At 36.3% G+C, this 57,671-nt stretch carries 56 protein-coding genes, 1 tRNA gene and 1 pseudogene (2 of these 58 cut by a window edge); 23 read left to right on the top strand and 35 right to left on the bottom strand.

Annotated elements, in window-relative coordinates; translation table 11 throughout:
* A protein-coding gene (gene brnQ / locus B9T35_RS10045; protein ID WP_086190975.1) for a branched-chain amino acid transport system II carrier protein crosses the window boundary here: on the bottom strand, positions 1 to 121 show its 5' portion. It extends 1,172 nt beyond the left edge of the window; only the first 121 of its 1,293 coding nucleotides appear in the window; it begins with the start codon at positions 119 to 121; its stop codon lies off the left edge, out of view.
* 314 nt (positions 122 to 435) lie between these two features.
* On the opposite strand from brnQ, the gene map reads away from it, so the two are divergent.
* Positions 436 to 1,230 (top strand): type I methionyl aminopeptidase, encoded by a 795-nt coding sequence (gene map / locus B9T35_RS10040; RefSeq protein ID WP_086190974.1) that lies wholly within the window; start codon positions 436 to 438, stop codon positions 1,228 to 1,230.
* Positions 1,231 to 1,717: 487 nt separating this feature from the next.
* Here the strand turns inward: map and B9T35_RS10035 are convergent, their stop codons facing one another.
* The 4 genes from B9T35_RS10035 to B9T35_RS10020 all read right to left on the bottom strand — a co-directional run bounded on the left by B9T35_RS10035 (position 1,718) and on the right by B9T35_RS10020 (position 5,737).
* Positions 1,718 to 2,890 (bottom strand): benzoate/H(+) symporter BenE family transporter, encoded by a 1,173-nt coding sequence (locus B9T35_RS10035; protein ID WP_086190973.1) that lies wholly within the window; start codon positions 2,888 to 2,890, stop codon positions 1,718 to 1,720.
* Positions 2,891 to 3,013: 123 nt separating this feature from the next.
* Entirely contained in the window at positions 3,014 to 3,667 is a 654-nt protein-coding gene (gene leuE / locus B9T35_RS10030) for a leucine efflux protein LeuE (protein ID WP_086190972.1), read from the bottom strand.
* Between the two features lie 102 nt (positions 3,668 to 3,769).
* A complete protein-coding gene (tal, locus tag B9T35_RS10025) occupies positions 3,770 to 4,759 on the bottom strand; it encodes a transaldolase (RefSeq protein WP_086190971.1) in 990 nt (329 codons plus the stop codon).
* 87 nt (positions 4,760 to 4,846) lie between these two features.
* On the bottom strand, positions 4,847 to 5,737 hold the full coding sequence (locus tag B9T35_RS10020; protein ID WP_086190970.1) for a LysR family transcriptional regulator: 891 nt from the start codon (positions 5,735 to 5,737) through the stop codon (positions 4,847 to 4,849).
* A gap of 93 nt (positions 5,738 to 5,830) precedes the next feature.
* Between B9T35_RS10020 and aceI the strand changes: the two genes are divergently transcribed.
* The gene (aceI, locus tag B9T35_RS10015) at positions 5,831 to 6,262 is read left to right on the top strand and encodes a chlorhexidine efflux PACE transporter AceI (RefSeq protein WP_086190969.1); all 432 of its coding nucleotides are present in this window, start codon (positions 5,831 to 5,833) and stop codon (positions 6,260 to 6,262) included.
* 75 nt (positions 6,263 to 6,337) lie between these two features.
* On the opposite strand, the gene B9T35_RS10010 is transcribed toward aceI, so the two are convergent.
* On the bottom strand, positions 6,338 to 7,864 hold the full coding sequence (locus B9T35_RS10010; protein WP_086190968.1) for an acetyl-CoA C-acetyltransferase: 1,527 nt from the start codon (positions 7,862 to 7,864) through the stop codon (positions 6,338 to 6,340).
* A gap of 241 nt (positions 7,865 to 8,105) precedes the next feature.
* On the opposite strand from B9T35_RS10010, the gene B9T35_RS10005 reads away from it, so the two are divergent.
* The 5 genes from B9T35_RS10005 to dnaX all read left to right on the top strand — a co-directional run bounded on the left by B9T35_RS10005 (position 8,106) and on the right by dnaX (position 14,752).
* Positions 8,106 to 9,497 carry a 3-oxoacyl-ACP reductase gene (locus B9T35_RS10005; protein ID WP_086190967.1) on the top strand — a complete coding sequence of 464 codons (1,392 nt, stop codon included), beginning with the start codon at positions 8,106 to 8,108 and terminating at the stop codon, positions 9,495 to 9,497.
* Positions 9,498 to 9,649: 152 nt separating this feature from the next.
* Entirely contained in the window at positions 9,650 to 10,504 is an 855-nt protein-coding gene (locus B9T35_RS10000) for a MaoC family dehydratase (RefSeq protein ID WP_086190966.1), read from the top strand.
* A gap of 165 nt (positions 10,505 to 10,669) precedes the next feature.
* Positions 10,670 to 11,932: a serine hydrolase domain-containing protein gene (locus B9T35_RS09995; protein WP_086190965.1), complete on the top strand. Its 1,263-nt coding sequence runs from the start codon at positions 10,670 to 10,672 to the stop codon at positions 11,930 to 11,932.
* A gap of 21 nt (positions 11,933 to 11,953) precedes the next feature.
* Entirely contained in the window at positions 11,954 to 12,406 is a 453-nt protein-coding gene (locus tag B9T35_RS18260; RefSeq protein ID WP_139842019.1) for a hypothetical protein, read from the top strand.
* A 165-nt stretch (positions 12,407 to 12,571) separates the two neighbouring features.
* Entirely contained in the window at positions 12,572 to 14,752 is a 2,181-nt protein-coding gene (gene dnaX, locus B9T35_RS09985; RefSeq protein ID WP_086190963.1) for a DNA polymerase III subunit gamma/tau, read from the top strand.
* A gap of 25 nt (positions 14,753 to 14,777) precedes the next feature.
* Here the strand turns inward: dnaX and B9T35_RS09980 are convergent, their stop codons facing one another.
* The 3 genes from B9T35_RS09980 to B9T35_RS09970 all read right to left on the bottom strand — a co-directional run bounded on the left by B9T35_RS09980 (position 14,778) and on the right by B9T35_RS09970 (position 17,583).
* A complete protein-coding gene (locus B9T35_RS09980; protein WP_086190962.1) occupies positions 14,778 to 15,209 on the bottom strand; it encodes an acyl-CoA thioesterase in 432 nt (143 codons plus the stop codon).
* Positions 15,210 to 15,322: 113 nt separating this feature from the next.
* Positions 15,323 to 16,156, bottom strand: coding sequence for an OmpW/AlkL family protein (locus tag B9T35_RS09975; protein ID WP_086190961.1), 834 nt, complete (start codon positions 16,154 to 16,156; stop codon positions 15,323 to 15,325).
* 269 nt (positions 16,157 to 16,425) lie between these two features.
* Positions 16,426 to 17,583: an iron-containing alcohol dehydrogenase gene (locus tag B9T35_RS09970; RefSeq protein ID WP_086190960.1), complete on the bottom strand. Its 1,158-nt coding sequence runs from the start codon at positions 17,581 to 17,583 to the stop codon at positions 16,426 to 16,428.
* Positions 17,584 to 17,703: 120 nt separating this feature from the next.
* Between B9T35_RS09970 and B9T35_RS09965 the strand changes: the two genes are divergently transcribed.
* The 4 genes from B9T35_RS09965 to B9T35_RS09950 are packed head-to-tail and all read left to right on the top strand — an operon-like array spanning position 17,704 to position 21,430.
* Positions 17,704 to 18,219 carry a low molecular weight protein-tyrosine-phosphatase gene (locus tag B9T35_RS09965; RefSeq protein ID WP_086190959.1) on the top strand — a complete coding sequence of 172 codons (516 nt, stop codon included), beginning with the start codon at positions 17,704 to 17,706 and terminating at the stop codon, positions 18,217 to 18,219.
* A gap of 10 nt (positions 18,220 to 18,229) precedes the next feature.
* A complete protein-coding gene (gene murB, locus B9T35_RS09960) occupies positions 18,230 to 19,264 on the top strand; it encodes a UDP-N-acetylmuramate dehydrogenase (protein ID WP_265733442.1) in 1,035 nt (344 codons plus the stop codon).
* 4 nt (positions 19,265 to 19,268) lie between these two features.
* A complete protein-coding gene (locus B9T35_RS09955) occupies positions 19,269 to 20,402 on the top strand; it encodes a YdcF family protein (RefSeq protein ID WP_086190957.1) in 1,134 nt (377 codons plus the stop codon).
* Positions 20,402 to 21,430: an alpha/beta hydrolase gene (locus B9T35_RS09950; RefSeq protein WP_086190956.1), complete on the top strand. Its 1,029-nt coding sequence runs from the start codon at positions 20,402 to 20,404 to the stop codon at positions 21,428 to 21,430. The genes B9T35_RS09955 and B9T35_RS09950 overlap by 1 nt, the downstream gene beginning before the upstream one ends.
* 87 nt (positions 21,431 to 21,517) lie before the next feature.
* Here B9T35_RS09950 and B9T35_RS09945 read toward each other — a convergent pair whose 3' ends face one another.
* From B9T35_RS09945 to B9T35_RS09925, 5 genes are all read right to left on the bottom strand, one after another.
* On the bottom strand, positions 21,518 to 23,116 hold the full coding sequence (locus tag B9T35_RS09945) for an inorganic phosphate transporter (protein WP_086190955.1): 1,599 nt from the start codon (positions 23,114 to 23,116) through the stop codon (positions 21,518 to 21,520).
* Positions 23,117 to 23,348: 232 nt separating this feature from the next.
* Positions 23,349 to 25,019 (bottom strand): FMN-binding glutamate synthase family protein, encoded by a 1,671-nt coding sequence (locus B9T35_RS09940; protein ID WP_086190954.1) that lies wholly within the window; start codon positions 25,017 to 25,019, stop codon positions 23,349 to 23,351.
* Between the two features lie 225 nt (positions 25,020 to 25,244).
* Complete coding sequence (locus B9T35_RS09935) at positions 25,245 to 26,411, bottom strand: cupin domain-containing protein (protein WP_086190953.1); 1,167 nt, start codon at positions 26,409 to 26,411, stop codon at positions 25,245 to 25,247.
* Between the two features lie 278 nt (positions 26,412 to 26,689).
* Positions 26,690 to 27,310, bottom strand: a complete 621-nt coding sequence (locus B9T35_RS09930; protein WP_213033366.1) for a Maf family protein — start codon at positions 27,308 to 27,310, stop codon at positions 26,690 to 26,692.
* A 2-nt stretch (positions 27,311 to 27,312) separates the two neighbouring features.
* Entirely contained in the window at positions 27,313 to 27,696 is a 384-nt protein-coding gene (locus tag B9T35_RS09925; RefSeq protein WP_086190952.1) for a DUF2237 family protein, read from the bottom strand.
* A 139-nt stretch (positions 27,697 to 27,835) separates the two neighbouring features.
* Here B9T35_RS09925 and B9T35_RS09920 point away from each other — a divergent pair, with 139 nt between their 5' ends.
* From B9T35_RS09920 to B9T35_RS09900, 5 genes are all read left to right on the top strand, one after another.
* On the top strand, positions 27,836 to 29,023 hold the full coding sequence (locus B9T35_RS09920; RefSeq protein ID WP_086190951.1) for a phosphoglycerate kinase: 1,188 nt from the start codon (positions 27,836 to 27,838) through the stop codon (positions 29,021 to 29,023).
* Positions 29,024 to 29,308: 285 nt separating this feature from the next.
* Positions 29,309 to 29,584, top strand: coding sequence for a hypothetical protein (locus B9T35_RS09915; protein WP_086190950.1), 276 nt, complete (start codon positions 29,309 to 29,311; stop codon positions 29,582 to 29,584).
* Between the two features lie 129 nt (positions 29,585 to 29,713).
* On the top strand, positions 29,714 to 30,751 hold the full coding sequence (fba, locus tag B9T35_RS09910) for a class II fructose-bisphosphate aldolase (RefSeq protein ID WP_086190949.1): 1,038 nt from the start codon (positions 29,714 to 29,716) through the stop codon (positions 30,749 to 30,751).
* An 86-nt stretch (positions 30,752 to 30,837) separates the two neighbouring features.
* A complete protein-coding gene (locus B9T35_RS09905; RefSeq protein ID WP_086190948.1) occupies positions 30,838 to 31,689 on the top strand; it encodes a DMT family transporter in 852 nt (283 codons plus the stop codon).
* A gap of 96 nt (positions 31,690 to 31,785) precedes the next feature.
* Positions 31,786 to 31,941, top strand: a complete 156-nt coding sequence (locus B9T35_RS09900; protein ID WP_228147120.1) for a hypothetical protein — start codon at positions 31,786 to 31,788, stop codon at positions 31,939 to 31,941.
* Positions 31,942 to 32,210: 269 nt separating this feature from the next.
* On the opposite strand, the gene B9T35_RS09895 is transcribed toward B9T35_RS09900, so the two are convergent.
* Complete coding sequence (locus B9T35_RS09895) at positions 32,211 to 32,744, bottom strand: lecithin retinol acyltransferase family protein (protein ID WP_086190947.1); 534 nt, start codon at positions 32,742 to 32,744, stop codon at positions 32,211 to 32,213.
* A 262-nt stretch (positions 32,745 to 33,006) separates the two neighbouring features.
* On the opposite strand from B9T35_RS09895, the gene B9T35_RS09890 reads away from it, so the two are divergent.
* Positions 33,007 to 33,726: a phosphodiester glycosidase family protein gene (locus B9T35_RS09890; protein WP_213033365.1), complete on the top strand. Its 720-nt coding sequence runs from the start codon at positions 33,007 to 33,009 to the stop codon at positions 33,724 to 33,726.
* On the opposite strand, the gene B9T35_RS09885 is transcribed toward B9T35_RS09890, so the two are convergent.
* The 8 genes from B9T35_RS09885 to B9T35_RS09850 form a co-directional block, all read right to left on the bottom strand.
* A complete protein-coding gene (locus tag B9T35_RS09885) occupies positions 33,727 to 34,677 on the bottom strand; it encodes an SUMF1/EgtB/PvdO family nonheme iron enzyme (RefSeq protein ID WP_086191087.1) in 951 nt (316 codons plus the stop codon).
* 66 nt (positions 34,678 to 34,743) lie between these two features.
* On the bottom strand, positions 34,744 to 36,462 hold the full coding sequence (locus B9T35_RS09880; RefSeq protein WP_086190945.1) for an arylsulfatase: 1,719 nt from the start codon (positions 36,460 to 36,462) through the stop codon (positions 34,744 to 34,746).
* 204 nt (positions 36,463 to 36,666) lie between these two features.
* On the bottom strand, positions 36,667 to 37,728 hold the full coding sequence (locus tag B9T35_RS09875) for an NADH:ubiquinone reductase (Na(+)-transporting) subunit F (protein WP_086190944.1): 1,062 nt from the start codon (positions 37,726 to 37,728) through the stop codon (positions 36,667 to 36,669).
* 10 nt (positions 37,729 to 37,738) lie between these two features.
* Entirely contained in the window at positions 37,739 to 38,104 is a 366-nt protein-coding gene (locus B9T35_RS09870; protein ID WP_086190943.1) for a phenol hydroxylase subunit P4, read from the bottom strand.
* A gap of 79 nt (positions 38,105 to 38,183) precedes the next feature.
* On the bottom strand, positions 38,184 to 39,722 hold the full coding sequence (locus B9T35_RS09865) for an aromatic/alkene/methane monooxygenase hydroxylase/oxygenase subunit alpha (RefSeq protein WP_086190942.1): 1,539 nt from the start codon (positions 39,720 to 39,722) through the stop codon (positions 38,184 to 38,186).
* 63 nt (positions 39,723 to 39,785) lie between these two features.
* Positions 39,786 to 40,055: an MmoB/DmpM family protein gene (locus B9T35_RS09860; RefSeq protein ID WP_086190941.1), complete on the bottom strand. Its 270-nt coding sequence runs from the start codon at positions 40,053 to 40,055 to the stop codon at positions 39,786 to 39,788.
* 12 nt (positions 40,056 to 40,067) lie between these two features.
* The gene (locus B9T35_RS09855; RefSeq protein WP_086190940.1) at positions 40,068 to 41,072 is read right to left on the bottom strand and encodes an aromatic/alkene monooxygenase hydroxylase subunit beta; all 1,005 of its coding nucleotides are present in this window, start codon (positions 41,070 to 41,072) and stop codon (positions 40,068 to 40,070) included.
* A gap of 18 nt (positions 41,073 to 41,090) precedes the next feature.
* Positions 41,091 to 41,381 carry a phenol hydroxylase subunit gene (locus B9T35_RS09850; RefSeq protein ID WP_086190939.1) on the bottom strand — a complete coding sequence of 97 codons (291 nt, stop codon included), beginning with the start codon at positions 41,379 to 41,381 and terminating at the stop codon, positions 41,091 to 41,093.
* Between the two features lie 403 nt (positions 41,382 to 41,784).
* Here B9T35_RS09850 and mobR point away from each other — a divergent pair, with 403 nt between their 5' ends.
* Complete coding sequence (gene mobR / locus B9T35_RS09845) at positions 41,785 to 43,464, top strand: phenol degradation transcriptional regulator MobR (RefSeq protein WP_086190938.1); 1,680 nt, start codon at positions 41,785 to 41,787, stop codon at positions 43,462 to 43,464.
* 128 nt (positions 43,465 to 43,592) lie between these two features.
* Here the strand turns inward: mobR and B9T35_RS09840 are convergent, their stop codons facing one another.
* The 6 genes and pseudogenes from B9T35_RS09840 to B9T35_RS09815 all read right to left on the bottom strand — a co-directional run bounded on the left by B9T35_RS09840 (position 43,593) and on the right by B9T35_RS09815 (position 48,136).
* Entirely contained in the window at positions 43,593 to 43,838 is a 246-nt protein-coding gene (locus tag B9T35_RS09840) for a hypothetical protein (RefSeq protein ID WP_086190937.1), read from the bottom strand.
* Positions 43,839 to 43,968: 130 nt separating this feature from the next.
* Positions 43,969 to 44,805: pseudogene (locus B9T35_RS09835) on the bottom strand (transporter); the annotation flags it as partial.
* A 216-nt stretch (positions 44,806 to 45,021) separates the two neighbouring features.
* Positions 45,022 to 45,249, bottom strand: coding sequence for a hypothetical protein (locus B9T35_RS09830; protein ID WP_086190936.1), 228 nt, complete (start codon positions 45,247 to 45,249; stop codon positions 45,022 to 45,024).
* A 243-nt stretch (positions 45,250 to 45,492) separates the two neighbouring features.
* Complete coding sequence (gene trmA / locus B9T35_RS09825; protein WP_086190935.1) at positions 45,493 to 46,578, bottom strand: tRNA (uridine(54)-C5)-methyltransferase TrmA; 1,086 nt, start codon at positions 46,576 to 46,578, stop codon at positions 45,493 to 45,495.
* A 136-nt stretch (positions 46,579 to 46,714) separates the two neighbouring features.
* The gene (locus tag B9T35_RS09820; RefSeq protein WP_086190934.1) at positions 46,715 to 47,614 is read right to left on the bottom strand and encodes a LysR family transcriptional regulator; all 900 of its coding nucleotides are present in this window, start codon (positions 47,612 to 47,614) and stop codon (positions 46,715 to 46,717) included.
* 96 nt (positions 47,615 to 47,710) lie between these two features.
* Positions 47,711 to 48,136 (bottom strand): HD domain-containing protein, encoded by a 426-nt coding sequence (locus B9T35_RS09815; RefSeq protein ID WP_086190933.1) that lies wholly within the window; start codon positions 48,134 to 48,136, stop codon positions 47,711 to 47,713.
* A 124-nt stretch (positions 48,137 to 48,260) separates the two neighbouring features.
* Here B9T35_RS09815 and B9T35_RS09810 point away from each other — a divergent pair, with 124 nt between their 5' ends.
* Positions 48,261 to 48,587 carry a hypothetical protein gene (locus tag B9T35_RS09810; protein WP_086190932.1) on the top strand — a complete coding sequence of 109 codons (327 nt, stop codon included), beginning with the start codon at positions 48,261 to 48,263 and terminating at the stop codon, positions 48,585 to 48,587.
* Between the two features lie 76 nt (positions 48,588 to 48,663).
* Here B9T35_RS09810 and ppk1 read toward each other — a convergent pair whose 3' ends face one another.
* From ppk1 to B9T35_RS09785, 5 genes are all read right to left on the bottom strand, one after another.
* Entirely contained in the window at positions 48,664 to 50,754 is a 2,091-nt protein-coding gene (gene ppk1 / locus B9T35_RS09805; protein WP_086190931.1) for a polyphosphate kinase 1, read from the bottom strand.
* Positions 50,755 to 50,943: 189 nt separating this feature from the next.
* Positions 50,944 to 52,398, bottom strand: a complete 1,455-nt coding sequence (locus tag B9T35_RS09800; protein WP_086190930.1) for an OmpP1/FadL family transporter — start codon at positions 52,396 to 52,398, stop codon at positions 50,944 to 50,946.
* Between the two features lie 588 nt (positions 52,399 to 52,986).
* Positions 52,987 to 54,066, bottom strand: coding sequence for a porin (locus B9T35_RS09795; RefSeq protein ID WP_086190929.1), 1,080 nt, complete (start codon positions 54,064 to 54,066; stop codon positions 52,987 to 52,989).
* A 249-nt stretch (positions 54,067 to 54,315) separates the two neighbouring features.
* Positions 54,316 to 54,735: an HIT family protein gene (locus B9T35_RS09790; RefSeq protein WP_086190928.1), complete on the bottom strand. Its 420-nt coding sequence runs from the start codon at positions 54,733 to 54,735 to the stop codon at positions 54,316 to 54,318.
* A 23-nt stretch (positions 54,736 to 54,758) separates the two neighbouring features.
* On the bottom strand, positions 54,759 to 55,028 hold the full coding sequence (locus B9T35_RS09785; protein ID WP_086190927.1) for a YARHG domain-containing protein: 270 nt from the start codon (positions 55,026 to 55,028) through the stop codon (positions 54,759 to 54,761).
* A gap of 417 nt (positions 55,029 to 55,445) precedes the next feature.
* On the opposite strand from B9T35_RS09785, the gene B9T35_RS09780 reads away from it, so the two are divergent.
* The 4 genes from B9T35_RS09780 to B9T35_RS09765 all read left to right on the top strand — a co-directional run bounded on the left by B9T35_RS09780 (position 55,446) and on the right by B9T35_RS09765 (position 57,464).
* On the top strand, positions 55,446 to 56,117 hold the full coding sequence (locus B9T35_RS09780) for a metallophosphoesterase (RefSeq protein ID WP_086190926.1): 672 nt from the start codon (positions 55,446 to 55,448) through the stop codon (positions 56,115 to 56,117).
* Positions 56,118 to 56,294: 177 nt separating this feature from the next.
* The gene (locus B9T35_RS09775; protein WP_086190925.1) at positions 56,295 to 56,495 is read left to right on the top strand and encodes a hypothetical protein; all 201 of its coding nucleotides are present in this window, start codon (positions 56,295 to 56,297) and stop codon (positions 56,493 to 56,495) included.
* Positions 56,496 to 57,050: 555 nt separating this feature from the next.
* Positions 57,051 to 57,257 (top strand): hypothetical protein, encoded by a 207-nt coding sequence (locus B9T35_RS09770; RefSeq protein WP_086190924.1) that lies wholly within the window; start codon positions 57,051 to 57,053, stop codon positions 57,255 to 57,257.
* A 130-nt stretch (positions 57,258 to 57,387) separates the two neighbouring features.
* A tRNA-Met gene (locus B9T35_RS09765) sits at positions 57,388 to 57,464 on the top strand.
* 165 nt (positions 57,465 to 57,629) lie between these two features.
* Here B9T35_RS09765 and B9T35_RS18415 read toward each other — a convergent pair.
* Positions 57,630 to 57,671, bottom strand: partial view of a hypothetical protein gene (locus B9T35_RS18415; protein ID WP_171264259.1) — the 3' portion only. Its footprint extends 123 nt past the window's final position; only the last 42 of its 165 coding nucleotides appear in the window; the start codon falls outside the window, past its right edge; the stop codon is at positions 57,630 to 57,632.

Genomic DNA, 57,671 nt, shown 5'->3' with positions numbered 1-57,671 from the left:
AAACATGCTCACCCGCTTGTTGAGCGACAATAGGCGGAAAGATAATATTGCCTGCCCCAATGAATAAGGCGAAGGTCATAAAACCTAATGCAATAATATCCTTTGTACGAAGACTAGTCATAAAAGGAGAGGTGTCGCAAAAAGGGTAAATTCTAGTGGATATAGATTCATTTTTGTATTTTATTTTATGAATCATATACATTTTTTTTATAACTTGATAAGTAACGTTTAATTTAAATAGTTGATAACACCATTAAAAATGTTAAATATTCACCTTGAAATTTGAGAAATTAAACCTTCATTTTTTGCACAATAGAATGAATGCATTGAATAAAATGAGATATATTTCACTATTTTAAGCTTTGGATTTTAAATCTAGAGCCAATTCTATTTGAAAAGGCATATAATAGCGCCAATCAACAGAGGATTGACGAAATGAAAGCTTCTACTATCACTATGAAAACAGAGCAAGACATTGAAAAATTAAGAATTTCAGGTCGTTTGGCTGCTCAAGTTCTGCAAATGATAGGAGAGTACGTCAAACCAGGTGTTTCTACGGCTTATCTTGATGATATTTGTAATGACTATATTGTGAATACATTAAATGTAATCCCTGCCAATGTTGGTTATTATGGCTATACCAAAACAACCTGTATTTCACCAAATGAAGTGGTTTGTCATGGTATTCCATCAGAAAATATTATTTTAAAAGATGGCGATATTATTAATATTGATGTTGCGATCATTAAAGATGGTTATTTTGGCGATACAAGCCGTATGTATTATGTAGGAACTGTTCGCCCAGAAGCAAAAAAATTGGTTGAAACAACCTATGAAGCAATGGTTGCTGGTATACATGCTGTAAAGCCTGATGCTACTTTAGGTGATGTCGGTTATGCGATTCAAAGTGTGGCTCAACGTGAAGGCTATAGCATTGTTCGTGAATACTGTGGGCATGGCATAGGTAAGGTTTATCATGAACAACCGAATGTTTTGCATTATGGTCAGCCGGGACAAGGTATTCGATTAAAAAAAGGTATGGTTTTTACCATTGAACCGATGGTGAATTTAGGTAAAGCTCGTGTTAAAGAACTGAATGATGGTTGGACGGTTGTTACAGCAGATAAATCATTATCGGCTCAATGGGAACACATGGTTGCCGTGACAGATACAGGATTTGAATTATTAACACCATGGCCTGAAGGTACGGGTATCTATCCTCAAATTTAAAAAACTCAAATCATAAAACAACAATTGATTAGACTTTGGTCGAAAACGTTTGTTGTTTTTTATTGCTTAAAAGATTGAATCAATAAATATATTGCGAAACTTTAGGCATAATAAAAATTATTTTTTAATTATCTGTGTTTTATTTATACGTTTAAGGTCTTTTTTTATAGCTTATAAGTATTTGTTAAAGAGTACACAAGTCTTTATTATTCATTTCAGATTCTAGCTGTAGTTTCTTTTTGATTTTACTTTTTCTAGCTTATCCATCCTAGGGTAAGCTTTTTTTTTGCCTGTAGTTTTTATACTTTTGAAAAGATTACTGATTTAATGTTAAATCAATAGATACCTCGCATCAGTATTTCATTAACTCTTTATTTTGTCCTCTAAACAAGAATTAAAAGAGTGATGCAAAATATCTATCTATTTAGTCAGCTAAAAAGAGAACCTTTAATGGTTTAAAGATTCTCTAAGATATTTAAATTGAATTTTATTTTTTGAATTTAAATTTTAAAATCATTGAAACAGCAAAACCAAAGAGAAGCCCCCAAAAAGCAGAGCCTACACCAAAAAATTGTACGCCTGAAGCACTAAATAGAAAGGTCATTAATGCCGCTTCACGATCAGTTGGTTCTGCAAAGGCAATTGCAATGTTGTGGCTAATGGTTCCGAATAGCGCAATCCCTGCTAAAGCAACAATAAACAGATGTGGAAATGACATAAGTAAGCTGGTCAGTGTTGCGGCAAATAATCCAATCAGGATATAGAACAAGCCACAGCTTATTCCTGCAATATAGCGTTTAGAAGGATCAGGATGAACTTGATCATCTAAGCTCACAGCAGCACTAATGGCTGCAATATTCACACTATAACAACCAAAGGGTGCAAGAAGCGCTTGGGTTAAACCTGTCCAACCGATTAAGTGATTTACATGCGGTTGATAGCCATAGCTTTTAATCATGGCAATACCGGGTAAGTACTGGGAAGCCATATTAATTACAAAAAGTGGTAGTGCTAATCCAAATATTGCTGACCAAGTAAAGTCAGGTTGAATCCACACGGGTTTAGCCAATGCCCAGTGAAGAGTTGGAACATGGAATTGCATAAATTGTGGTGCAATTAACAAGCCTGCAATTACTGTAATGACAATGCAATAACGTGTCCATAATCGTTTGGAAATAATATATACAGCGAGTAAGGATAGAATGAAGCCCCAATCATTTTGCATACTTGCAAAGAGTGTGATCCCAAATTTTAATAATACGCCTGCAAGCATTGCACTGGTCAAACTTTGCGGAATATAAGAAAGTACTTTTTCAAAGATTCCTAAAAATCCCAATATGGCTGTGACTAAGCCACAAACAAGAAAAGCACCAATGGCTTCATATAAGGTATAACCACTTCCAGTCGCGATAATTAAAGCTAAACCTGCAGTTGACCATGCCGTTGCGACAGGATATTTAAATTTCCAAGACAGAATTAACCCTGAAAATCCAATACCTAAACCTAAAGCCCAAAACCATGAGGTAATTTGAGCAGCAGTCGCACCTAAAGTCTGTGCAGCTTGAATGACTAAAACAGCAGAAACACTAATACCAATGAGGAAAGTAATAAATCCAGCAAATACAGCAGGAATGGAGAAATCTTGAATAAGTTTTTGCATAGTCCCTTACTACTTTATTCGATCATATTGAATATGGAATATATTTGGCTTCTTGCATCATGCCTATTTTTCTTCTTTAGAGACGAGAATAAAGAGCATGTTTATATTTATGCAAGGTATTTATTAAATCATGGTTGAGGTGGCGAGTTTTAAACCAAATCCGCAGAATAAAATTCCAACACAGGCAACACCAACTGCCGCCACTTTATATCGCGTATTAAAAAAGTCAGCGAGTTTCACTCCCGAAAAAATCAGGATAGTTAAATATGCCATACTGATGATTTGTAAAATGATGGATAAGCTGGCAAAACTTAATGCAGGATAAGGATAGTTAGGATCAACAAATTGCACAAAAAAAGACAAGTAAAATAAAATTGCTTTTGGGTTCAATAAACTAATCGTTAGCGCTGTACGGTATGGGTGAAATTGTTGAACACCCGCAGGAGTATCTATAGATTCAATCGTCTGGGTTTTACTTTGCCAAGTGTGCCAACTGGCAATCAATAATTTGATACCAAGATAAGATAAGTAGGCAGCACCAACGATTTTAAGCAATATAAAAAGCCAAGGAAAAGCATGTAATAAAGATGCAGCACCCAGTACGGTACATAAAATAAGTATCAGATCACCAGTAAAAACACCTAAAGCACCAATATAACCTGTTTTAATTCCAAATCTTGATGCAATAGACATAACATATAAGGAGTTTGGACCAGGCAAAATAACAATAAGAATGGTACCGATAATATATGTCGCAATATCCGTAATGCCGAACACAATTTTCTCACTAGATGATTAAAGCTAAAGAAAAAGCCGAGATGTGTATCATAACAAACTCGGCTTTTATTTTAAGATACTTAAGTGGATTAAATACGTGATTTAAGCTTTAATTTCTGCATCTAAACCGAAAGACTGGCGCAATAAAGTACTGAGTTGTTCACGTGCTTTAATAAAGCCATCCACACCACTCTGTAGCAGTTGAAAAGCCATTAAGTCAGCTTCTAAGTCATGCTTAAATTCTGCTTCTGTTAAAACAGCACAACGATGGTCTTGGTGTGAGTGTGCATGTTCTGTGGTTAGTTGCGATGTTACAGTTCTGAAATCTTTTTCTAAATCTGCCAATAGGTTCGGTGATACTGTGAGTAAATCACAGCCTGCTAATCCTAGTACCTGTTCTATGCTACGGAAACTTGCACCCATCACTTCAGTTTTGACATCATTCTGTTTATAAAAATGATAGATTTGCTTCACTGATAATACGCCTGGATCTTTTTCAATCGGGTAGCTATTTACTTTCTCAGCTTTTTTATACCAATCTAAAATACGACCGACAAAGGGTGAGATCAGTGTTACTTTTGCATCTGCACAGGCTTTGGCTTGGTGTAAACCAAAAAGTAAAGTTAGATTACAATGAATGCCTTCAGCTTCTAAAACTTTAGCGGCTTGGATACCTTCCCATGTTGATGCGATTTTAATCAGGATACGGTTTTGATCAATACCATATCCTTTATAAAGCGCTAAAAGCTCTTTGGCTTTGCTGATTGTTGCTTCAGTATCATATGAAAGAGCCGCATCGACTTCAGTTGAAACACGACCTTCAACGATTTTTAAAATTTCAACACCTAATTTTACGGTAAGAATATCAATCGTACGCTCAACCAATAGATCGGTTTCATAACCTTCCGATCGAGCTTGAAAGTATGCATCTTCAATAAGCTCTCTATTTTCAGGTTGTTGCGCAGCAGCGGTAATAAGAGAAGGGTTTGTTGTCGCATCCAAAGGACGAAATTGTTGAATCGCTTGTAAATCACCTGTATCAGCAACGATTGTAGTGAGTGTCTTTAGTTGGTCTAATGCGGATAGAGTCATTACGATTATTCTTAGTTAAAATACTTGTGCCTTTATTTATATCATAATGCGATTTCTTCTAAAGCCCAAAGCGTATAGAAAAAGCCGTTATTTTGTATGAATTCGTTGATTTCGGATGTGATTAATCAAAAAACGAGCAGCTGCTCCTAGTTCACTTTCCCTATTCCAGACCAAATCCATAAAATATTCAAATTTAGGGGTGAAATCTAGAAAGTTCAAAATTTTAAGATGCTTCTCTAATTCTGGATTTTCATTGAACATTTCGAGGGGGAGAACGCCCCAACCAAGACCTTGTAAAATGATTGAACAAGCAGAATGATGATTGTCAGTACGCCAATTTTGTTTTGAATAGAGTAACTCTGGTTTGATGGTGCGATCGCGGCTAGCAACGACAATTTGTCGGCTCTGTAAAATTTGTTCAAAACTGACTTGTTCAAATTGTGCCAATGGATAATGTTTGGCTGCAACAGGAACAAGAACTTCACGTTTTAATTCGACAAATTGTTCACGACCTTCTAATTGTTCACGTTCAAACATTAAGGCCAATTGTGCAGATTGATTCATCAATAAACGTAAGGCATCTTCTTGTGGCGCTGAAAAAATATTGATTTGTAATTGCGGGAATTCTTTTTCAATGAGTGCGATGTAATCTGTCCAATCGGTATGTAACAATTCTGAGACAACAACAATATTTAAAGATGATTCTAATCCACTACTCAATGCAAAAGCTTGTTGCTTCCATTGGTTCATTTCAATGAGTAGTTGATCCGTTTTTTCATAGAGGGTCAGTGCTTGAGGTGTTGGTACGGGTTCGCGCCCGATACGAGTAAATAATGATAAATTTAAATCAATTTCTAAGTTGGCAATTGACATACTGACCGCTGAAGGTACTTTTCCTAGCTTTCTCGCTGCCGCAGAAAAAGAACCTGTCTCAATGACAGTTTTAAAAATATTTAGTTGATCTTGATTTACATTCATCTATCAAAACTTTTGAAAGAATCTAACTCGATTAATCAATATTATAAACATAAAATAGCTTTCATCAAATGAATTATATAAAGGTAGTTTAAAATGTTGATTTCCAAGAGAAGGGTTGTTCATGCATTAAGCTATGAGATCGTCCTATTGGTGATCATAGCGATTGCGTTAAGTTTTATTTTTGAAGTTCCGATGGAGATTGCAGGGTCATTGGGTGTTGCTATGGCTGTTACTTCAGTGATCTGGAATATGATTTTTAATCATTTTTTTGAAAAATTTGAAAAGAAAAGAAAACTAAAAAGAACGATTGGTGTCCGTATTTTACATGCCATTGGTTTTGAAGGCGGCTTAATGCTTGCGACTATTCCAATGGTTGCATATGCTATGAATATGAGCATTTGGCAGGCAGTTTTACTTGATTTGAGTATGACGCTGTGTATTTTGGTCTATACCTTTATTTTCCAATGGTGCTATGACTATGTTGAGGCGAGGTTGGGCTATACACCAAATCACTCTGCTGGTTAATTGGTTTTTGATGGTTAGATATAAAGTAAGCACCTAAAAAGGTGCTTACTTATGAGGATTCGAAAAATAGAAAACTTATTTTTCTACAATCGCTGTTACACCTTGACCACCTGCCGCACAGATCGAAATCAGTACACGACCTGAACCTTTTTCATTTAAAAGTTTTGCAGCTGAAGCAAGAATACGACCGCCTGTAGCAGCAAATGGGTGACCAGCAGCTAAAGAAGAACCTTTTACATTCAATTTTGAACGATCAATTGAACCTAAAGGAGCAGCTAAACCTAAACGTTCTTTACAGAATTTAGGATCTTCCCATGCTTTTAATGTAGAAAGTACTTGAGAAGCAAAAGCTTCATGAATTTCATAATAATCAAAATCTTGAAGTTTTAAGTTTGCACGTTCAAGCATACGCGGTACAGCATAAGCAGGCGCCATCAACAAACCTTCTTTTTTCACCACAAAGTCAACTGCTGCTGTTTCAGAGAATGAAAGGTAAGCTAAAACCTCGTGACCATTTTCTTTTGCCCATTCTTCAGAAGCAAGTAGTACAACAGATGCGCCGTCAGTTAATGGTGTAGAGTTACCTGCAGTCATAGTTGCAGTTTCACCTTTACCAAAAGCAGGTTTTAATTTTGCTAATTTTTCAGCGGTTGAGTCTGGACGTAAATTATTGTCGCGTTCTAAACCCATGAATGGCGTAATTAAGTCATCGAAGAAACCTTCTTCATATGCTTTTGCCATTTTTTGATGTGAAGCAGCTGCAAGCTCATCCTGAGCTTCACGAGCGATGCCCCATTCAAGCGCTGTAATTGCTTGATGATCACCCATTGATAAACCAGTACGTGGCTCACCATTTTTAGGTGCATCTAATAAATCTTTAACATTAATTTTAGATAATGCTTTTAAACGGTCTTTTGCCGTTTTTGCAATATTAAGTTCAAGCATTACTTTACGTAAGCCATCACCAAAAGCGATAGGCGCATCAGAAGTAGTATCTACGCCACCAGCAACACCAACATCAATTTGACCTAGTGCAATTTTGTTTGCAACAGCAAATGCCGCTTGCAAGCCAGTGCCACATGCTTGTTGAAGATCATAAGCAGGCGTTTCAGGTGCGAGTTGTGTGTTCAATACACATTCACGTGTCATGTTAAAGTCACGGCTGTGTTTAAGTACAGCACCTGCAACAACTTCGCCTAAACGTTTGTCTTGTAAATTAAAGCGTTCAACTAAGCCATTTAACGCAGCAGTGAGCATGTCAATATTTGATGCTTTAAAGTAAGCGCCATTTGAACGTGCAAATGGAATACGGTTACCACCAAGAATAGCAACGCGACGAACTGTATTTTGACTCATAATTTTATCCTGTGGAGCAGACGTTTGAGTTGTAGAAGGTGTTGATGATTCAGCTTTTTGAGTATTTGCCGCAGTATTTTTGCTACGTGCAGATACTGAAGGTGGACGAGGCTTTGTAGTAGTATTCGTTGCTTGAGGTGCTGTGCTTGTACTTTTACTCGAACGATTACGAGGCTTTGATGTATCTGACACAGTTTCTGAAGCAGAATTCTCGACCGCTGGATTTTCTTGAGTTGTTTTGCTCATAAGGCTTTTCCAAGCATGTACATAATATTCTTAAGTGATACATTAGCATAATCGATTATATGCCGAATTGACTATACTGACATTTGACTAAGCATTCAGGTCAAGACATCATCCTAGTAACTCAAGTATTATTTAACTGAAACTGATGGTGCTGTAAAATGAATAAGTATTTGACATTACACTAAAGTTAATCGATTACTTCAGTACCATTCACCAATTAATTTGTAGAGAGATAAGAAACATGTCTGACCAATACCAAGCATTTGCAAAATCTCCAATTGGTAAATTTGTCATTAAAAATTTAGGTTTACCAGCACCGCTTGAATTAGATCGTTTTGAAACTGCGAATCCTGTCATTAAAGGCGCAGTATTGCTAGGTGCAGCGCCAAGCAGTTCGTTATCGAATGGTATTGCTCAAGTCCTTAGTAATATCCATGCCAATAGTTATGCAGGTAATAATGCTGAATTACAGCAAGCAGCGGCTCAAGCCGGCTTAACGTTAAATGCTTTTAATGAAGGCGATAAAGAATCTAAGTTTAAAGCTGTGGTTTTTGATGCATCAGGTATTCAAAATTCAGAACAATTGCATGAGTTACACAAATTTTTTAATCCAATTGCACGTCAAATCCAAAACTCAGGTCGTGTCATTGTGATTGGCTTAACGCCAGAATCTGCACCAACCATTAAACAAGCGATTGCACAACGAGCGCTTGAAGGTTTTGTAAAATCTGTGGGTAAAGAATTCAAAAAAGGTATTGCTGCACAACTTGTTTATGTAGATGAAGGCGCTGTTACGAATGTTGAATCAACATTACGCTTCTTATTATCACCACGTTCAGCCTATGTGTCTGGTCAGGTCATTCGCGTTTCTAAAGCGGATGTTATTGATATTGATTGGGTTAAACCATTGGCAGGTAAAACGGCTTTGGTCACAGGTGCAAGCCGTGGTATTGGTGAAGCCATTGCACATGTCTTGGCACGTGATGGCGCACATGTGATTTGTCTAGATGTACCACAGCAACAAGCTGATCTTGATCGTGTTGCCAGTGAAATTGGTGGTTCAACACTCGCTTTAGATATTACAGCGGCAGGTGCGGGTGAACAAATTAAAGTGGCTGCAGCTTCGCAAGGCGGTTTAGATATCGTTGTGCATAATGCGGGTATTACACGTGACAAGACTTTGGCAAATATGAAGCCTGAAATGTGGGATCTTGTGATTAATATTAATTTATCTGCTGCTGAACGCATCAATGATTATTTATTGAGTAATTCAGGCTTAAATGAAAATGGTCGTATTGTTTGCGTATCATCTATTTCCGGTATTGCGGGTAATTTGGGTCAAACAAATTATGCTGCATCTAAAGCAGGTGTTATTGGCTTAGTTAAATTTACTGCGCCATTGTTGAAAAAAGGCATTACCATTAATGCTGTTGCCCCCGGTTTTATTGAAACTCAAATGACGGCAGCGATTCCATTCGCAATTCGTGAAGCGGGTCGCCGTATGAACTCAATGAGTCAAGGCGGTTTACCTGTAGATGTTGCTGAAACAATTGCATTATTTGCATCTACTGCTTCAACAGGTTTAAATGGTAACGTTGTACGTGTTTGTGGTCAGAGCTTATTGGGCGCTTAATCACAATAAAAAGAACCTTCTCCTTAAAAAAGGGGAAGGTTGAGTAGAGGGAATATTTCATTCAAAATGATTCGAATAACCCTCTCTCTAAATCTTTCCCTATACGGGGAAGAGGACGACTCCTTAGAATTTAAAAAAATTAAAGGTTCTGTATGAATACTCGCCATTTTAGCCAACTTCCAAAACCTTACTTGGCTTATCCTAAAGTCATTCAAGGTCTTATTTTCAAAAAACCGAAAGGTGAGAAAGTTCTGCCACAAGTTGAATACGTGGTGGATTCATTCAAAATTGATCCGAACCATTTAAAAGCCTATAACGAAGTCTGTGGATTTAAAAATAATGGTTATATCCCAGCGATTTATTTAGCTGTTTTATCGCAAAGTTTACAAATGCATATGATGACTTCAGAAGCATTTCCATTTGCAGTTTTGGGCTTGGTTCATATTCGTAATGCGGTGAAGCAAACACGTAAAATTGGTGTGAATGAACAACTTTCTTTGTCATGTAAATTCGGTGAATTAAAACCGCATGATAAAGGTGTGCAATTTGACTTTATTACCATAGCTAAAGTAGGTAATGATGTTGTGATGGAAGGAACGACAACTTATCTATCTCGTCAAAAAACAGATGCTAAACCAGCAGAAAAAGTGAAAGAAGACAGCGTTCCGAATTATGAAGTTCAAGCCGTTTGGGATGTGTCAGAGAATACAGGTCGCCGTTATGCAAAAACCTCTGGTGATTTCAATTTGATTCATATTCATGCTTTAACTGCAAAAGCATTCGGTTTTAAACAAGCAATTGCGCATGGTATGTGGAGTAAGGCACGTGCATTGGCGAGTATTACATTACCAGATGCTTATGAAGCTGATGTTTGGTTTAAGTTACCGATGTATTTACCTTCAAAAGTAGAATTTTTAACAGCTCAACAGCCGAAACAGATCGATTTTTTAATCCGAAATGAAAAGACACAGAAACCGCATGTTTCTGGTGTGATAAAAACACTATAAGGGCTATAAAAATAAAAGCCTAAATCGTGATGATTTGGGCTTTTAGATGAGATGTATTGCATAAATGATCAGTTTTTTGTTCTGTAAGAATAAATAAAAAAAGTGTTATGTAAAAGTCGATGATGTAAAGTTAGAAAACATATAAAGAAAAATAAGGGCGAAGGAATGAACGGTTTTAAAGATATTTTATTTGCAGATACACAGAATTATAAAGGCTTTGTAGATCCTCAATTTCTTGATTTAGCCGAACAATTTAGTCGACTACAAGATCACCGAACTGAATATGGCGGTGCAGCACTGACCGTATATTTTAAGGGTGAAAAAGTTGTTGATATTTATACCGGTAAAAAATCGATTACTGAAAACTGGAGTGAAGATACTCTGTCAGTTTGTTATTCAACTGGAAAAGGTGTGATTGCGACTTTGGCGCATATTTTAGTGAGTGAAGGTTTTCTAGATTACGATACGCCTATTATCCAATACTGGCCTGAATTTGGACAAAATGGTAAATCAGCAATGACATTACGGCATATTTTAAGTCATCAAAGTGGTTTGTATGATATTCGGAATATGATTGGTAGTGCTGTTGAAATGGCGGATTGGCAACATATGCTCCATGTGATGGAACAGGCTAAACCACGTTTCGCCATTGGACAGGATATTGCATATCAAGCGCTTACTTTTGGTTGGTTGGTAGGTGGAGTTTTAGAAAAAGCAACCAAACAACCTCTGGTTTGGCTGATGCAGCGTTATTTGGTTGATCCGTTAGAGTTGGATGGGGGGTATTTTGGTGTACCTACAGACCAACTTGCTCGTATTGCCAAACCCTTACCGAAAAAGAAAAAAGAGTTAGCTATCACTCAAAATGTGACACAGAAGCCTAAAAAAGTACACAAAAGTAGTTTTTCTGAAAAATTGATTGAATTTAGTGGGCAGAATCCACAAGACTTTTTAGATGCAATGGTTCCTAAGGGAATGCGAGATTTTAGCTTTTTTAGTGATGAGGGTTTACAAGCTGTTATTCCAGCAGTAAATGGCGCTTTTACTGCACGTAGCCTTGCGAAAATGTATGCCATGCTTGCGAATAAAGGCGAATGGAATGATCAGGTGATTATTAAACCTGAAGTGTTTACATCACTGAGTGAAATTCAAAGTATTAAACGAGATCGAGTGATGCCGATTCCAATGAAATGGCGTTTAGGTTATCACCGTGTGATTACCATGGGCAAGCGTGCTAAAAAGGGCTTTGGACATATTGGTTATAATGGTTCTGGCGCATGGTGTGACCCACAACGACAACTTAGTTTTGCTTATACCCATAATTTTGCTGCGGGTTCAATTACTGGTGACTATCGTTTATGGGGATTAAGCCAAGAAGCTTTACGTTGTGCAGATGCGGTGTTAAAAGGGCATAAAGGTTGGTTTTGATATATGTGACGACTTAGATATATGCATGATATGAAAAACTTAATGATACCTCCAATATTATCTAAAATAATAAATCTACCCTGTTGTCGAAAATATATTGGTGAATGGGGAAGTATTCGTTTAGGTTTTGGAGAGAAAATATCACATATTAGCAAGGATTCTGATCGGTTTTACGGTGAATGGAAACTAGGGACTTATGGATCAAATTGGCAAATGTTGACGGAGGGTAAACTTATTTTTAGTGCTCATAATAATTTAACAAATTTAGAGTTATATGAAACATTACAAAAATTGAACCTTGGTACGATTAAAGAGATTGCAGAATTCGATGATACGATTCAGATCAATTTTGATACTGATGATTTGAGTTTGATTTTTTTAAAACCAGCAGATGGTGATAGTGAAGTGGTGCACTTTTTTATGCCAAATAATCTTTATGCAGAATATAATTTGATTGATGGCTGGGTCGTTTGAAAATCAAATGAAGCTTATGAGTAATATCGGCTGTTTTCATATTATGTAGATTAAACTGTGTTCAGAGGTTGAGATAATGATCTCAAACAAATAATAACTCTTACTATTCTTCATTCACTAATTGTTAAAAACACAGTATCCTTATCGCTGTAATAAGGAGCATCCATGTATCAGGTACTTGCACGAAAATATCGTCCACGCAATTTTAAAGAATTGGTCGGTCAAAACCATGTTTCACGTGCATTGACCAGTGCCTTAGACCGCGGGCGTTTACATCATGCATATTTGTTTACAGGTACTCGTGGTGTTGGTAAAACAACCATTGCTCGTATTTTAGCAAAGTGCCTCAATTGTGAAACAGGAATAACTTCTACGCCGTGTGAAGTATGTGCAACTTGTACAGCCGTAAATGAAGGTCGTTTTATTGATCTGATTGAAATTGATGCTGCATCACGAACGAAAGTAGAGGATACACGTGAATTACTCGATAACGTTCCTTATGCACCGACGCAAGGTCGTTTTAAAGTTTATTTGATCGATGAAGTACACATGCTTTCAACACATTCCTTTAATGCTTTACTAAAAACATTAGAAGAACCACCAGAACATGTAAAATTTCTTTTTGCGACGACAGATCCACAGAAACTACCGATTACAGTAATTTCGCGTTGCCTACAATTTACTTTACGTCCTTTGGCTGTAGATGAAATCACACATCATCTGGCTGACATTTTACAAAAAGAAGAAATTCAATCTGAACAAGATGCGATTTGGCAAATTGCTGAATCTGCACAAGGTTCAGTGCGTGACGCATTGTCTTTAACAGATCAAGCAATTGCTTATGGTCAGGGAGCAATTCATCATCAAGATGTAAAAGAAATGCTGGGATTGATTGATCGAACCATTATTTATGATTTGATCTTGGCGATTCATCAAAATAAACGTGAACGAGTGAGCCAGTTGCTTTTACAATTTAGGCAACAAGCTTTAGATGTCTCTTTGGTTTTAGACCAGTTTATTTCTACCTTACATGAATTGGCAATGTTGCAATATTTGCCAGATTTAAGTTTAAAATATAGTGCCGAAATTAATCAAAAAATTATGCGATTATCTCAATTAATATCTGCTCAAGATTTGCAACTTTATTATCAAATTGCATGTAAAGGTCGTTCAGATTTACAACTTGCTGTGACTCAAGAGCAAGGCTTTGAAATGACGATTTTACGTTTACTGGCTTTTAGACCATTACATAATAATGAGATTATTGTTTCAGAAGCACCTCCTGTTTCAAACCCGTCACAAGATATTGAACAGCAAGAAAGTTTAGAGCAGTCTGGTGATCGTGGTGTCATTGATCGGAGATTTCATGAGAATAAATCTAGCGTAGATTCTGATGTACAAACTGATTTCGTAAATCAACAGGAAACTATTGATGAGTCTAGGTCTAATGTTTCTAATCAACAATCAAAAACTCAAGAAGCGGATCATTTTGAGTCGGATCCTAATCAATATGTAGAAAGCCAACCTGCTCAGATGGTTGAAGATCAATTAAATACACATGATAAATCTGAGTCAATTTCATCTCATGATTTTACTCAGACTGAAGAAAATGTAGTACCTATTCAATCGGCTGTGGCTGAGCAAACTTTATTAGATTCACGTCAATCTGATTTGGTTGAGGAAGAGCCAACTTTGACTTTATTTGAAGATGGAACAACTATTCATAATGTTGTATCACAAGTTATCAATATCAGTTTACTTTCAGATCAAGAGATTTTTTTCTTAGATCCGAATAAAGATTTAATAGAAGGTGACTCTTCAAAAGAATCTGTTCAGAATATGAATGAAGAAAAGATTCAGGAAGCAAATGAACAAAAAGCGCTTAGTGATTTAAAACCTCATATAACTTCTTCTAAAACTTTGCAAACGCCACAAGATATTTTAACGCTTGCACCACTTGATTTAATGGGTGAGTGGGATGTTAATAAGTGGGAATACTGGTTCAGAAATAGTGAATTATCACCTGCTGTACAAGAGTTAGCACAGTATGGAATGATGACAGGTCAGATTGATGATGAATCTACTTTTCATATACCACAGCGATATGAAGCGTTATTGAATCAGACCCAGCATGATTTAGAAGCACAATTGATCCAGAACTGGCCAAATACACGCTTTATTGTTCAATATGAAGAAGTGGCTGAAAAGACTCCTTTTATCCTTCAAAATGCACGTAAAGTTAAAGCGCATCAACGTGCTTCTGAAATGCTAAGTGAAGAAGTAGTTGTTAAAAGTTTAATTGATGCGTTTGATGGAGAAGTGCAAAATATTCAGCTTAAGTCTTAATTTTAGAAAGAAAAAACTAAGCTTCTTAGATTAAATAATATGCTAAAGCATCCCGCATTTCTTGAGGAATAGGGGTGCTTTTTTTTGTTTGACGTTCTACAAAGACATGAACAAAATGACCTTGTGCTGAGGCTTGCTCTTGGTCTTGTTTAAAAATAGCCAAGTCATAGGTTAATGATGAATTGCCAATTTTACTAATCGCAACACCTACCTCAATAATTTCAGGATACGTTAGTTCTTGTAAAAAACTACAAGCTGAACTGACGACTAAGCCAATAATCGGTGAAAGGTGAATATCAAAACCTGTTTTTTGAATCAGTAATGCATTAGCGGCTGTATCAAAATAACTATAATAAGTGACATTATTTACATGACCATAAATGTCATTGTCAGCCCAACGTGTCTGAATGGGGAATAAAAACTGATATTGTGACTTTAGTTTAGTTTCTAGTTTCATTGTTTTAATCGTAGAATTTTGAATAGATATGTTTTATCGAATAATTGTAACTTGCACAAGTAAAAGCTCATTAAGCAGTGCCTAATGAGCTTTTATTGGTACTTTTAGTTCGCTTAGAAACGGTAACCAAGACCCAAGTAAGTTACAACTGGGTTGATTTCAATTTTACTTTGACCTGTGAGAAGTGTGACATTTGAACCGTCAACAGGGGAAAGACCGTTTACATTCAATTTGGCTTTAGTAGAAAGCTGAGCATACGATACAGAAGCTGTTGCAAACCAATTCTTATTAATGTTGACATCAACACCTAAAGTGGCAATAGGTGCGATTGCATCATCCACTTTAATTTTACCAAGATTTGGTTTTACATCTAACTTGCCTTGAAACTGAGGATATAAGCTATTTGCAATACCATTAATCCTTTGTGCTAATTCACCATTAATTTTAGGGTCAGCTTCAACATTGCTAAAATGAGCATACATTAAGCCAGCGCCAACATATGGGCGAATACGGTTATTAATAGAGCCAAAATGATAGCGACCTGTAATGGTTGGTGTATACGCATCCGTTGTTGCTGCAGTTGAATATTTATCAAGACCAACAACATCATGACCAAGAACTGAAATTGAACCTTTTCCAGAAAGTTCCATTTCAGGTGGTGCACCCAATACCAACTCTAAAGACACATTATCATTGACAAAATAATCAAGCATAATTCCAGCAGTGTCAGAGTCTTGTACTTCAAAGCCAGCATTAGGAGAAGATGATTGTAAAACAGGTAATGGTGCTCCAGTTTGCCCATAGACACCTTGTTTGCCACTTTGTGGCATGACATGTAACCAACCGGCAGATACACCAAATGTTTTACCGTCGGAAGTTGCTGCATGTGCAAAATTTGTAGTGGCAAACATTGCAAGAGGGAGAATGGCTAAAGTAAGTTTTTTCATAAAAATTCCGATACTGTTGGCTATCTCAATTTTCCGATTGAGATCTATTCTAATTTTAGAGTAATTAGTTTAAAAATAAAATGAAATATCGAGTAAAAAATGAGACATCTAACCATTATATTTAGGTAAAAAGCTGAATATTGTTGTTATTGAATTATTTTATGGTGATAAATAATATTTATAAATAGGTAAGATTGATTAAAAAATCTCACCTATTATCAATAAAGTATATAAGTGTTTTTCACTTCAATGAGAATTTTGGGCAGATTTTAATAAATCGTTTGGTATATACGCAAAGCATCAGCTTGAGTAAGTTCACGAGGATTATTTTGTAGTAAACGAGTTTGTAGCATGGCATCTTGTGCTAAAAGTTCTAATTTACTTTCTGGCACTTTTAAATCTTTGAGGCGAAGTGTTAAACCACTTTCATCTAAGTGTCTTTGCATATGGTCAATAAAGAGATCACATAGACCATCCATACTGCCTTTGCTGTATGGATCAAGCCATTGCATCAGTTCAGCATAGTGTTGCTTTGCTTCAGGTGCATTAAATTTCATCACTTCAACTAAAACCAGTGCATTGGTATGCCCATGAGAGAGATGAAAATGACCTCCTAAGGGATATGCTAAAGCATGTACAGCACCTACAGGTGAGTTTGCAAAAGCTTGACCTGCAAGCATAGAGCCTAAGAGCATATTTTGACGCGCTTCTAAATTAGAACCATCTTTAAGGACCAGTTTAAGATTTTTGTTGAGTAATTTTAAAGCCTGTTTTGCCAGCATATCCGCATAGACATTTTTCTTTATTTTAGAGGTATAGGCTTCAATCGCATGTACCATAGCATCAATACCCGTCGCAGCCGTGATATGAGCAGGTAAGTCTTTGGTGAAGTTGGCATCCAAAATTGCAATATCAGCATATAGAATTGGAGAAACGATTCCTGTCTTAGTCGTTTCACCTGTGGTGACAATAGAAATCGGTGTGACTTCTGATCCTGTACCTGCAGTTGTTGGAATAAGAATTAACGGTAAACGTGGTTTTTTTGCATTATTAATGCCATAGAGATCTTGAAGTGATTGGGTTTGTTTGGGATCCGCTAAAATCGCAATGACTTTTGCAACATCCATTGAGCTACCACCACCAAAACCAATGATGGCATCGACCTGTTCAGCCTTGGCAAATTGAACAGCATCTAAAATGATATGTTCGGCGGGATCTGCTTGCACCTCAGAATAGATGACATAAGCAACTTTAATCACTTCTAAAATTTCAAGAATGGGTACATGTAATTGATGTTGAATCATGCCGGGATCAGTCACGATTAAGATTTTTTGATAATTTTGATTGGATAATAGGGTTTTGAGTTCTTGTATAGATCCTAAACCAGAAATGATATTGCCAACGGTTTGAAATTGAAAATGGCTCATACGTATTATCCTTAATCTCTCATCATAAATTAAACATTATTGTTTTACAGTTCTATAGGATTCATCCTGTAAATAACTTAACATAAGAGCCTATAAAAGAAATTAACTTTTGAGGTTGTTATGCCGTCCAAAACGCCATACAAGGTGTTATGTGTCTGTTTGGGAAATATCTGTCGTTCTCCAACGGCTGAAGTTGTACTTAGACATTTTTGTGATAGGCAACAATTGAATATTCAAGTCGATTCGGCAGGTACCAGTAATTATCATCCTAATAAAGCCCCTGATCGCCGTAGTCAACAACATGCATTAAAACGTGGTTATGATTTATCTACTTTACGTGCACGTCAGTTAAAAACTCATGATTTTGTAGCGTTTGATTTAATTCTTGCGATGGATTTTGAAAATTTAAAAGATATTCAAGCTTTATATATGGATGCAATTTCTATACATGGCGATCATCTTGTTAAAGCCAAAATTGCTCTAATGAGTGAGCATGATTTGATTTATCCTCAACATGCTTTGCTAGATCCATACTATGGCGGTGAAGATGGTTTTGAACAGGTTTTAGATCAGTGTGAATCGAGTAGTCAGGCTTGGGTTGATGTTTTTAAACAAAATATGCAAAGTCAAAAGTAATAGGACATTAATGAAAATCCAATCACAGGTTCAACTTAAGCCTTTTAACACATTAAGTTTAGATGTTATTGCGTCTCATTATGTTCAGATTCAATCCGTAGATGATCTTGTTGAAGCGCTTAATTTTGATCAATCAGAACATTTGAATGTTTTGATTCTCTCTGGTGGAAGCAATATGTTGTTGCCTAAGCAAATGAATGCTTTGGTGATGCATATGGATATTCAAGGCATTGAATATTTAGCCGAAGATGAAACAAGTAAAACGTTAAAGGTTGGTGCAGGGCAAGTTTGGCATGATTTTGTACTTTGGACGACTGCACAAAAATTATATGGCTTACAAAATTTAGCACTAATTCCAGGATTGGTTGGTGCTTCTCCAGTGCAAAATATTGGTGCTTATGGTGTAGAAGCGGGCGAATTTATTCAATCCGTTGAGGTTTATGATCGTCAGCTAGGTCAGTTTAGTTCGATTCAAGCGCAAGATTGTGAATTTTCATATCGACATAGTATTTTTAAAGATGATCCTAATCGTTATGTCATTACGCATGTTGTTTTTAAATTGCTGAAAAAAGCTGATTTGAAAATAAACTATGGTGATTTAAAAACAGCGATGGGGGATGAAATCACAGCTGAAAATTTACAAAAACAAGTGATTCATATTCGTCAAAGTAAATTGCCTGACCCGAAAGATTTTCCAAATGTGGGAAGCTTCTTTAAAAACCCAGTAATTACACAACAAGATTTTGCAGAATTAGTGATAAGGTTTCCGAATATTCCTCATTACCCTCAAAGCAATGATCGCGTTAAAATTGCTGCTGGATGGCTGATTGATCAATCTGGTTGGAAAGGGAAGAGATTAGAGCAAGTCGGAATGTTCGATAAGCAGGCATTGGTCTTGGTGAATTATGCAAATGCCAGCTTAGATGATGTTCAAGCAACGTATCGGGCTGTGCAACACGATGTTTTTAATAAATTTCATATATTATTAGAGCCTGAACCTGTGTTATTTAATGAATCAGGTTTAATTCAGTCTCATTTGGGGTAGTCATATGTCAAAACTACATTGGATGGTAAAATTGGTACGAATAGTCGCAGTTCTATTCGTCCTCTTTGGCTGTTTTGTGGTTTTTTTATATACACCATTTTATTCAAGTTTTATGGTGAAAGCTTTAAATGCTTTTGTTCCCGTTGAAGTGAATCAATTGGCTGCAAAAAGTCAGCAAATGGCGGCATTAACGGATGAAGAAAATTTAGAACCTGGTTCAGATTTATGGATTGCTCGTCAGGCGTATCTTAAAGTAATGGAAGAGGCTTTACGGAGTTCTGATCCTCAAGATTTAGGCTTAATTCAAGCGCGCTATAAAGTTTTGCAAGACAATATTAAAAAAGAACAAAGCGAAGATGATGAGGACGATAAACCTCAAATTCCTTTGATGCGTCCAGAACAACCCGCTTCAGAAGTCCAGCCAAGCCATGAAGCAAGTCAAGCACTAGAAATTCATGAAGTATTTTCTATGAACAGTGATGATGACAAAGTCTTGATGGAGCAATATATACATTTCTTAAAGACCCATGAAATTGAACACCATGCTGAGCATCCGCATGATGAAAAACAGCTAGATCAAGATATTGCTTATATCCATAATCAAAATGAAGATAAGAAAAAATCAACCTCACAACCTTATGCAATTGTAGTCTTGGGTGGCGGTTTAACTTTAGATAAAAATCAAAAAGATATTGTGGTAAATGAATATACCCGTTTAAGATTAGAAAAGACTTTAGATGTTGAGCAAAAAACTAAACTACCGATTGTACTAAGTGGAGTGGAAGCACCATTTATGCAGACATGGTTAAATCAACATCATGTAGAAGCGAAATTATTAGAAAACCGAAGTATGAACACCTGTGAAAATACTCGTTTTAGCTCATTATTATTACAAAAAAAAGGAGGAGCACCGACCGTGTTACTCATTACTGACCGATATCATATGCCGAGAACGCGACGTTTATTTGCATTAAATGGCATTGAAACAATTCCTGTAGAAGCGCCTATGCCAACTCAATTAACAGCATGGAAACCGAGCATACAAAATTATGACCATAGTCGTCGTGCCAATTATGAAATGTTGGCGACAATACGCGATATGCTTTTTGGTTCAAGTGGTTGTAGGGAGGTTCCATAATGTCTGATATTCCTTTTTTAAATCCGACAGTCCTTAAACAGCTTGATTTACCTGTTCCAAGTCGTGATGTGACACCGCAATTACTTGAGCCTTTAAACTTAAACCGCCCATTCTCTGCATCTAGAGAGATTCAAGCATATTGTCGTTTATACGGTTTTGACAGTCTGGATTGTGAACACTGGCAGGGCTATATCAAAATGCCTTTGTTTAAATTACATGTACAAGTTTTTCAGCCGAAAATAGAAAAAATAAAAGGTACGGTTTGTTTATTACATGGTTATTTAGAACATAGTGGTATTTATCAACCGATTGTCAAAGAGCTTATAGAGCAAGGTTTTAGTGTAATTACCTATGACTTACCTGGACATGGTTTAAGTGATGGGTCGCCTGCAAATATTAAAAACTTTGACCATTATCAACAGGTTTTACATGCGGTTCATCAATATGTAAAAAATGCCAGCCAATTGCCTAAACCGTGGCTTGGCATCGGGCAAAGTACAGGTGGTGCAATTTGGATGCATCATTTATTAGAATATGCACAACGCCGTGAAAATCCAATTGTCGAACGAGTATTATTACTATCACCTCTGATTCGTCCTGCGAAATCGGCTTGGTGGCACAATTCAATTGGTTTAGGCATTATTCGCCGTATTAAAAGAGAAGTTCCGCGCCATTTTAAGCGTAATAATCATAATCCTGAATTTTTACGTTTTGTCCGTTTAAAAGATCCTCTACAACCCAGAATGATGGGTATGGATTGGATTTTGGCGATGTCAAAATGGATGCAAGAAATGGAAGAACGGCCTGCTTGTCGTATTCCAGTCTGGCTTGCTCAAGGTGCTCAGGATCAGACAGTGGATTGGCGTTATAATATTGAATTTATTCGTCAAAAGTTTCGTTTACAAACGTTGTTAATGCTAGAAGAAGGTTCGCATCAATTGATTAATGAACGTGCTGATATTCGTGCTGCTTTAACAGGACTAATTCCTGCATTTCTAAATGCACATTCGACTGGGAATTATTACTAATTCTTTCATTTATGAGTAAAAGTAGATTTTAAGATAAAAATGGCTATTTTAAATAGCCATTTTTTTAGGTAAAAAGTTTTTTCACATTTAGAATAATTTTAAAAGAATCCAGAATAATGCTGCTGAAAGTAGCATTGCACAAGGTAAGGTAAGTACCCAAGCCATTAGAATACTTTTTACAGTAGACCATTGTAGTCCCGATTTATTTGCGGACATGGTACCTGCAACAGCACTATTTAAGACATGGGTGGTACTCACAGGTAAGCCAAATTTATCTGCCGCAAGTATGGTACCCATTGCAACTAATTCAGCTGATACACCTTGACCATAGGTTAAATGGGTTTTCCCAATTTTCTCACCAACAGTAACCACAATTCTTTTCCAACCCACCATGGTGCCTAAACCCAATGCCAATGCCACGGCAACTTTGACCCAAGTTGGGATATATTGCGTCGCCTTATCCAGTTGACCTCGATAGTCTTTAATCACATTAATTTGAGCTGTGTCTAATTTTTCAAATTTTTGTTTTTTATCCAGTGCTTTTAAACTAGCACTGCTCAGATACATATCATTTCTTAAGTTTACCGTTGCATTATCAGGAACTTTATCAATAGATTTATAACGTGCAACTGATTGACTTAAATCTCTTGCGATCACACTAATAGCAGGAATGACTTTGGCATCTTCTTCGTGTTTCTGAATATACGTGGTTAAAACTTGACGAGCTTCTACATTGGTCATAGTCGAAGGTTGTGGTGAAAGAATAAAGGCCGTTTTTTCAGAAGCATTCACGAATGACTGTACATCTTTAGGATCCATCGTCTTATTTAACGAATAGGCTAAGGGGACGATACCAATCAAGATTAACATGATTAAGCCCATACCTTTTTGACCATCATTTGAACCGTGTGCAAAGCTCACACCTGTACAGGTAATGATCAGCATTAAGCGTGTAAAAAACGGAGGTGGCTTATTGGTTTCTGGTTCATCAAAAAGTTTCGCTTGTTTATTTTTAAGGAAAAATTTTAGGACTAAGAATAATAAAGCAGCAAAGAAAAAGCCGATTAAGGGTGAAAAGAATAAAGCTTTGACTACTTTTAAGACTTGTTCAGTATCTATACCGCTCACACCCGTAGCACCAGAATTAATAATTTGATTCATTAATCCGACACCAATAATTGAGCCAATCATTGTGTGTGAACTTGAAGCAGGGATGCCGAGAGACCAAGTACCTAAATTCCAAATGATTGCTGCCAATAGCAAAGCAAAAACCATTGCAAACCCAGCAGCACTGTTGACATGTAAAATCAGTTCAACAGGGAGTAAGGCGATAATGCCGTAAGCAACTGCACCAGAGGCTGTTAATACACCAAGGAAATTAAAGAATCCTGACCAAACTACAGCGACAGGAGCAGGTAAAGCATTGGTATAAATCACCGTAGCAACAGCATTGGCTGTATCATGAAAGCCGTTTACAAATTCAAAGCCTAATGCTGTAACCAATGCTAGACCGAGCATTAGAAAAGAAATTGCGTTTAATGGCGGTACATGCGTTAGGTCATCAGTCAAATGTATGCCTATATAACCAAGTGCAATAATAATGACCGAGGCAAAAATATACTTAAACCATGCGGGTGGTGCAGTATGGACATTTAAATTCGATGTTTCAGTGAGCTCATTATTCATTTTTTATTAATTTAGTTATTCAATTCAATAAAAGTTTGTGCTTAAAATATGACAAAAAAATTACAAAAATTGAGTTTTAAAATGATTGAAGACTATTGAGTAACAATCACTCAGGATGTAATTTTACATTGAATTGTAGATCTATTTATTTTATATAGATTTTTAAGTGTGGCTAAATAATTTAAAATATTTATTTAGCCACATAATTCATATTAAAAATAACAAATGAATATTAAAATTTTTCTACAGATGCCAGATTCCACATTCTGTAATAGAAATTTTCGTCATCTTTATTGTCACAAGTGAGCAGTTCTCCATCTTTGAGCCAAAATAGAAGTTGGGCATAGTTTTTAATTTCACGGTCATTAACACGTTGTGCCAAATGATGTGCTTTAATTTCCGCAGGATGTTCAAGTCCAGCCGCCGCAATCATTTCAGCCAGTGCCTTTAATGTATTTTTTTGGAAGTTAAAAACACGTTCTGCTTTGGTTGGTACATCAATTGCTTTTTGTCGCTCTTTATCCTGAGTTGCTACACCAACGGGGCATTGATTGGTATGACAACTTTGCGCCTGAATACAACCAACAGCGAACATAAAACCACGAGCACAGTTGACCCAATCTGCACCAATAGCCATGATACTGGCAATATCAAAAGCACTGATAATTTTACCACTCGCACCGATTTTGATTTGAGAGCGCAGACCTGCGCCAACTAAAGTGTTATGTACGAAAAGTAAACCTTCTCTGAGCGGTGTTCCCATATGATCAATCAGTTCAATAGGTGCAGCTCCTGTACCACCTTCAGAGCCATCTACCACAATATAATCAGGCACAATTTTTGTGATAAGCATGGCTTTAACAATCGCCATAAATTGCCAAGGCTGACCAATACAGAGCTTAAATCCAACGGGCTTGCCACCTGAAAGATCACGCAACTTTTGAATAAAATGCATCATTTCAATAGGTGTAGAAAATGCAGAATGTTTGGCTGGAGAAACACAGTCTTGGTCTTGACTCACACCGCGAATTTGAGCAATTTCATCACTAATTTTATCTTTTGGAAGAATGCCGCCATGTCCTGGTTTTGCACCTTGAGATAGTTTGATCTCAATCATTTTGATTTGTGGTAAAACTGCTTGAGTTGCAAATTTTTCGGGATCAAATTGACCATCGAGTGTTCTACAGCCAAAATAACCACTGCCCAATTCCCAAACAATATCGCCACCATTTTCTAGATGATAAGGGCTTAAACTTCCTTCACCTGTATCATGATAAAAATTTCCCAGCGCAGCACCTTGATTCAGTGCGCGAATCGCATTGGCACTTAAACTACCAAAGCTCATCGCAGAAATATTCATAATTGAAGCACTATAGGGTTGAGTGCATTGCTCATTTCCAATAGTAATTCTGAATGTTTTAAAGTCTGCTGGTTTATTGGGTGACATTGAATGAGTTAAAAAACGATAATCTTCTTGATAAACATCAATAATTGAGCCAAAAGGTTTATCTGCATTTTCATTTTTTGCACGTTGATAAACTAAACTTCGTTGTGAGCGGGAAAAGGGTAAAGCATCCTCATCAGATTCAATAAAGTATTGTCTAATTTCAGGTCTAAATCCTTCAAAAATAAACCGAAAATGTCCCATAATTGGGTAGTTTCTTAAAATCGCATGCTGTGCTTGTAAAATATCGTATAAGCCTAGAAAACTCAGTAAAGTCGTAATGACCCAAACGACATTCAGAAAACTGTCTGAAAAAAAGTAATAAATGAAATGAGATTCATGGAAAAAAATAATCCATGTTAAATAAATGGCAATAAAAATACAGAGAAACCAAATTGAAAATCTTGAGAAAAATGTATTTAAAAGCTGACTTCTTATTGCTTGAGCAGGGCTAGCCATTATATTAAATTGTCCGATCATTCTAATTGGCTTACGTTGCCAAGAAGCAAGGAAAATCTCAAGTAACGATTTGTTAGATATGAGAATGATTTTTAAAAAGCATTATAAATTTGATGAATAAAATCAATCTAAAATAATAAAGATGAGGATTAAAGCTTTAGGAGTTGATGAGTGTCATTACACTCATCAACTTTAAAAATAATTTTAAATGTATAAACCTAAATCTTATTCTTCAGCAGGCGGTAATAACATTAAAATCGATTCATTTAAAAGGTGAACAACATCTTCTAAAATATCAGTACTCTTAAATGATGAATCAAAAGCAATCGCTTGACCATCTGCAATGGCTTTTAGCTGGGTTGTAAACTCATCTGAAATAGAGAAAAGTTCACCATTTCCCCAGAATGCCAATGAATCAGATTGTTGAGTATAAAGAAGTCGAGATGCAGGTTCGATCATCAATTTATAACCTTGATCGATCACTTCACGTAAATCATCTACAGCAATTTCATCTGCTTCAGGAACGCTGTCTAAATATTTTGGTTCTGACATCAGTGCCATAATGGCACGATCAATATCATCTGAGTTTTGCAAACGTTCAAGAACTTGAGTTTTGAGATAAGCCAATTCTTCCGCATTAATTTCACCGACCTGAGCCACTTTTTGACGTGTAATATCAACAAGTGGGTTGTTCAGTTCAGCTGTATCAGCCAGTCGATTACTGGTTTGATCAACCATATCTGCAATATTAGGCATACGGAAACCGAAAGAGAAGGTTAAGCACTCATCTTCAGCAACACCATAATGGGATAGACCTGGTGGAACATAGAGTAAATCACCTGGGGCAAGCACTTCATCAAAATGAACATCCATTTCAGGAAGTAATTTTAAAGGCTGTCCTGCAACAAATTCAGTCTCGGTATTACACATTTGCCCAAGCTGCCAACGACGGTGTCCATAGCCTTGAACAAGGAATACGTCATAAAAATCAAAGTGTTTTCCAACTGAACCACCTTTTGGGGCATAAGACACCATAATGTCATCACGACGCCATTGTGGAATAAAAGGAAACTTTTTCCACATCTCAGACATATCAAATGAGTAATGATCTATTGCTTGAACCAATAATGTCCAAAGCTTTGGTAATTTTTGGAAATCACCTTTAATCAATGGTGAAGATTTTACTGTCCATTGATTTTGGTCTTTGTCTTTCTGCTTAATTAAGCGAGCTGTTACTGTTTCATCTAATGCGAGTTCTTTCACATCATCTGGTTCTAAAATATTAATCACTTCAGGTAGCGCATTACGAACCAATAATGGTTTTTTTTGCCAATATTCTGAGAGAAATTGTTCGGCTGTAATTCCGCCTAATACATCTAATGGTTGGGACATAGGAAATAGCCTAAGTAAATTTGAATCGATAATGTGGCTATTGTCTTATGAGATGAAAGTCGGTGCAAGTTTTTGTAAATTTATTTAGAGAAGACTAAATTGACACCTCTTGCAAACCTTAAGAAATGAACAAAATTTATAAATGGCAATAAATATTGATTAAAAGCTGATTGATGTAAGAGATTTAATCATTAGAGTTAATAAAAATTTATCAGATGATTTATATAGTTAATAAAATCATCTGATAAAATTCAGTTGGTTAGCAAGATATATGACTTCTATGGCAATTGAATGCCCAACTTCCTCAAAATTCCACACATTTGAATCATCGGCATACCCATCAACGTGGTTTGATCTTGTCCAATCATTTGCTCAAATAAACTAATACCTAAACTTTCACACTTAAAACTACCTGCACAATGTAAAGGTTGATCGAGTTCAATATAACGTTCAATTTCAGCTAAGGTTAAATCTCGAAATTTAACGTGGTAATGCTCAACTAAAGTCTGTTTAAAATTTGAAGCCAAATGTTGAACACTTAAAGCTGTACTGAAATAAACATTTTTGCCTGAATTAGCTTGTAATTGTTGAATTGCTTTATCAATAGTTAAAGGTTTTCCAATAAAATCTTGTGGTGCATGTTCACGCCAAGCAACTTGATCAGAACCAATGACAATAGCATGAGGATGTTGTTCAGCAATCACTTTGGCTTTTTCAAAAGCCAAGCGTTTTGCTAAATCATCCGCATGATTTTCGCCTTGAGGAGATTCATCTATATCAGGAGAGATACATTGATAAGCCAAACCCAAGCGATTCATTAAATCTTTACGCGTTTGGCTGGATGAAGCCAATATAATATCCAAAGGCTTTATCTTCTGATCAGTCACATTAACATCCATCATCAGACTGCATATTCCATCAGAATATCTAAAGGGACATAAGACAAAACAGCTTGATGACACGCTTGAAGTTTTACATTTGGCGCCATACCATTTTGGTAAGCCTCAACCCAACGAGTGACACATAAACACCAAAAGTCACCAGGTTGTAAACCAGGAAAGCCGTGCTCAGGTAGAGGGGTAATTAAATCATTCCCCGTTTTTTGAGAATAATTTAAAAATTCCGAGGTCATTTCAGCACAGACGGTATGCTGACCTAAATCACTCGGTGCTGTATGGCAAAATCCATTACGGAAATAACCTGTAATAGGCAGGAAACAACAACTAGCCAATGGCTCACCTAAAACGTTTAAACCATTGATTTTTGGATCTGGATGAAAGGACATAATTATAAATCTTGATTCAATTGAAACTATCATAATCAAAACTTACGATTTCTACAGCTTTTATGCAAAAGAAGCTAACCTTTTTTAGCATAATCATTTAGAATCTGTGCGATTTTTAATATCTATAAGAGAGCTGTGCATGAATTTTCAGCGTATGACTGACCTAGATTTAGCGGGTAAACGTGTTCTTATTCGTGAAGACTTAAACGTTCCTGTAAAAAATGGTGAGATTACAAGTGATGCGCGTTTACGTGCAGCACTGCCAACAATTAAAGCTGCTGTTGAAAAAGGCGCAGCGGTAATGGTTTTTTCTCACTTAGGTCGTCCTGTTGAAGGTGAACCAAAAGCAGAGCAATCTTTAGCGCCTGTTGCTGCTTACTTGACTCAAGTGTTGGGGCAAGACGTTCAGCTTTTCACTGATTATTTAGACGGTGTAGAAGTTAAAGCGGGTCAAGTGGTTCTTTTGGAAAACGTGCGTTTCAATCACGGTGAAAAGAAAAATAACCCTGAACTTGCGCAAAAATATGCAGCACTGTGTGATGTATTTGTGATGGATGCGTTTGGTACAGCACACCGTGCAGAAGCTTCAACTGAAGGTGTCGCTCGTTTAGCGAAAGTTGCAGTGGCAGGTCCTTTACTTGCAGCTGAATTGGATGCTTTAGGTCGTGCACTTAAAACCCCTGAAAAACCAATGGTTGCAATTGTGGCAGGTTCAAAAGTATCTACGAAGCTTGATGTATTAACTTCACTTTCAGATCTTTGCGATCAAATCATTGTGGGCGGGGGCATTGCCAATACTTTCCTTGCAGCAGCAGGCTATAACGTCGGTAAATCTTTGTGTGAAAAAGATTTAATTGATACAGCTAAAGCTATTGCAGCAAAAGTATCTGTACCTTTACCAACAGATGTGGTTGTTGCTGATGCATCTGAAATTGATTTTTCAGATTTCTTAGGTTCTTTGGCAAAAGCAAAAGCGATTGTTAAGAAAGTGGCTGATGTTGCAGATAACGATATGATTTTAGATGTCGGCCCAGAAACAGCACAAGCCTTTGCTGAAATCATTAAAAATTCAAAAACAATTCTTTGGAATGGTCCAGTTGGCGTATTTGAAGTGGATCAATTTGGTGAAGGCACGAAAGCGTTGTCTTTAGCGATTGCTGAATCTGCAGGTTTTTCTATTGCGGGTGGCGGTGATACTTTAGCTGCAATTGATAAATATGAAGTTGCAGAGAAAATTGGTTATATCTCTACAGGTGGTGGTGCATTCCTTGAATTTGTAGAAGGTAAAACCCTTCCTGCAGTTGCAGTATTACTTGAACGTGCATAATTATTTAAAATCATGATTGTTTAAAAGCTGACTGAATGTCAGCTTTTTTATTGCGTGCGATAAATTGTATGATCCATATTTAATATTTCTAATGAGGCATCTTATTTAAATATTGATATGCTCTTTTTATTCTTCTCTTTTTAGTGGAAATAAAGAGGCCTTATATAAGAAAATTGCTAATCTAGCTTATTGATAAATCAGTGATTCATAACCAAGTAATAAAAATGCAATATAACTGCAATAAACTAAGTCATATTGAATACCGAATCTAATGTGAGAAAGAGAATGAATTTTAAACGACTTGCTATTGCATTGATTATTGCTCCTTTGGCTTTGACTGCATGTTCTAAACAAGAAAAAGCACCTGCCTCTGAGCAAACGTCTGCTTCAGCAGCAACTACAGATTCAGTGCAAGTCACAGCGGAACAACAGGCAGCTATTGATGCGATTGATAAACCCGTTTTAGATGAAAAAAATACGGATGTTTCTGCTGAAAAAGCCAATGCACCTGCAGAAGTCGCAACACCAGCAATAGAAGAAGAAGCGCCAAAAGCACAATAATCTCTGCAATTGTTGTAATTTGTTTAAAAGTCCCTGCCAAAGCAGGGATTTTTGATGAAATAGTACATATTGTTGCTGAATTGAAATAAATCCGCATGTAGAATATGGGGCATTACCTGGGAGGACATTATGGCTCTTATTTCATTGCGCCAGCTCTTGGATCACGCCGGCGAACACAATTACGGCGTACCAGCGTTTAACGTAAACAATTTAGAACAAATGCGCGCAATTATGTTAGCCGCAGACGAAACAAATTCACCTGTGATCGTGCAAGCTTCGGCGGGCGCGCGTAAGTATGCAGGTGCTCCATTTCTTCGTCATTTAATTTTAGCGGCAATTGAAGAATGGCCACATATTCCTGTGGTAATGCATCAAGACCACGGTACTGATCCTGACGTTTGCCAACGCTCTATTCAATTAGGCTTCTCATCCGTAATGATGGATGGTTCATTGGGTGCAGATGGTAAAACACCAACATCGTATGAATATAATGTTGATGTTACTCGTCGCACTGTGCAATTAGCGCATGCGTGTGGTGTTTCAGTTGAAGGTGAGATTGGTTGCTTAGGTAGCCTTGAAACTGGGATGGCTGGAGAAGAAGATGGCGTAGGCGCGGAAGGCGTACTGGATCATTCTCAACTTTTAACTTCAGTTGAAGAAGCAACTCAATTTGTTGCAGATACCAATGTTGATGCTCTAGCAATTGCAGTTGGTACTTCACACGGTGCGTATAAATTTACACGTCCACCTACAGGTGATATTTTAGCCATTGATCGCATTAAAGAAATTCATGCGGCATTACCAAATACACATCTTGTGATGCATGGTTCAAGTTCTGTTCCTCAAGAATGGCTTGCAATCATCAACCAATATGGCGGCGACATCAAAGAAACTTATGGTGTTCCTGTTGAACAGTTGGTTGAAGCAATTAAACATGGTGTTCGTAAAATTAACATCGATACAGATTTGCGTTTAGCATCTACAGGTGCGATGCGTCGTATGATGGCTGAAAAACCAAGCGAATTTGATCCACGTAAATTCTTTGCAGAAACTGTGACTGCAATGAAGCAAATCTGTGTAGATCGTTATACAGCATTTGGTACAGCTGGTCATGCTGATAAAATTCGTCCAATTTCTTTAGAGAAAATGGTCAACCGTTATAAATAATCTACAAGATTGTTTGTAATTGGAAGCCCACATTTGTGGGCTTTTTCATACATATATACATGAAAACTGGATAGAAAAATCAGAATATGGAACTTATATTTGCCGCTGCAATATGTAGTGTATTGGTCTCAATCCTTTTAAAAATCTGCAAAATAAAAGGCTATGAACCAATGCAGATGATTGCATCCAATTATGCAATAGCAAGTTTACTGGCTTATATTTGGTTCAAACCTGATTTGACACATATTTCTATTTCACATACACCATGGTGGCTGATTGTGATTTTGGGTATAACGCTACCTGCAATTTTTCTTTGTTTAGCCAAATCTTTGCAAACAGTGGGTATTTTAAAAACTGAAATTGCACAGCGTTTATCTGTTGTTTTGTCGCTTTTGGCTGCTTATTTTTTGTTTAATGAACAGTTTAATCAACTTAAAATCATCGGTGTCGTATTAGGTGTGAGTGCGGTTCTATGCATTTTATTTTCTAAAAAAGTAACATCAAATCAAACTATTGGTTATCAAGCCGTTATACCGCTACTTAGTGTTTGGATCGGTTATGCACTAGTCGATATCCTTTTAAAATATACGACTAGTTTAGGGTTGCAGTTTGCTGTGACATTAAATTTGATGTTTATCTGCGCATTTATTATCTCTGTTGTTTATTTAACGTTTAAAAAGACTCAGTGGACACTCAAAAATCTGATTGGAGGATTAATTCTAGGTATATTGAACTTTGCCAATATTGCACTTTATGTTAAAGCACACATGTTATTAAAAGATTCTCCAGCTGTTGTTTTTGCAGGGATGAATATTTTAGTTGTCGTCTTAGGTGTAGTCGCAGGGCTTCTCATCTTTAAAGAAAAACTCAAAGGATTAACGATTGTTGGTCTAATGTTCGCAGTAGCAGGGGTGATGTGTTTGGCGATGGCGATGTAAAACTTAATAAATATCTTCGTTGAACGTAGATTATTTAAAATTCCAGAGCAAGAGCAATCAAGTTTACAGTCTGCAAGCCGTGCTGAAAAAACAACAATGAATCAATATAAAGCAGGAATTGTAGGGGATCTGAACGTACTTACAGCACAAAATGCAAGAATTACAGCACAAAATAGTGTGTGGTTGATTCGTAGCCGTCAGTATCAAACAACAGTAAATATAGTTAGTTCGATGGGTGGGGAATGGGATTAAGCCAATATTTATCATCTTATTTCATTTGAATATTCTTGAAAAATAAAGAATGTTTATTCGAAGAGTGAAACTTTAAATTAGAAACAAAGTTCATTATTTAAAAATAGTTTACGTAGAATTTATAATGTATGGGTTTATATTTTATTGTTAATTAAAATCAATAAATTAATTGACAATAAGGTGATTTTTCTTCATATTCTTAATAGAACGTTATGTTCTTTCATTGAGAAAAGTTCTCGTATCCTTACCTCGGTAAGGAATTTTTTTGTCTATTTTTTATGTTCTTGTTCACGTAAAGAAAGATAGGTTGGTGTCTTTAATTTTGCTTGATTCCGTAATTTCATTTTTATATAAAAAACCAAAGCAAAGCAGGTAGTTGCAACTGTTAATAATAAGCCATTCATATAACTCATCAAGGAACTAATATAGCCAATGGTGGTCAAACGATTCATCATTTTCACGACTTGAGGGCTACTTTCGATACCTGTAATGGCCCAACTGCATAAATGTTCACAATTATTAATAATCAAATGATAGTTATTTTCATGCATGCGTGAACGCATACGACGTACCACTATACGACCTTTAAATTTAGGACGTTCATAAATACGCACAATAATTTTTCGATCGCGTGAAAACTTATCGATTGAAGTCATTTCAATTGGCTGCTTTTTAAAAAAATGAGCAAAACCTGAATAATGAATGACACGACCTTTTCCAGCATATATACCATGATGGCTATAACCGAAGTGTTTAACGATAAGATGCGTACCTAAAGGGTATGTTTTCGAAATTTTCTGCATAATTCACTCTTTTTCAATAAAGTGCACAACTGTCTTTTTATTGAAATTTGCCATTGAATTATACCTAAAATTATTCTGAGTTGTAGGTATGAAATGTGATTTAAGTTTTGTATTGATGTATAATTGTAATATAAGCTACTATTTTTTCATGTTTTATAGACGCCTATTTCGGGTTAAAATATTTTTATCCCTCTTTATATGAAATAAAAAAGTGAACCCGTTTTTATCTCAGTGTGCTGTGTTGCTTTTACTTACGCCATTCATGAGTATGTCTGTATCAGCAAAGGCTGAATATCAACACATGACATTAGGCAATAATATTGTTGATGTTGTTAAAATTGATGATTTAAAAAATTTAAGATTATATTTAAATAATGATCAGAACCAAGCATATAAAAAATTTGATGCTATGTCTAAAGCTTTAAAACCATGTGAAAAAATGACTTTTGCAATGAATGCAGGAATGTATCATGCCGATTTTTCATCTGTCGGTTTATATGTAGAAAAGTTTAAAAAAATTAAAAATTTGAATGAACAAATAGGGTTTGGTAACTTTTTTCTGCAACCTAATGGGGTAGTGGCTTGGAATGAGTTCAAGGCTGTGATTCAAACAACGCAAAAGTATAAAGAGAATTATCAAAAACACTATTTTAAGGCAAAGTATGCGACTCAATCTGGACCAATGTTGGTCATTGATGGAGAAATTAATTCTCAGTTTGAACCCAAATCTACTTCTTTAAAAATTAGAAATGGGGTGGGTATAAAAGACAATCAGCTATATTTTGTGATTAGCAAAAATAGAATAAGCTTTTATGATTTTGCTCAGATTTTTAAGAATCAACTGGGCATACAAAATGCTTTGTATTTAGATGGTTCTATTTCAAGTGCTTATATTCCGCAAGTACATAGAAATGATCAAACATTTACTTTAGGTCCAATAGTAGCTTATATTGAACCTAAAGGCAGATGTGATACGCCTTAATTATTCTACATTTTTGACGGTTCTAAATCCAACATGGCTGATTGCAAGGTTGTATTCTTGAGGCTGTCTGGATGTTGCCCTATATCTAGCACAATAATTTGAAGCACATAAATAAGAACCACCTTTAATGGTGTAAGCTGAATATTGTGATGCAGAACGTGAAGAAAGTTGAGCTTGCGTACCCAGATGGTCATCATCATGTGAACCCACAAAAGGGGTTCTGGTTAATTCCCAAACATTCCCAATCATGTCAAATAATCCAAAGCCATTGGCTTGAAAGCAACCCACGGGTGCGACATCAGCAAACCCATCTTTTGTTCCATTTTGATAAGGAAATTCTCCTTGCCAAACATTGGCATCGATATGGTGATGCACTGAAATATCTTGTTCATGGCTAAATGCTTTGGCCGCATATTCCCATTGTTCTTCGGTGGGGAGTTCTGTACCACGCCATTTGGCATACTCTAAAGCATCCTTTAACGTTACATATCGAATAGGCTCATTGGGAAGCGCTTTACGGATGGCGTGAATTCCCCAAGGATATTTCCAATTGATATTTTTTTCTAATTTCCACCATTTTAAATCAGTAACTTTTTCAGTCAGTTGAATAAATACGGCTGCTTCATTTTGAGTTTCAGCTTCTGTAATATAACCTGTCGCATCTACGAAGGATTGAAATTGAGCATTGGTCACTTCAGTTGTATCGATATAAAAATTAGCGACTTTACGAATGCTATTAAGCAGAGATTTTTCTTCTGGATAGGCATTATTATTGCCAATATTATAATTCCCACCTTGGATTTTCACCATGCCTGAAAGCGGATTTTGCAACCATTTTTCAGGTAATCCACGATAGCTTTGACAACTTTTTAGATTTCCTAATTTTAGTACATCTTGCATATTTTGAGTTTGTTGTTGATGGCTTGATGAACATCCTTGTAAAGCAAGCATCAACAATACATATAAAGTTGTAGATTTATAAATCACGTTAACATCCTTGTTATCTGTGTATATCAATTATGGATTAGACAGATTCTTAATTTCTTCTGGACCAATACATGTGCCATAGAAGCAATTCATTTGCCCATAACGATATCTAACGGGTGCTGAAACAACACCAACACGCTGTGCATAAGCATCCCAATCTTTGATCAGTTCATTTAACTTGTCGGGATGCTGGGTTGCAATACTGTTTTTTAAAGTCGGATCATCTTTGCGATTATACAGTTCCCATTGCCCTGTACCGTAAGGCTGTTCTTCGAAACGAATAGTCCAATCACCCTTATACAGTGATTTTTTATTATTGAACTCCCATCCAATTGCACGTTCAGGAATCGTTTTACCTTTAAATACAGAAGTAAAAGATTGTCCTTGCATAGGGATAAGTATCTGATTGCTATATGTTGTTGGACGCGTCGTTTGGGTCAGTTCAAGAATAGTCGGGACAAAATCAGAGACATGAAGTACATCTTTTTGAATTGAATTTTCTTTGACTAATTTCGGATAGCGAATAATGGCGGGAACATGAATACCACCATCGGCTAAAAAGCTTTTAAAATATGGCAGGGGTGTAGAAGCCACTTGAGCCCACTGTGGTCCTAAAGTGACATAAGAACCTTTTTTCCCCATATGTTCTAGGCGATTATCAAAGTTTTCATTGACCCAATCGGCAATACCATTCTTATCTTCAGTTGTACCTAAAGATTCTGGACTGGCTGATTCAGCACCATTATCGGACATAAATAAAATCAGTGTGTTATCTAAGTCTTTGGTGGACTGTAAGTAATTTAATACACGACCAATATTGTGATCAAGATTATCAATCATTGCCGCATACACTTGCATAGTTTTGATTTGTTTAGCTTTTTGTCGGGCATCTAATTGATTCCAGTTTTTGAATACACCCAGTAAAGGATCGTTAATTTTTGCATTGGCAGGAATCACACCCAACTTTATCAGTTTTTTAAAGCGAGCTTCACGAACTTTGTCATAGCCTTCTGTATAAGCATGTTCATATTTTTTTAAATATTGATCAGGCGCTTGTAATGGCCAATGTGGTGCTGTGTAAGCCAAATAAGCAAAGAAAGGCTGATTCTTTTTGCGATTATTTTTGAGATAAGAAATCATTTGATCTGTATAAAAATCAGATGAATAAAACTGTTCAGGTAAGTTAACTTCTTTTCCATTATTTAAATAGCGCGTTTTATAATTTCCAGGGAACATAGGACTAGCATCAAAGTGGGCAGCACCACCTTGAAGGAGGGTAAAAGAATCTGAGAAACCACGCGCACTTGGAATACTTTCAGGTGTTCCACCTAAGTGCCATTTTCCTGTCATGAAAGTCGCATAACCATTTTGTTTTAAAATTTCTGCAATGGTGATGACTTTGTCATTTAAGCGTCCTTCATAACCGGGTTTGCCTTTTTGCTCAGGTTGTAAAAACTCACTCATTGAACCGATCCCTGCTTGGTGGTTATCATTGCCAGTGAGTAACATGGAACGAGTGACTGAACAGGTTGGGCCTGCATAAAAATTAGAAAGCACAGCCCCTTGTTTGGCTAACTTTTTAAGATTGGGCGTATGTATTTCTCCACCGAAAGGTTCGATATCTGAGAAACCTAGATCATCAGCAACAATCAGTAAGATATTGGGTTTCTCTGTTTGAGCAGAAAAAGCAGCGTGATTAAGCAATAAAGTTGGAATAAAGCAGGCCAACGCTATTTTTTTTAAATTCATAAGAATTCCTTTTTTATGAATAGATGACTTAAATCAAAATCAGGTACAAATACGATGATGCTTACTTGGCAGAATGGTACATCTCATCGTGTAAAATAGAATCGAATGACCTAGAACGGACATGAAATAGGTCATTCGAAAAGAGTTAGAACTAGCACACTGTATTTTTACAGGATGGTTCAAATTTGATGTTTAAACTAAGTCCTAAATATGCCTGAACAAAGCAGAACGAGATTCACCAGAAGCCCCATCTGCAGCACTTAAGAAGCGTTCGGTATGAATATCTTTTTCAAATAAACGACTTTGCATTAAAGTTGAAATGGTCGCATCAATCATCGGGGGCGGGCCGCATAAATAAGCTTTATGACCACTACATTTATTTTCAAAGTAATCTGCAACAGCTTCATGCACAAAACCAGTAAAGCCTGTCCAATTGTCTTCTGCTTTAGGTGCATTCAGTGCAGGAATGTAGCGAAAGTTTGGGTAGTCTTTGACTAATGTTTCAAATACTTCGTGGTTATAGAGTTCAGAAACGTCACGGGCCCCTTGGAAAAGGTAGATGGTACGTGTGTCACCTTGTTCCAAAAGATCAAAAATCATGGATTGTGGGCTAGAAAGACCTGAGCCACCTGCAATAAAGATGGCATCTTTTTCATCCGATTTACGTACAAAGAACTGTCCATAAGGCCCAGAAACAGCCAGTTCATCGCCCACTTTAAGTGTGTCGTGTACATAAGTGGTGGCAGCGCCACCTTGTACTTGACGAATATGTAATTCAATAATGCCTTCTTCACTTGGCGGATTGGCAATTGAAAACGCACGGATGCCTTCAATCTCTGGAAATTGAATATTGATATATTGCCCAGCCTGAAACTCGATTGGACGATCAATCTGTAAACGCACGCCTTTAATAGTGGGCGATAGTTGCTTGATCTCTAGAACTTTAGCTTGATAGTCTTGAACCAAATAGCCTAAGAAGTCTTCATCTTCATCAATATCGGCTTCAATCACCATATCAGATTCGGGTTTACAACAGCAGGCAAGTACTTTATTTTCTTCGCGCTCAATATCCATCAGTGCAAAAGGCGAAGCTTCACCAACGTCATAAAAACCGTCAGTGACCTGAACTTTACAGGTGCCGCAAGTGCCATGACCACAGGCAAATGGCAACCATACGCCTTGGCGCAATGCTGCATCTAAAATGGTTTGATCTTCTTCAACATCAATGGTGATACCCACAGGTTCAATCGTAACTTGATAGCTCATTTTCGACTCCTTATACGTGTGTGCCGTTGTAGCCATTTAAACCTGGCGTCACAAAGCGTAGTAAAGATTTATGATCAAAATTTAAATCTGCCAATGTTTTGGAAAAATCGACATCTGTTAATAACTCACGATTCAAGGTGAATTGTACTTTTGACCAATCAATATGTTCAAAGTCGGGATGTTGGTTAAAACCAGTCTGAATTTGCTGATCAACCAAGTCTTGTAAAGTTTGTTGTGGTGAAACGACAAAAGCATGGGCTGCACAGAATAGTGTGTGCTGATCCCATCCCACATAGAGCAACATGTTGTTGTCGTAATTTTTTTGCGCATCACGTGCATCAAATTCATAATGTTGTTGAATGGCTTGTACTGGCATGAGAAAACTCCTAAATTCCTTGAGTGTGAAGCCATCTCGAATGTGTTTATTTTAGAGATGACTTCTTATCCTTAATATTTTATGCGGTGTGACCTTTCCATTTTCTCCAACGCTCTTGGTCTGGAGAACCTTCAATATCAAGGTTGTCTGCACCGACGTTAAAGTTGTAGTAATCACGTAAAATACTTTCTAAATCAGGGCCACCACAGTTGCCTTGTAAAATTTGATTGACAGGTAACCAAGCTTGAATATATTTTTCAGGTTCACGCTCAAAAATGTCATGACAACCATCTGAACAGGTGTGATAACGCTCGCCTTTATAAATACTGTCACGGTAGCTAAACATCGTTGCATCACCATCCATTTCCGTAAAGGTCATTGGGATCTGGCAAATTTGGCAGAGTTGCGGTAAGCCGTTGCTATAGAAGCGTTTGCCTTCTGCTTCCAATTTACGCGCAAGTTCCCATTTAGGACGGTAGTATTTATCAAAAGTATCTGGATATTTTTCAGATAACCAATCCATTTCTTCATCGGTTGGAATCCATGTATGGAAACCTGCAGCATGACCAAAGTTATAGAAAATCCACCATGCTTGATGTGAGATATGTTCTTTTTCTTTCACAATTACATCGGAGTATTTTGGCATGCGAATACCGTATCGGCTGAGGTCTTTAAATAATGCACCACCAGCTTCTTCGAAATAGGTTTCCCATGCTTCTTTCCAAGACATGACTTTATTTGGCAACATATAATCCATCATCATGCCAACAATAGAGAGGAGGCGAGTACCGCGCCAGAACCATTTATCAATCCATTCTTGAACAATTGGAACATTATCTTCATGTTGTTCTAGTAAGAATTTTACGATTTCCAAACCTAAAGTCATGTGACGTGCTTCATCTGACTGTGCACTAAAACCAAAGGTTACGGTTGCCATATCACCGTTATAGGCAGCGCCTGACATGAATGGAACAAACAGTAGGTTGGTCAGTACATATTCAAAGGAGAAACTGATTGCCAATAGGAATTCAAAAGGACCCGCTGAACGTGCATCTTCAAAGAATGATTTTGGTACTGATAAATACCAAACACGGTCATGCATGTGCGCCCAATCTTGGAAACCATCAAAGAATTTGTTGTAATGGCTCATGGCATGAATTTGCGTTTGTACATGACGCAGTTCATCAATTGACTGCATTTGTGATGCAATACGTGCGCCGATGCCGCTAAATTGACGACCGACATGTGCATAGCCTTGGTAAGCTTGATATTCCAGTGGCGTGACGGCTGTTAAAAATAGTTTGATGGCATTTAAATAGCGTTCATTACTGACATTCATCTGACCGTTATTTTGAGAAAATGCATCAAAAATAGCATACAGTTTTTTCTCTTTTTCAGCCTGATATTTCCAATATGAATCCATGGTTAAACGGAAAGGGTCTTCCCATTTTGACCAATCTGTAATTTTAATCCCTTCAAAATCTTCATAAGGAAATGCTTCTTTACGATCTGCATAGGAAAAATCCCAATCTAGATCACGTGTCAGCATGCGGTAACGGTCTTTCGAATTGAGTTTTTTTGTTGCTGTTTTGGTTGATGCTTTTGCTTGGCTAGTCATTTTGATGATCCTTTCAATTTGATGAAGCTACCTGCTTCTAATTTTTGTATCGTCCGTGTGGGATTAATTCCACTGCAAAGTAAAGGTGTCGTCATCTTCGTCAACATTGCCACCCAGTGTGATCATGTTGAGTTGCAATTCTTGAATATCCCAATCTTGTCCGAGTTTTTCAGATACGGTTTCAGCGCGAACCACTAATTTTCCAATGCTTTCGACACGAATCATGGCTGGAAGATATTGAATCGTTGCTTCTGGGTTATCTTGTTCAATCGCTTCAATGATGTAGCGTGAAGTGTCATTGTCTTGTAATGCCAAATAAACTTTAGAGCTCATATCTGCGCTTCCTTATGCAACCGATTCTAATTCGAGGGTTAAACCAACTTTTCTACTGCGTTCTGCAATCACAGCAAGACCATTGTCAATGGATGCATGCCCAAGTGCTGTATTTGCCCAAGCACTAAAGGCTTCGGTAACTTGAGGTAAAAGGGTATCTATGAAACCTTGAAGTAACGCTTTATTTCCTTCCGATTCAGCAACCGCTGTTTTTAAAACAGGATCTGACCATTTGCGTAAATCGGTTAAACAGTCTTTCATAAATTCGGTTAGCATCGCCACATCACGCGCGCCATGTTCAACCAACCATTGATCAAGTTCGCCGTAAACCAATTTTTGGATTAAGCTGTCAATGAGTAAGTTTTGTAGGACATATAGCTTGAACCAATCTTGTTCAGTTAAGCTTTGTTCGCACAGTTTGCGAAGTGGTTGCCAAGTTGCATCATTCATCCATGCTTCTTTGGCTTGTTGTAGTGATTCACCTGTATTGCCATCAAGGAGTAAGCCAATACGAGACAGGTATTGCGCCATACCCAAACGATCCATGGCTGCAAAAATACAAGCTTGGGTAATGACTGTGCCATAGCCATAAGCACTGCCTGACATCATGTGTAAATTGGCGGTTTGCTCGACATAACGGAATGGCAATAAGCAGGTGATGATTTTTTGTTTAACTTCATCGCTCAGGTTGGCAACCAAATCACGTTTTTCAAAAAATGAATAACTACTTTCAGCGGTGTCTTGTAGGCGAGCACGATGTTGTACATACGCGCCATAATAAAATTGACGCGGATCTTTAAATGCATACCAGTCTTGCATTTGCAATGCTGTATGAGTGTGATCATTTAAGGTTTTGTCAGGTTTCCATAATGGACGATAATGAAAATTGGCTGCACCTTGGACATCAAAACTCACTTCTTGATAGCGAGTTGCAGGCTTTTTGCCAAAACGACGCTCAATATAGGCATAGGTTTGACGAATCGGTTCGAGGTTTGATGTTTTAATTTCTAGAGACATTTTAATTTCCTTATGGGATTAAGATTGATCTTCTTGATCTAAATTTTCACGACGTTGATTTAAAATCGTGGGCTCTATGCCATAACGCCATTTATCTTCTTGTGCATCATTCCAGGCTTGCTGTGCTTCAGTCATTTCAATCACATGATTAATTTCACAAAAATGCTGAAAGGCTTGCTGAGGGAGAATAAGTTCGACAAAAAGTGTTGGATCGTGAATCGCAAAGTCAAATTCAACAAACTTGCCATTTCGGTCACCTGTGACACGAATGTATTTGGTGAGTTGATCTTGTTGTAATGTTTGAGTCATTTGGATAATCCTTTTATCTCTACGCTGAAATCATTTCAGCTGTGACGCAATCCTGTATTCCTTGCGATAGATATATCAAAATGCGTGCCAACTTTTATTAATTAAGATTAATCAATGGTTTATTGATTTTTAGCAATTTTTATAGAATGAGAGATAATGAATATTTCATCAAATGCTGAATATAGTTTTTTAATATTTCATCAAATAATGAAAAAGAAAGAATGTTTTACAAAATAATTTTATCTGTTTGAATATATTATTTTTAATTATCTATCTGATTTTAAATATGAATTAAAACTATACCTAAAGGGTATAATATTATAAGAATAAGAGAGTAAAGCTTTTAACTGGGACTTGGGTAAGATAGGACATAGACCTATAGCCAAGGAATGGATATTTAGTCATGCCTCAAGCCAAAGATGCGAAGTTTTATACTCAAATTTTAGAAAAGAATAAAGATATTCAAGATTTACTGGATAAAATTCAATTTGATAGTCAACACGGACAAATTTGGTTTGAAGAAAACCGAATGCTGTTGATGCACACCAGTATTATGGGTTTTTTAAGAAAAGACCTATTTGATATGTTGGGATGGGAAAGAACCAAACATTTTTTTATCCGTTGTGGCTATCAAGCAGGTGTGCGTGATGCAGAAGTGACTTCTAAATTACGCCCAAATTTAAATGAAGCTGAAGCATTTATGGCTGGACCACAAATGCATGGTATTCGTGGCATGGTACAAGTGGAAGTGAATGAACTTCAATTAAGTCATGATGAACATCAATTTTATGCGGATTTTAATTGGCGCAATTCATTTGAAGCAGAAGTCCATTTAAGCGAGTTTGGGGCTTCGGAAGAATCAGCTTGTTGGATGTTACTGGGCTATGCCTGTGGTTATACCAGTTTGGTTATGGGGCAGACCATTATTTATCAAGAAACACATTGCGTGACAAAAGGAGATGATTGCTGTCGTATTATTGGTAAGCCTTTAAAAGAATGGGAAAATGCAGATGAACTGATTCAGTTTATGTCGCCCGATCCAGTTTCAGATGAATTAATTGCCTTGCAAGCAGAATTGAATGAATTAAAGAAAAATATTTATACCGATGTAGAAGCTGATTACACTATGTTTAATTCGATTGGTGAATCTGTTGCCTACCGTAAAGTCTGTGACCTTTTGAAAAAAGCAGCGGGTAGTAAGGTCGCTGTATTATTACAAGGTGAAACAGGTGTTGGTAAAGAAGCTTTTGCACGAGGGATTCATCAGGGGAGTTCACGCAAAGGGCAACCCTTTGTTGCCGTGAATTGTGCGTGTATTCCGCCTGATTTAATTGAAGCTGAACTTTTTGGTGTAGAAAAAGGGGCATTTACAGGTGCAACGCAAACCCGTAGTGGAAAGTTTGAACGTGCGCATCAAGGCACTATATTTTTAGATGAAGTGATTGAGCTTTCGCCACGTGCGCAAGCCGCTTTATTACGCATGTTGCAGGAAGGAGAGTATGAGCGCGTTGGAGATCATCAAACTCGCACAGTCGATGTTCGTCTGGTTGCCGCAACCAATGAGGATTTAGAACAAGCGGTGAAAGATGGCAGATTCCGTGCCGATTTATACTATCGACTGAATATTTTCCCTGTGATTATTCCACCACTACGTGAACGCCGTGATGATATTCCATTGCTGATTACTCACTTTCTTTCACGCTTTGAAAATATGTATGGCAAAACCTTAAAAGGTTTAAGTGATAAAGCAAAAAACTTTGTGATGTCTTATGAGTGGCCCGGCAATATTCGTGAACTTGAAAATTTATTAGAACGAGCAACTCTGCTTACCGATTCTCATCAAGAAATTAAATTAAGTAGCTTATTTCCACAATTGGTCGAAAAGGAAAGTGAACAAGAGGTAGTATCTCAAATTGAATTTTTAGATGATTTATTCACAGAAAATTTTTCGTTGGAGCGATATGAGCAAGATATTATCCGAACGGCAATGAATAAAAGTCAGCAGAATGTATCTGAAGCAGCCAGAATATTAGGCATTAGTCGAGCGACTTTGGATTATCGCTTAAAAAAGATCTGTGTTTAAAAAGAGAGACGTTTCAAATAAGCTTTTCGCATAAAGCTTTTTAATATCTTTTTTAGAAGAAAGCAAAGAAGTGATGAATCAAGCCGTAAAATAAAAAGTTGTTTCTACGGCTTGATCTTCAGTTTAGTTTATTTAACCATACCTAAAATAGAACTTTGAGCATTACAGCTTTGAATCGCTTGGTCTTTTGGCATGTTTTTAATCTGCTCTTCAAATTGTTTTTTCTGAGCTTTAATTGCATCATCTGGAATACCACTTTGCTTTGCTAATTCTTCAATATGTTTCCATGATTTTTCACATTCAGATGGCATTTTGCTACATGCAGTTAGACCAATACATAGACTTGTAATCGCAAGTAATAATGTTTTTTTCATAGCTAAGCTCTTAATTTATTGTGTGTTATACATCATATTTAAAAATGAATGCATTAGCATCATAGCAGAGAATGATAAAAATAAAATGTCAGTTCATCCATTTATGATCAATGCTTTCAATAAGTAAAACCTAGAAGCGATAGCCAATTTTCAAACCATAACCAAGAGCATGATTATCGCTATAATCCGCTTGTTGAGCTATTTCTGAAGCACCTGTTACGGGAATGTAATAGGTGCCATCTTGCGCCGTGGCATCGCCAATCCAAAAATATTTGATACCGCCTGCAACAAAATAATTTGGGGCAGGATTATATTGAACACCAACGCCTAAGCCCCACCCACCTTTGGTTGGGTTGAGAACGGTTGCAGGGTCACCTGTACCAGAGTCCCAACTTACATTTGTTGAAGCACTCCATTTTTCTGTAAATTGATGACCTAATCCAAGTGTGGCACTCCACTGATCTTTCTGATAGTCATCTAAATTAAAACCATCTGAATATAAACCTTGGCTCAGCTCGGCTGTTGGCAGTTCAGTTAAGGAGCCAAATTGAGTAGGGCGAATTTTAAATTTTTTCCAATTCACCCAGCGCGCATTTAAATAAGCCACAGTATCTTTATAAACACCTGTTTGAAAATCTAAATTGACAGACTGAGTTGTGGTAATTTCAGTATCCGCAGGTGTCGTAAATGCCATAGGCTGACCAAAAATGGTTTCTTGAGCATCCATTTGATGTTTGATTTCAGATCGGTAAGTCACGGCTGCTTTTAAAGTGATCTCTGGAATTTGATAAGCAAAGCCTGCTAACCAACCCACAGCACTATTTTCTTTAAAATTTGCATCATAACAATTAAAGACACTCATGGAGTTTCCTCTAAGTGAAACTTTACCTTTTACTGTTTGATAAACACCACCGCCATAGAGATTAAAATGTGGGTCAGGTTGATAGCCAAACAGCATACTGATATTTTATGTATCTATATTTTCACTATGACAAAAAGATGGGGGATAGTCGGGCTTGATTTGATCAATAGAGTGGAATATAAAACTAAGATTGAGAAGTATAAATACGTATGAACAAATTCTTTATTTTATAGTTTTATAAGAAAGGAATAGCTTTTATAAAAGACATTTATTAAAAAAGACACTTAGTTGAACTAAATGCCTTTTGATTGTCATCCATGACTATTGAATAGGTGGATGCTGAAGTTGGTTTAACTCTTTGCGACTATAGCCTCGCGACATTAGTACTTTTTTAATACCTAATATCACATCTTCATCTTGTGCTTTCATTAAAGCAGAGAGAAGTTGATCATTAGACTTACAAGAGCAATCATTTTCAACGCAAGCAGTTTGATTCTTCTGCTCGTTATGCTGTTGATCTGCCAGAAACAGCTTTTGCCAAAAACTCATAGAGCCTTCAATTACAACCTAACATAGTTCGAAATATAGACGTTTTAAAATAAAATTCAAGCTCAAAAAAGTGATACAGGTATCAATTTATCAGTAAATTTCTCGATAATAACATCTAAGTTTAACGAAATTATGACACACGAAAAACTTGATAATTTATATCTAATTGATTTACAAATTAAATTTATAAATATAAAAATAATTTACAATGAAATAGTTCATTATTAAGCTGAAATAAATTGTTTAAATCTTTTCCAAAAGAACACCAGATTCGACATGGTGGGTGTATGGGAACTGATCAAACATCGCAAATTTTTGAATTTTATGAGTTTGTAGTAAGATTTTAAGATTGTCATGTAGTGTATCTGGGTTACATGAAATATAGATAATGCGTTTAAAACCTTGTAGTAATTTTAAAGTATTATCATCAATTCCTGCACGTGGTGGATCAACAAAAACAGTTTCAAAGTCGTAACTTTGAATGTCAATGCCTGCTTCTTGCAAACGACGGAATTCACGCTCACCGTTATACGCTAGAGTAAAATCTTCAGCAGAAAGGCGAGCCACTTGAATGTTATCAATCTGATTTTTTTCGATATTCCATTGCGCAGCATACACCGAAGGTTTTGCAAGTTCAGTGGCTAAAACACGATTAAATTTTAATGATAAAGGAAGGGTGAAATTACCATTACCGCAGTAAAGCTCAAGTAAATCTTTTGATGATTTTTCTACAGAATTACATGCCCATTCCAACATTTTTTGGCAGACATGTGCATTCGGTTGAGTAAAGCTACTTTCAATTTGTTGGTATTTAAATTTACGGTCAAATACTTGGAGTTCTTCAACCACAAATTCATCACTTAAAACGTATTTTTGTCCACGGCTACGCCCAATCAATTTAATATTAAGTTGATCTGCCAGTTGTTTTGCAACAGGTACCCATTCTTCATCTAATTTACGATGATAAATAAGAGAAACCAACATTTCACCTTTTAATGTAGTGAGAAAATGGATCTCGAATAGACGTTTTTCTAAAATTGGATTGCCTTTTAATTTTTGTAATAGGATAGGCATTAAATGATTAATGCTTTGATCTGCAATCGGAAACTCATCAATACGAACAACAGTTTTTTGTTGACCATCTTCACTACGTTCAAACATGGCATAGAACATATCATCTTCAGTATGCCAAATTCGGAATTCTGCACGCATACGAAAATGCTGTTCTGGTGAATTAAACACTTCCAATTCTGGTGGATTAAATTCGGCAAATTGCGTACGAATACGATCAATTTTCGCATCAAGCTGTTGTTGATAAGATGAAGTCATAAAAAATCAAAAGCACTAAGTCAAAGCAAGCAGGGATGGTATCAAAGATTCAGGGCGATGAACAATTTATAAATGATTTTCGCCCGAATAAAAGCGTTCAATTTGATCAAGAATTATAAGCAAGATATGAATGTATTTATCGTTTGGTTAGATGCTCAACCAAATAATCAATAAAAACACGAACCGCAGGAAGCTGACCACGACGTGATGGATATACCGCATGAAAAATACCATGAGGGGCTTTCCATTCGGGCAATACACGAACCAATTCACCTGTAAGTAGATAGTCATTGGCAACTGTATCAGGAAGTAGGGCAATGCCGCAGTTTTGACTGGCTAGTTTAGCCAACATGATTAAATCTGAACCCATGACAACAGGATTAATCTTAATTTTTTTCTGTTGATTTTGTTCATCATGTAAGATCATTTGCTGATCAAGATGCTCATCTACCATACTTAAAATACGGTGCTCAGACAGTTCTTCTGGTTTTTTTAGCATTCCAAATTCATTTAAATAAGCTTGGCTTGCAAAAATATGTTGTTCGATATTCTCAAATTTTCGAATGATAAGGCTGGGATCATCATCCAAACTTGCTCTAACACGTAAGGCAATATCAATTCCTTCATTAATGATATCAATACGGCGATTAGTGACAAAGAGTTGTACTTTAATTTCAGGATAGGTTTTGAGAAAATCAGGTAAAATCTTGCTCATTTCATGTTGTGCAAGTGAGACAGGTAAACTTACTTTAATCACGCCACGTGGTTGTTCACTTAAATGATCAACAAGGTCATGTGCAGATTGTGCAGCATTCATCATGACTTGTGCATGACGATAAATGTTCATCCCAATATCAGTCACAGCAAAATGCCGTGAACTGCGTTGAATCAGACGTACACCTAAACTTTCTTCTAGATTATAAACACGGCGACTGAGTTTAGATTTTGGAATGTCAGTTGCTCGTTCTGCTGCACTAAATCCACCGTGTTCTACAACCAATGCGAAGCAGTAAAAATCATCTAAATCCGAGAGCATAAGAACATTCCATTAATGCGATAATTGGCATGATTAGAATAACATTGTTGCACTTTGTCAATTTAGATCTTGTGTCAAATCTTTGACTTAATTGGATTAAACGCCTGACATTAAAATCTGTTGAACGTGTTTATATTCTTCTAAACGTAATAAGTCTTTTGTAGATGGATGTGGAATACGAGATAAATCCATATTGTCGGCAACATCCGCCAGTTTAACGGCACGTGCTATTGGGTTTCTGACCGCTCGATATGCAGCCTCAATCCGAGATTCACCTTCTTTTTTGGTTAATGCTTGAATGGCTTCAATCACTTCAGAACTAAATCCAAGTGAGATTAAGTCGACCACGGTTGTATCTGTATCTTCTAAAATATCATGCAGTACAGCTACAAATTGCTGTTCAGGTGTTTTCATCTTTAGCATGAGACGTAAGGGGTGAAAGATATAGGGCTGATTTCCTTTATCGGTTTGTCCTGCATGTTTTCGAGCAGCCAATACAATGGCTTTTTCTATCGTTGACATAATATCCCTGTCTTGATGACATTGCTTTTATATTGATATCTCTTACTTTATTGTAAGTAATTTAAACGAGTGTTTAAAATTCCCCAACTCGTTTAAACTATAGTTTTATTCTGTGGCAAATAGAATGTCTTTTCAACTGATTGAATTAGAAAATTTTCAGGAAAATGTAACTTGTCCGCATTGCAAACAAGCGGTTGTGGATTGGTCTCAGGAACAATACATTCAACCTTGCGAACATAATTTATTTATTGCAATGGATTTGGGTTTTGAGTTTATTACAGATGTATTTGAATCGACCATGCAACGGAGCGTGGATGAAATTCATTTACATGATGAGCAAGGAATCAATATTTTTAAGGAAGTGACTCAATCGACTTATCCTGATTACCTGATTTATAAAACAGATTTAGGCGTTGAAAATATGTATCGTTATATTGGGTTTACAGTATAAAAACATAGATTTATGAATTATTTATCCTAAGAATAAGCTTGGTATTATAAGACTTATTCTTAGGGTAAGATTTAATTCAAGCTGTTGGTGTGATGATTCTTTTATCCATTAAATGCTGTTGTGCAATATAAGGTGCTTTACCTTGTGAAGGTTGTAGCGCATGCCATTGATCATTGGCATCTAACTCCCAAGCACGCATATTGTCTTTTAAATAACTGAGTAGACCATCTTCGATAATTTGTTTACGTAATTTTTTATCTTCAATAGGAAAGCAGGTTTCTACACGAGAAAATAGGTTTCTACCCATCCAGTCGGCACTTGCACAGTACAACTGATCTTCGCCATTATTATAGAAATAGTAAACACGAGTATGTTCAAGAAAGCGCCCTACAATTGAGCGAACAGTAATATTTTCTGAAAGCCCTGCAACTTGAGGTTTTAAACAGCAAATTGAACGAATAATTAAATCTACTTTTACACCAGCTTGTGATGCTCGATATAAAGCTGCGATTAATTGTGGTTCAGTTAATGCATTCACTTTAATAATGATACGTGCTTTTTTACCTGCTTTAGCATGAATAATTTCTTGTTCAATCAGTTGCAGTAATTGAGCATGCAGGGTAAATGGTGCATGAAATAATTTTTTCAATTTCACCATACGCCCCATACCTGTTAATTCTTGGAATATTTTATGAACATCTTCACAAATATCAACATCAGTGGTGAGTAAGCCATAATCTGTATACATTTTCGCATTACCAGCATGGTAGTTACCTGTACCTAAGTGTACATAGCGCTTTAATTTATCAGATTCACGACGCACAATTAAAATCATTTTGGCATGGGTTTTATAGCCGACAATACCGTAAACCACAACTGCACCAGCTTCTTGTAGAAGGTTAGCGACAATAATATTTGATTCTTCATCAAAACGTGCGCGAAGTTCAATAATAGCCGTGACTTCTTTACCGTTTCGAGCAGCTTCTGCTAAAACTTGAACAATTTCAGAATCTGGACCACTGCGATATAAGGTTTGCTTAATCGCCAAAACATTGGGATCTTGTGCAGCCTCTTTGAGTAAATTAATAACAGGTGTAAATGAATCAAAGGGATGATGTAATAAAATATCGCGCTTACTTAAAACATCAAAAATTTGATGTGGATTTCTTAATAGTTTTGGAATAATCGGTTGAAATGGTTTGAAACGTAATTCAGGGATTTCAAAATTTGCAAATAAACGCGTGATATTGACTGGACCATTCACTGGATATAAATGTTGAGGGTCTAAATCAAATTTTTCTAATAAATATTTATTAATTGAATTGGGGCAATTTTTAGCAATTTCTAAGCGTACAGCGCGTCCAAAACGTCGTGAAGATAATTCATCTTTTAACGCAACTGCTAAATCATCCACATCTTCCGCCAGTGTTAAGTCGGCATTTCGAGTGACTCGGAACTGATAACAACCCGTTGCTGACATACCTGGGAATAAGTCATCGATATGTTGTTGAATAATGGCAGATAATAAAATGTAGTGTTCTTCGCCATTGGTGAGTTCATTGGGAAGGCGAACAACACGAGGTAAGGAGCGAGGAGCAGGGACAATTGCCAGTTCAATTTGGCGCCCAAAAGCATCTTTACCTTCTAAAGTCACAATAAAATTTAAGCTTTTATTAACCAATCGTGGAAAGGGATGTGATGGATCTAAACTAATTGGTGTGATAACAGGCTGAACTTGTTTGAAAAAATAATGTTTAATCCAATCTTTATGTTTTTCTAAAATGTCATTGAACTGAATAAAACGGATGCCGAAACTACGCAATTTAGGTAGTAAAACTTCATTTAAAGTTTGATACTGATCTTCAATCGCAAGATGTGTGTTTTCAGAAATTTGCTGTAAAACCACTTCATTGGGAATACCATCTGGTGCTGTGGTAATCGTATTGAAATCAATTTGTTTCATTAACCCAGCAACACGGATTTCAAAAAACTCATCTAAATTACGTGAAAAGATAATTAAAAAATTTAAGCGTTCAAGAAGTGGATGACTTTCATCTTTAGCCTGTGCCAAAACCCGTTTATGGAATTCTAAAAGCGATATTTCACGATTAATATACGTTTCAGAACTGTGTTGGAAATTACTTAAAGCGGGCATGATCTGCGTCATTTTACAAACTGTCTGTTAAGACCTTATAGATATGGTAAGAGTTGTATATGACAAATTTGTTACATTGTGCTGAAATTTTGGTTTTAAGTGATTCAAAATAAAAATATTTTATTTTTTGTTGGAAATTTATACAGATGAAAATGGATATCCCATTTGAGTGAAATATCCATTGATAAAAATGAGAGGAAATTAAAACTTATGGTTAATTTGCAAACCTAGTGTATGTGCAGAATTTTGATAAGTTGCTGAATAAGTCGATGCACCTTTGACTTGATTTATACGTGCATCATTTTCAAAAATGTACATATATCCTGCGTCAATTGAGGTGTTTTGAGTCGCTTTATAGGTTGCACCAAGACTGACAATATTACGATTACCCAAAGGTAAGCGAACTGTTCTAGATGCAGTGTCTACAGGTGTTTGATCATATGCATAACCTGTACGAACTTTCCATTGCGGGTTTAACGTATATTCAGCACCGACATTGAACATCCAATTATCTTTGAAATTAAGCACTTCTTCATGATTTCCGCCAAGTTGAGCATCGACCATTTGTTTAATACCTGCAATTTCTTGAGGGCTTAATTTTCCTGCTGAAGCTAATTGTCCTAATAACGTTGCAAGTTGTGTGTTTTGAGTCAGTAATAAATTAGCATTAAAGCCAGTTTCAGGGCTTAAAACACCGAGGCGACTCCAACGTGTCCAAGTTGCACTTCCAAGTAAAGTTAAAGCTGGAGTTGCTTGGTATGAAATAGAGAGTTCAGCACTTTCAGGTGTAGTTACTTTAAGTGAAGCATCATGAGATCGAAGATCTAAATTATTTAGACCGCTTAACATTGCTGCACTTACGCCTTTTGATGCAAGTAGATCTTGTGCAGTTTTGCTGCTGAGTAAGGCAGAAGGGTTTAAATCATTAATATAAGCTGTGTCTTTAAGTTTGAATTCAACATGCGAATGGTAGGTTAAGCCCACATTGGTTTGATTATTGGGCGTAAATAAGAAACCAATATTATAACCCCCTGAAAAATCATCACCTTCTAAACCAGAGCGATCAGCACCACCCGTTAAACTTTGATTGATTTCGCCTTCCATTTTATTAATGGTTGCGCCTATACCCACAGAAATTTGAGGATTAATTTTATAAGCAACGGTAGGTTGGAGTGTTAATACTTTGACTTTGGTTTTATCACCAAATACAGACCCTTGGAAAGAACCTTCGTAGTTACTCGCAATACCAAAAGGAACATAGAACCCAATCCCTGCGGATAAGCCATCTACATACTGATTGAGAGGGAGAGCAGCGTATGAAGAGCCCAATACAACTTCTGGTACAAAATCACCGTCATTGGTACCTTGAGAAACTTGACCTAAAACATTCGTACCTGATGCATTATTAATATCTGAATATGCTTTTACAAAAGTTACATTTTGGCTGATTTGTGCACTGTTTAATTGGGTTAAGCCCGCAGGGTTTCCATAGATAATAGATGCATCTTGAATATGTGCACCACGACCTGCATATGCTGCTCCCATTGATGATACGCTTTGTTCATTTACGCCATAACCCTGTGCATGAGTCTGGGAAAGTGTCCCCGCGCTGATTAATGAAATGGCTATTGTGAGAAGCTTGGGTTGCATATGCATTTTTATTCATCCTAGAAATAATTTTAAAATTAGAATAAATAAACTAAACAGATTAATTACTCTAAAATCTGATGGCGTTTTAGCATAATGAAATATAGGTAACAATTGCCTTAAAATGACTATTCGGATCAATGAAAATAGTGTTAATTAATAAAAATTAAATTTATCAATAGCTTGAAAATAATTATATTTATTTTAATTAATAATTTTGGAATTCTGATTGTATGAAAAATAGTAGAGTATTTATTCTAAATAAATTTAATTATTAAAATTATTTTATTGGTTATGTTAACTGACCTCTAAAATTAAAAAATGTTGTATATGATGTTGAATAAAATTTTTATAAAATAGATATTTTAAAGTATTGTTAATAAGCTTTTTGTATTTATCCTGCATAGAGGCACAAAAAGGTTTTATATAAAATTTTCATGTGTAATCAATATTGATTCCCACGCAGTTTAGCTATTCAAAATCGTTGAGTAAGCTCATTGATAAATTGGTTTGAAACTGAATAAATAATTTGAACTTTGTTCTCAAATAAAAAGAACACGCATGTGCATGTTCTTTTTATGTATAAATATCTTCTAATTAAAAGTTATATTCCATACCTAAACCAAATACAGTCTTTTTGTCATCATTGTCTTGCCAATCACGCTTTTGTTGAGCAATTAAGCCATAAAAGCGAGCTTGTTTATTAAAGTTATAGTCTACGCCTACACCATATTGATCCAATGTGCGGTCACCACCCGTCCATTCTGTTTTTGCAGATTGATATTGACCTTTAACAGCCCATGGCGTATTCATGATGCTATATGTTGCTTGAATTAACCAAGCTTGTTCTTCAAGTGATGCAACACGCGTATCAAGTTTAGCAGCCGTTAAAGCATCAAAAGATGGCGAATCAGATGGTTCAGCATGTTGCCATAATGCACCTAGAACTAAGCCGTCTAAGCCTGCTTTGGTTAAATCTAATGAACCTGTTAAACGGTAAGCATCAGACTCGATACCAGATAAAGACAAAGCATTATAATTACCTGCGATACCAAAGTTACCTGCAAGACCAGCAGCTAAGCCAATGTCTTTATTTTCATACGTTAATGATGTAGATACACCGCTGAAACTGTCACGTTCCTTAGTTGTGTATAGAGAAGACGTATTTTCACCTGTTTGCGCCATAATGTTGAACTGTAGGCCAGGAATTAATAGGTTTTTGTCTGTTTCAAATCCAACTACGTTTTTTAAACGTTCTTCACCATACATGGTTTTAGTAATATCAAGATTCGTATCATCATTAAAGATATCTTGATATTTTCCTGCTGATGTTTTGAAGTATGAATCATATTGACCCGCTTTTAACGTACCAACATCTTTAAATTTTAAGCCTAAGAAACGGTTACGAGCGCTTAAATCTGTATCTGAACCTGAACCATCTGTAGAAATAGCCCATTCTGCTTGATAAACGACAGCAACATTATCGGTGAGTTTTTCTTCACCTTTTACCCCAATACGTGCAGCATTCGAATTCAATTGAGTTTCATCTGTACCTTTAAAGTCTTTATTGTCAACTTGGTTTAAAGAAACATTGAGCTTACCGTACAATGTTGGCGCTGCTTGCGCTGCGCTTAAGCCAAATGATGCAACTGCGACAGCGAGTAGCACTTTTTTCATTGAGATTTCTCCAAAACGTGTTCATTCAAATGGCATTTGCCTATTTCACTTTTTTATTTAGTAAGCCCTACAAAAATTTACAGATACTTACCAACTTGCATGCAGTATCTGTAAATTTTGTTACATATAGGTGAAAGCTAAATGACAGTTTGATGACGTATGAAATTTAGAGGAAAGCAATAAAATATTATAATTCAAATGAATAAATTAAAAAAAAGAGACCGAAGTCTCTTTTTTCAAACTTAGAAATTAAAGAGCAGCTTTGATTTTCTCAGCCAATGCTTTAATTTTTTCTTGATCCCCCATTTGCACAGCATGCTTGCCGAGTTCATGTACTGAACTTGGAATCAGATGAAAATGCACATGCGGAACAGTTTGCCCTGCAGAAACACCTGAAAGTTGCATCAGTACAATACCTTTTGCACCTAAAGCAGTTTCTATTGCTTTAGCAATTTTCTGCACAATTTGAATCGTATACGCAGCAACTTCAGGTGGAAGATCAAGCAGTGTCACAGCAGGGGTTTTGGGAATGACTAAAGTATGTCCCTCGGCTTGAGGCATAATATCCATGAATGCAAGGACGTGATCATCTTCATATACTTTAATTGCAGGAAGTTCATTACGTAGAATTCGAGCAAATATGTTTTGATCATCATAAGCCGTAATCATTGGTTCATTTCCTTTGGATGTCGTTATTTACAATTTAAATCTTTCTGACGTGCTTTAATTTCGTCAAGACGTTGCTGTTCTTTTTCAGAGAATTTTGGCTTACTGGTAAAGCAATTGTCATTACCATATTTAGCTTTAGCATCAGGATCTTTAAAGCAGAAACCTTTTGATGCATAGATTACGTTATAGTCATCTTGCAATTTTGCACATTCTTGAGCGGCATCGGCTGCGTATACATTTGCCCCAGCAAAAATGGATATCATTGAAAATACAGCAATATTAAACTTATTCATCCTCAACCCTCAATTTGACATATTAAATTGTCTTATATTTATATTATAGGGTGCATAAGCACGAATTCAATGGCGTAAAATTATTCAAGTGTAATTTTCCTCCATGATTCATCCACATAATATTGGACAATATTGTATATCAGTATTCTTGATAAAAGTAAATTAAAAACAAATGTTTAGATGTACTCTTATTTGACTTTACCATGCTTGATTCTTACATTGCGGGTAAAATCATTTTAATTGAAGTGGATGGACAAATTTAGAGTGTAGGGTGATATACAAGAGTTAAAGGTTGTATTGGTGGCATGGGAAAATATAATGTTGTGATAATGCATAATTATCAGATATTACGGTTTAACACAGAATATGTGAATCAGATTGAGCAATTCAAAAGATAGAGTGGGTGGTGGGATAGAGATGGGCTTCGTCAAAATCTGGGATAAAGAAATCAAAGGTAAGGTTTATGCAGTAGGGGATATTCATGGCTGTTATAACCTGCTGATGTCTAATCTAGAAAAAATTGGCTTTGATTTTAAAAAGGATCTATTGGTTGCAGTAGGTGATTTAGTTGACCGTGGAATTCAGAATGAAGATTGTGTGAGCCTGATGGATCAACCTTGGTTTACTTCGATTATGGGCAACCATGAAGAAATGTGTATTCGCAGTAGAGAAGACAGAGCCATTTTTAGGTGCCATTTTGAACATGGTGGAAAGTGGTTTTATCGCTTAGATTCTGACACCCAACAAACCATCATTGATAAGTTCAAGACATTACCCGTTGTTCTAGAGTTGGATTATAACGGGAAAAAGTTTGGTTTTGTGCATGGGCATATTGAAGAAAATGATTGGGAAGCGTTTAAGCAAAGTTTTAATGATCCCTCTATACGAGGTGCTGATCAATTGGCGATGTGGAATCGAGATCGGATGGAAATGGGTAATGCTCAATACACTCATGTTCAAGGTGTGGATGCCGTAATTCTCGGACATACAGTCACTAGAAAAGTCATCAAACGAGATAACTGTTACTACATTGATACGGGTGCAGTGCATTGGGGAACAATGACTATTTTAGATTTGAGTCAGATCTAAGAAGTAAAAAGAGTGAATGCTGTTTTAGTGGATGAAGTTATGATGATCCACACAGTATTTAAAGTTTTGTAAATCTACTTTCCAAAAGAGTAAGTTTTTATCAAAGTGCTTTGCTTAATTATCAAAAATAAGACATAACTATTAAAGTGAAATATTTAATATCAAGGGGAATAAAAAATGCTTTTAAAATTTGCAACTCGATTCGCTGGTATTCTATTTGGAATTTTGGCTTTAATCGCGATTATTATCCATTTTGTTTTCTCAAATAAACTAGCAATTGATTTATGGATTGTCTTTTTTCCCGTTATTTTAGCTGTTCCAATTTTAATATCGGTACTAATTACGGGTGATGATGAGTTGGATATGCAATCGAGTTAGTGAAACAATAAATTATTTCTAAATGAAAGCTCACCAAAAGGTGGGCTTTTTTATCATCATTTGAAAGCTAGGAATATTTTATTTTAGAGTCATTATTATTTTCAGCACACAAAGTGATCACTTATGAGCTGTTTGCTTATTTTTTGATAAACTTGCAAAGAAATAACAACTTAATTAAAACATCTTCAAACATAACACTTGTATTTTCTATACTTAGTTTTTTTTGATTGATGGTATCTTTTACTTATCCAATAACTCAAGTACTAAAATTATAAATATCAGAACGATAATTGAAAAAGCCTGCTTAATTTCAGAGAGTTAAGTAGGCTTTTTATTGTCTGCTGTATTTATTAACTTGAAAGCCAATTAGGATTCTTAGCTGATCTTTTAAATGTTCAAAATAACTATTCTGTACGGTCATAAACATTTTCCCTATAAAGTGTTTTTTAACGTATATTGACCTGCGTTCAATATATAACAACGACTCTAATAATTATTGAATGCTATTTTTTGCAGTCTCAGACTGTTTATTATTTGACTTTTTAAGGTGCTTTTATGAATAAACTGAATATTAATGTACAAGACCAGTTTGGCGTGCATTACGCCATTGAAGCGACTTTAGATGAAGTGGTATCAAGTGCAGTTAAGACGTATGAACGAATAAAATATATTATTGTAGATAATGAATTGATTCGGCCTAGCTTTGAAATGTTTTTTCAAAGTGCCAAAAGTGGAAAGATTTTTAAAATTATTGAACGTTAAGTAATAAAAAGACTCGCATATTGCGGGTCTTTTATATTTAAATTTATATAAACTATTTTATCAAATACATAGATAAATTTAATAATGTTTGTATTTTTTATCTTTTAGGCGTATAAAGTCAATTCGTTGATGCGGGATGGAGCAGTCTGGTAGCTCGTCGGGCTCATAACCCGAAGGTCGTTGGTTCAAATCCAGCTCCCGCTACCAACGAGAAAGATTTAAAGTTTATAGCCTAATTTGCTTCATGCTTATTAGGCTTTTTTTATTATCAAGTATTTAATAACATTATTATTTAGAGAACAAAAAACCCCACTTAAAATAAGTGAGGCTATATATTCAGTAATCTGCGTCGTTAATCACTGCGTCTATATTTTATTTTATTTTGGATACATCTTTATTAGGTTCAACCGTTTT

The sequence above is a fragment of the Acinetobacter sp. ANC 3832 genome (genome assembly GCF_002135415.1).
Classification (GTDB): domain Bacteria; phylum Pseudomonadota; class Gammaproteobacteria; order Pseudomonadales; family Moraxellaceae; genus Acinetobacter.
This window is presented reverse-complemented; position numbering and strand designations above follow the sequence as displayed.

Coding starts and splice junctions, on each gene's coding strand:
- B9T35_RS09905 (WP_086190948.1), top strand. CDS start 30,838: ATGGAACTTATATTTGCCGCTGCAATATGTAGTGTATTGGTCTCAATC.
- B9T35_RS09870 (WP_086190943.1), bottom strand. CDS start 38,104: ATGCCAGTACAAGCCATTCAACAACATTATGAATTTGATGCACGTGAT.
- B9T35_RS09920 (WP_086190951.1), top strand. CDS start 27,836: ATGAATTTTCAGCGTATGACTGACCTAGATTTAGCGGGTAAACGTGTT.
- B9T35_RS10035 (WP_086190973.1), bottom strand. CDS start 2,890: ATGCAAAAACTTATTCAAGATTTCTCCATTCCTGCTGTATTTGCTGGA.
- B9T35_RS09885 (WP_086191087.1), bottom strand. CDS start 34,677: ATGCTTGCTTTACAAGGATGTTCATCAAGCCATCAACAACAAACTCAA.
- B9T35_RS09975 (WP_086190961.1), bottom strand. CDS start 16,156: ATGAAAAAACTTACTTTAGCCATTCTCCCTCTTGCAATGTTTGCCACT.
- trmA (WP_086190935.1), bottom strand. CDS start 46,578: ATGACTTCATCTTATCAACAACAGCTTGATGCGAAAATTGATCGTATT.
- B9T35_RS09915 (WP_086190950.1), top strand. CDS start 29,309: ATGAATTTTAAACGACTTGCTATTGCATTGATTATTGCTCCTTTGGCT.
- B9T35_RS09770 (WP_086190924.1), top strand. CDS start 57,051: ATGAATAAACTGAATATTAATGTACAAGACCAGTTTGGCGTGCATTAC.
- B9T35_RS09855 (WP_086190940.1), bottom strand. CDS start 41,072: ATGTCTCTAGAAATTAAAACATCAAACCTCGAACCGATTCGTCAAACC.
- B9T35_RS09880 (WP_086190945.1), bottom strand. CDS start 36,462: ATGAATTTAAAAAAAATAGCGTTGGCCTGCTTTATTCCAACTTTATTG.
- B9T35_RS09895 (WP_086190947.1), bottom strand. CDS start 32,744: ATGCAGAAAATTTCGAAAACATACCCTTTAGGTACGCATCTTATCGTT.
- B9T35_RS09875 (WP_086190944.1), bottom strand. CDS start 37,728: ATGAGCTATCAAGTTACGATTGAACCTGTGGGTATCACCATTGATGTT.
- B9T35_RS10010 (WP_086190968.1), bottom strand. CDS start 7,864: ATGAGCAAAACAACTCAAGAAAATCCAGCGGTCGAGAATTCTGCTTCA.
- murB (WP_265733442.1), top strand. CDS start 18,230: ATGAAAATCCAATCACAGGTTCAACTTAAGCCTTTTAACACATTAAGT.
- B9T35_RS09860 (WP_086190941.1), bottom strand. CDS start 40,055: ATGAGCTCTAAAGTTTATTTGGCATTACAAGACAATGACACTTCACGC.
- B9T35_RS09790 (WP_086190928.1), bottom strand. CDS start 54,735: ATGATTACGGCTTATGATGATCAAAACATATTTGCTCGAATTCTACGT.
- B9T35_RS09795 (WP_086190929.1), bottom strand. CDS start 54,066: ATGAAAAAAGTGCTACTCGCTGTCGCAGTTGCATCATTTGGCTTAAGC.
- B9T35_RS09900 (WP_228147120.1), top strand. CDS start 31,786: ATGAATCAATATAAAGCAGGAATTGTAGGGGATCTGAACGTACTTACA.
- fba (WP_086190949.1), top strand. CDS start 29,714: ATGGCTCTTATTTCATTGCGCCAGCTCTTGGATCACGCCGGCGAACAC.
- B9T35_RS09820 (WP_086190934.1), bottom strand. CDS start 47,614: ATGCTCTCGGATTTAGATGATTTTTACTGCTTCGCATTGGTTGTAGAA.
- B9T35_RS09950 (WP_086190956.1), top strand. CDS start 20,402: ATGTCTGATATTCCTTTTTTAAATCCGACAGTCCTTAAACAGCTTGAT.
- ppk1 (WP_086190931.1), bottom strand. CDS start 50,754: ATGACGCAGATCATGCCCGCTTTAAGTAATTTCCAACACAGTTCTGAA.
- mobR (WP_086190938.1), top strand. CDS start 41,785: ATGCCTCAAGCCAAAGATGCGAAGTTTTATACTCAAATTTTAGAAAAG.
- B9T35_RS09810 (WP_086190932.1), top strand. CDS start 48,261: ATGTCTTTTCAACTGATTGAATTAGAAAATTTTCAGGAAAATGTAACT.
- B9T35_RS18260 (WP_139842019.1), top strand. CDS start 11,954: ATGCATGATATGAAAAACTTAATGATACCTCCAATATTATCTAAAATA.
- B9T35_RS09840 (WP_086190937.1), bottom strand. CDS start 43,838: ATGAAAAAAACATTATTACTTGCGATTACAAGTCTATGTATTGGTCTA.
- B9T35_RS10020 (WP_086190970.1), bottom strand. CDS start 5,737: ATGAATGTAAATCAAGATCAACTAAATATTTTTAAAACTGTCATTGAG.
- map (WP_086190974.1), top strand. CDS start 436: ATGAAAGCTTCTACTATCACTATGAAAACAGAGCAAGACATTGAAAAA.
- B9T35_RS09995 (WP_086190965.1), top strand. CDS start 10,670: ATGAACGGTTTTAAAGATATTTTATTTGCAGATACACAGAATTATAAA.
- B9T35_RS09940 (WP_086190954.1), bottom strand. CDS start 25,019: ATGGCTAGCCCTGCTCAAGCAATAAGAAGTCAGCTTTTAAATACATTT.
- B9T35_RS09830 (WP_086190936.1), bottom strand. CDS start 45,249: ATGAGTTTTTGGCAAAAGCTGTTTCTGGCAGATCAACAGCATAACGAG.
- B9T35_RS09930 (WP_213033366.1), bottom strand. CDS start 27,310: ATGGATGTTAATGTGACTGATCAGAAGATAAAGCCTTTGGATATTATA.
- aceI (WP_086190969.1), top strand. CDS start 5,831: ATGTTGATTTCCAAGAGAAGGGTTGTTCATGCATTAAGCTATGAGATC.
- B9T35_RS09800 (WP_086190930.1), bottom strand. CDS start 52,398: ATGCATATGCAACCCAAGCTTCTCACAATAGCCATTTCATTAATCAGC.
- B9T35_RS09980 (WP_086190962.1), bottom strand. CDS start 15,209: ATGAAACTAGAAACTAAACTAAAGTCACAATATCAGTTTTTATTCCCC.
- B9T35_RS09965 (WP_086190959.1), top strand. CDS start 17,704: ATGCCGTCCAAAACGCCATACAAGGTGTTATGTGTCTGTTTGGGAAAT.
- B9T35_RS10005 (WP_086190967.1), top strand. CDS start 8,106: ATGTCTGACCAATACCAAGCATTTGCAAAATCTCCAATTGGTAAATTT.
- B9T35_RS09945 (WP_086190955.1), bottom strand. CDS start 23,116: ATGAATAATGAGCTCACTGAAACATCGAATTTAAATGTCCATACTGCA.
- B9T35_RS09775 (WP_086190925.1), top strand. CDS start 56,295: ATGCTTTTAAAATTTGCAACTCGATTCGCTGGTATTCTATTTGGAATT.
- B9T35_RS09955 (WP_086190957.1), top strand. CDS start 19,269: ATGTCAAAACTACATTGGATGGTAAAATTGGTACGAATAGTCGCAGTT.
- B9T35_RS09815 (WP_086190933.1), bottom strand. CDS start 48,136: ATGTCAACGATAGAAAAAGCCATTGTATTGGCTGCTCGAAAACATGCA.
- B9T35_RS10000 (WP_086190966.1), top strand. CDS start 9,650: ATGAATACTCGCCATTTTAGCCAACTTCCAAAACCTTACTTGGCTTAT.
- B9T35_RS09970 (WP_086190960.1), bottom strand. CDS start 17,583: ATGAGCCATTTTCAATTTCAAACCGTTGGCAATATCATTTCTGGTTTA.
- B9T35_RS09935 (WP_086190953.1), bottom strand. CDS start 26,411: ATGTCCCAACCATTAGATGTATTAGGCGGAATTACAGCCGAACAATTT.
- dnaX (WP_086190963.1), top strand. CDS start 12,572: ATGTATCAGGTACTTGCACGAAAATATCGTCCACGCAATTTTAAAGAA.
- B9T35_RS09890 (WP_213033365.1), top strand. CDS start 33,007: ATGAGTATGTCTGTATCAGCAAAGGCTGAATATCAACACATGACATTA.
- tal (WP_086190971.1), bottom strand. CDS start 4,759: ATGACTCTATCCGCATTAGACCAACTAAAGACACTCACTACAATCGTT.
- B9T35_RS09850 (WP_086190939.1), bottom strand. CDS start 41,381: ATGACTCAAACATTACAACAAGATCAACTCACCAAATACATTCGTGTC.
- B9T35_RS09865 (WP_086190942.1), bottom strand. CDS start 39,722: ATGACTAGCCAAGCAAAAGCATCAACCAAAACAGCAACAAAAAAACTC.
- B9T35_RS09780 (WP_086190926.1), top strand. CDS start 55,446: ATGGGCTTCGTCAAAATCTGGGATAAAGAAATCAAAGGTAAGGTTTAT.
- B9T35_RS09785 (WP_086190927.1), bottom strand. CDS start 55,028: ATGAATAAGTTTAATATTGCTGTATTTTCAATGATATCCATTTTTGCT.
- B9T35_RS09925 (WP_086190952.1), bottom strand. CDS start 27,696: ATGTCCTTTCATCCAGATCCAAAAATCAATGGTTTAAACGTTTTAGGT.